The sequence below is a fragment of the Geopsychrobacter electrodiphilus DSM 16401 genome, assembly GCF_000384395.1.
In the GTDB taxonomy this organism is placed as follows: Bacteria; Desulfobacterota; Desulfuromonadia; order Desulfuromonadales; family Geopsychrobacteraceae; genus Geopsychrobacter; species Geopsychrobacter electrodiphilus.
On sequence record NZ_ARWE01000001.1, the window covers coordinates 863,413 to 921,083 of the forward strand.

Below are 57,671 nucleotides of genomic sequence, written 5' to 3' on the forward strand. Positions count from 1 at the left end.
GCCATCCTGTGGCAAGCGTTTCTCGGCGATGTTGAGTCCCGCGATGATTTTGATGCGAGAAATGATCGCGGCCCGGGCCTTTTGAGGCGGCCGTAGAACTTCATAGAGTACGCCATCAATCCGATAGCGGATGATCATTTCGGTTTCAAAAGGCTCCAGGTGGATATCGCTGGCGCGTTCACGACTGGCCCGCGCGATCAGGCCGTTGACGAAGCGGATGATCGGCGCCTCATCGCTGCTGTCGAGCAGGTCTGTTGGCCCAAGGGTCGCGGCCAGATCACTGTCGCCGCCCTCAAGGTCCGGCGTTAGATTGGCAGAATCTCCTGCCTGTTCCGCATAGGCGCGGTTGATCGCGTTAAGGATCTCTTCTTCCGGGGCCAGACAAATTTCAATGTGACAACCAGTGAGCGCCGCGAGGTCGTTGATCGGGGTGCTGTTGGTTGGATCGGCCATCGCCAGGCGTAAGTAAGTTTTTGAAATTTCAAGAGGGAAAATGCATTCTTCCCGGACATATTCAAGGGGTAAACGGCCCAGCAACTCAGTCGCTCCCGCCATTTTTAACTGGGGCAGATAACTCAGGCCAAACTGCCGGGCCAGCGCACTGGTGAGGGCATTCTTGCTCAGGCCGAAATGGTTCATCAGGATCTGGCCAAGGCGCTGCTGATCCTGTGCTTGACGCTGTAAAGCGTCTTCGATGTTTTGGGCAGAGAGAACCTCATCCTGCAGCAGGATCTCGCCCAATTTCAGCCAATTACTCATTTTTGGCGGGGGCTTCCTGTGGCGTTGAGTCCACATCTGTATCGGCCTTGATAAGTAAGGATTTTTGATCGATTGCCTTACGTAATGCCGGGGATTGAAGTACTTCACCTGTCAGTTGGGCCCGTCGGGTGACCTCGGACATTTCGGTAGCGTTATGAATCACGCGCGGGGTAATAAAAACCAGCAGGTTGGTTTTTTCTGAAGTGGTTCCCGTCGAGCGGAACAGCCACCCGATCAGAGGAATATCTCCGAAAAATGGGACTTTTGATTCTGTTTTTTGAACATTTGTACCGATCAGACCTCCCAATACGACGGTCTTGCCGTCCTCCGCCAGTACGGTATTGCGCAACTGTCGTTTGGTGAAGGTGGGACCCACATCATTGACATTCCCAACCTGAGTGCCTGCGATTGCGGTGATCTCCTGATAGACGTTAAGACGCACCAGATTGCCTTCGGTGACTTGTGGAGTAAAGCGCAAGGTGAGAGCCACATCTTTACGTTCGATTGCCACGCTTTGCGCAGAAGTATTGCTCGTATCAGTGAGTCGATTAGTGATGATCGGGACATTGGAACCAACAATAATCTCGGCTTCTTCGTTGTCCGAGGTCAACAGACGAGGAGCAGAGAGGATGTTGATGTCTTTACTGGTCTGCGACAGTTGAATCAGTGCTGAAATCGCCGGTACCGTGATAGTCGTTCCGTCGGCGCCAACTGTCGTGATCGGGCTGAAGAGTCCACCGAGCATCAACCCCTGTACTGTCTGCGCTAATAGCGGGATGGTGGACCCGTCAGTGGGTACGAAGCTACTTAATCCGACTGAGCCGGAATTCAGATTGCTGGTCCCCAGGGTCAGATTGTTCTTGCCGATGCCGGCGGCTCCCTGCAGGGAGGCCCCAATCGCGCGGGTGGCATCCATTGACAGTTCAAGAATCAGCGCCTCTACATAGACCTGGTTGCGTTGGATGTCGAGCTTTTCAATCACCTGTTTGATTTCGGCGAACTGGTCAGGGCCGGCACTGATCAAGAGTGAATTGGTCGGTTTGTCAGCCGTAATTACGACAGGGCCGGAAGGCGTCGTTACTCCTGGTTTTTTGCTTGCGGCGGCGGTTTTGGTCCCCGTCATGATCTCATTGAGGGTTTTGGCCAGCGTCTCGGCGTCGGCATTTTTCAGGTAATAAACATTGATATTCGAGCGAGTTTGTTCACCCGGGACATCAAGGGTTGCAATGAGGCTGCGCAGAAGGTTTAGTTCATCTTCGGAGGCTATCGCCAGCAAGGTGTTGGTACGCGGATAGGCGATCACCTGGCCGGTCTGGGTGGGGGCGTTGCCCACGACCCTTCTGCGGCGTGGATTGGTTTGTTTGCTGATCATCGAATTGGCGATTTGTGCGATCTCTTCGGCGCTGGCATCTTTCAGAGTGAAAACTTCCAGGCGATCCAGTGCTGAAGGGAGGTCCAGTTTATCGATGATTTCGACCAGACGATCAATGTTGGCGGCGTTGTCGGTTAAAATCAGCGTGTTTGTTGGTTCATAGACGGTCAGGTTGCTGGTTTTAGCGATCAACGGAAGCAACACGGTGCTTGCAAGGACCTGAGCGTCGGCATAGTTCAGGCGGATTAAGCGCGTTATGTAACCATCCCCTTGCATGGTGTCCGAGACCGGCAGGTTGTTCTGTTTAGCATCCTGTAATGGCACAATCTTGTTGACCTTACCGGTTTCTATCAAGGTGTAACCCTTGACATTAAGTACGGTCATGAAGAGTTGATAGGCCTCGTCTCTGCTCATGGGTTCGGGTGAAATGATCGTCACCTTACCGCGGACCCGTTCATCGTAGACAAAGTTGCGCCCGGTCATTTCCGAAATTGTTTTGATCAGATCGCTCAATTCAACGTCTTTGAAGTCAAGCGAGATCTCGGCTTTCGGGCTTTGTGCCCGAGCCTGAGAAACCTGAAAAAAGAGGGCGCCGGTGAATAGCGTCGCGAGTGCGGATACTAAAAGAAATTTACGTAAATAATTCATCATCGAATCTCATAAGCAAAGGTCATGGCTTTGCCTCCCCGTTCAAGGCCGATACTGATCTGTTTCGCTTGACGTAGCTGTCCAAATATCTGAAGTGCTTTTTCGGGCGAATCGAGTTCGACGCCATTAATCTCGCGCAGGATATCACCTTTTTTAAGTCCAAGTTGTTCAATAAACGACCCCCTCTGGATCATGTTCATTTGGAAGCCGGTGGTTTTCCCTCCTTCAAGGTAGGGGATGGCCTGGGCCTGTTTGAGAAGTTCTCCAATATTAGAGCGGGAGTCTTCGGCAACCTGGGCTGGAATAATCCAGTTGTTCTCACCAATACTCTCTATCCCTAGGTCTGTCCCTGACCTTTGTGCCGGGGTCGTCGCTGGGGACGCAGCGCGTACTGGCGACCCAGCATGTACTGGCGACCCTTGTTTATCCGTCTCAAGTTCAAGAATGACCGATTGCCCATCTGGATAACGGATTTCAACCCGATTCCGTGTGATGTCAGCTAATTTGCCACCATCCGGTAGCTCCTGATTGAGGTGGTATGTATCTGTTTCCCGTCCGCTGGTTAAAGTCGCCAAAGGGGATGGGCCTCCGCTGATGGTACCGACGAGAGACCACTTTGAGGCGGTCTTCGCGGGTGAGGTTGTGGTCTGGGCCGTTTTTGTAGTGGGAGTCAAGGTCTGGTTCTGGGCTGCAGAGTTGAAGATGTCCCGGGACAAGATCGTCTGGTAGTCAGCCAGGGATGGCAGGGCCTTGGCCTCGATTGGCGGCAACGTTTGAATAAGCGCAGAAGTTTGACCCGGCCCGGCCAGTATTCCGATGACCGTCGCTCCCAGATGTCCGACGGTCAAGCCCATTAGCCCGCTCAGGGTAGCAAATATCCATAAATAATGTCGTTGGAGCAGGGTGATCAGCATCTGACGCCAAATATTTGAAGAGTTAAAGAGGAAAGTACATTGGATAGAAAAACTTCGTCTACGTATGTAACGTTTCCCTACCAGAAAATCAAGAAAATTAAGGCGTTTATGCGATTTCAATTCGCCGATATTGAGTCAGGATGTCAGGTAAGAAATCGGGGATCAATTGCCATTATTCCCCGTTGCCTCTTACCAACGGCGTTTTAATTTTGAATGTTGTTAAATTAGCAACGCTGCATAATTTGAGTCAAATTTTTTTGTTTTTGAGGTTTAGGCTAAAGCGTCCTGACCGGCTCCCCACAAAAAAAGGAACCCCGCATCCAAAGATGCGGGGTTCCTGATGATTTAGGACGGAGAATTAGCCCCGGTCTTTCAGGGCAACTTCTCTTGTGTAAAGCAGCTTCAGTTTAACGGATTGCCACCGTGGCAGCTGGCACAGCTGGGGCCGCTGCCGCCTTCTAAATTGGCACCATGACAGAGAGTGCAGGCGTTCTGCATGTTGCCGGCAGTACCGTGGAAGGTGGGGCCGTCGTAGCCCTCCCAGTTTGACGGATGGGCCAGATACTCACCGTGACAAGCTTCGCAGCCAGTTCCGCCCTGGCTGACGATGCCTCTATTAAAACGTGGATTGCTACCCGGGCCGCCAGCTTGACCATGACATGCCTGGCACATTGTTAGATCGGCTTTGGCCACGGGACCGTGCGTTGAACCGATCAGAAAGCTGCCATCCAGGGGGTGTGGGGCTAAGCCGGGGCCTGCGGCATGGCAGCTTTGAGCGTTATAACTGGTGGAAAAACAGCTGGGGGCTACCGTGCTGCCCTGCAGGCTAGCGCCATGGCAGTTTTTGCACAGGTCGGTTTGTGCCCCATAACCGCGATGGTTAACATAAGGGTTGGTCCAGTCGGCGGGGTGAAAGGTAAATGGAGGACTGGTATTGAAAACGTGGCAAGAATAGCAACTCACCGCCGCGTCGTTGCCCTTGAGATCGGCAGCATGGCAGAGGGTGCAATCGGCGGCGAAATCTGCGCTCGCCTGTGCAGCTGCAGGGTGAGATGACAGCCAGTTCTGCGGGTGCGGCTGATTATCTGTCGGAGCATTGGGATTGCCGTCACCGCATCCGTTTATGATTAATGGCATTAGTAGCAAAATTAGAAAAATAAATCGGCGTTTCATCTTGTCTCTCCTTCTTAACCTCAGCCGTGACAGCTAACGCAGGTTTGAGATGCTTTAGGGTTGCCGTGACAACGGAAACAAGAGGTCGGGTCTATGCGACCATCAATGCGGTGACGGCTTAGATAGTCACCGCGATGTTGCATCTGTCGACCGGTTTCTGTCGGGTTTTTGAGCGAAGGTTTCAGCTCGACCCGGGTCGCATGGCAGTCATTGCAAAAGCTGGTCTGGTGACACATCGAACAGACAGCTTCATTTTGGTAAGCACGCTGACGGTGGCTTTGCAGCCAGGTTGGTGTGTGGACAAAATCGCCAAAGGCCAGTTTGTTGTCGCGGGCATCATGACAGTTGATGCAGTTTTTGGTTGATAGACCCAAAGTGGCTTCCGTCGCATGGCGAAGTGGCAGATCTCGACCGCTGTCGAGCGCCGCACAGGCCGCCAGGCCGAGCAGCAAAAAAGATAATCCCAGAATTATTCTAAAATTTTTACGCATTATTTAACTCCTGCTCGCAATGTAAATGTCATTACAGTGATTTGCCGAAACTGTAGCTGGCGGTCAACATGCCGCGCAGGTCTTGATCAAAATAGGGGTCGTTGTTGTAATCAGCACTCAGCTTCAACTCAAGGGCATCATGCATAAATTTTTTGCCTGTACCGAGAGAGATAAAGAGCGAGCTGTCTTCGCCATATATCGGCTTATCATAGCCGACATAAACCAGATCACTGCTGATAAAACTGACGGGAAGGGCGGCGGGAAGCTGAGCCCAGTAGGTGAAGAGGCGCAGCAGGTAATATTTGTTTTGGGCAATATCGCCGACCATGGTGCCAATTTCTCCGCCGATTTGATCTTGACTGTCATCCGACCAGGTCGCCTGTCCCGAATAGTACTGCGAGTTATCATTAAGCACTTTGTAATCATAGTTTTTGGCTTTGGCGACGAAAACCCAGGTTTCTCCCAATGGCAGGGTCAGATCTAAGCCGTTGATCGAAAGCTGTTCGCCGCTGGCCGCCAGAAAGCGGAAAGGGTTGGCGCTGTTGACGCCGGTGCCGAAATAATCCTCATATTGAAACTGCTGAAAGTAGGGACGAATGGAAACCGGCCCGACCTTGGCGCTTAGTTCGTAAGAATGTTCAGCCCAGGCATCGCTGAGCAGGTTGTATTTGGACAGTCCGTGGAAATTGACACCGAAGGGCAGATAGGCCGCCAGATCAAGGCCGGTCAACTCGGTGGCGTCGGCGCTGTCGTTGCGGATTTTTTTGTAGGAGACGCCCAGATCGTATAGACCAGCCATATGGTTGACCAGGCGACCGCCGTAGATGCTGTCGCCGCTGCGACCGTTTTCACTGGCGAGGGCCACCTGTTGCCCCGCATAGGTCGAGCCGGAAAAATATTTACCCAGATCGGAACTGAGGCGCAAGCCGTCGATCGATTCGTTGGCAACCCCTTCAAATATATACTGTCGGCCGAGACGGGCATTGAAATGAGCCTGCTCACCATTGTATTCGGCATAACCGTAGAGCAGTTCTCCGGCGGTGTTGTCCGTGTAGTAGCCGTTGTCTGCCAGATCAGCCCGACCCCAGCCGTAGAGATGAAATGAGAGCCCCTTAGCTTCAGGGTTTCCCATGTCGACCTGCAGGTATTCGTAGGTTGGCATGACGGCAGCGTTGTTTTTTGTCGTGGTATCACGACTGAACGCACGAAATAGCGTGTCGGAATGAATGCTGAGTTCAGCCGCGGAAACAGTCAGCGGGCTACAAAGCAGAATTAACGTACTGAGCCAGAGCAGGGGCCCCATTCCATAGTTTATTTTCATACATCCTCCTAGATGTGCAAAAACGGCACTGGACAGTTCGATAGCCCAAAGCGTTAAGCGTTTTCATTCCATAAAGTAAAAAAACCAAAGTCTCAGTCAGGCAGGTTCAGGGGGGAACGGTAGATTTACAAAACGTGATATTGTAGACGACCCTAGTGGATTTTTCAATCTCAAACGCAAAGCGTTCCGACTTCAGGGATCTTTGGACCTTGGGACAAAAAAACCCGGTATTTATCGTTTTCTCCTTGGTTGAAAATGCACGATAGGTCCATAAAAAAAGCGGCACGCCAAAGGACGTGCCGCTTTTTAGGTTTGTTTATTTGGACAAAATCCAGCGAGGTGGGCAAAGGCCCACCTCGCTGGTGATGATTACTGCAGTTTGGCCATGATGGAGTTCATTACATCAATGAACGACTTGACCGTTGTCGGTACTCTGTAGCCCATTGCTTCAGTGTGTGCATTGATTGCAGCTAGAGCACCGGTGTCACCTTCTTTAAGTGCATCTGCCCGGTGGCATGATCCGCAGGCTCTGGAAGCAGGGCCAACGGTTACATCAACGCTACCATTATCGATGACGCTGCCGAGCGACTTAGTTTGGTCCGGAACATTGTAGGTGCCAGCCACGTGGCAGGCTTCACAGTCGGTGGTGGTGAACGTCGGGAAGATAAATTCCGGCTCGGTCTGGAACGAGTGGATTGAGTGGAGGTAAGAGTCGATAGATCTGCCTTGTTGCGCATAATGACCGGATGCGCTGGCGGTGTTATGGCAGAACAAGCAGGCGTTAACGTTACCAACCGTTGTATGGCCATGTGAATCGCCAGTATGGATCACGATATTGTCATGGCAGGCATTACATTTGGCGTTGTCGACAACCTTGTCTCGATCAGACAGGGTGCCATCGGCCAGCAGGATATCCTTGGTTACAGATTTTACCGCGACCATGCTGCCATTCACCTGGGGCACACCGATTATGGCGACTGCGAGCTTGGTGGCCTTGTTATCGGCGAGTTTGGCGCTGTTGAGGGTGAAAGTGGTCGTTGCTACGCCAGCGGCATAGGTGGTATTGGCGATGACATCGTCCTTCTTGATGTAATCGTAGTCAGCCACGTTTTTGGTGCCCCAGCCGTAATAGGCAACCATGATTCTGATGCCTTCAGACTCATTGTTGCGGTCAGCAGGGAGACCGAGGAAAACGGGTCCAGCCGTGGGGTCAAGGTTCAGCACATCCTGGGCAGCACCCGCTGCATCTTTGGCATTCCAGGTGATTGTCAAGGTTGCTGCCGTTGCATCATAGACAACGTTGTCGATAGCATAGGTGTAACGCAGGGTCCCTGCAGTAGCGTCAGCCGCGCTGGCATATTTTACTTTGTCAACGCCAGTGTGAATGGATACAAAGGAAGGTGCATAACTGTTGTCATCCAAATGGCAAGCGCTGCAATTCGTGGCGCTGGTTACTGGAACCGGGTGAGCGGCTGGGACAATTGTCGACAGGGGCTTGGCCACAACCGTATTGGTCGCTGCATCCACATCGGCATGACAAGTTGTACATACGCTGTACTTGAAGTTCGTTTGAGTAAGGGTGCTGTCAAGCTTGGTGCCCATATGGCAGGTTACACAGTTGGTCATTTCCTGCGGATAAGGGAAGACATTCAGGTGGGAAGCGTGAACGTCGGTCATGACGTTCGCAGTATAGGCGTAAGTTCCGTCACCAAAGAACTCCGTGCCATCATTCCCAGGTCTGGAGTCATAATGGCAAGCCTTACAGGCGACAAAATCGTCGATGCCGGCGACTTGGGCTGCGCGGTAGCCATGCTTCATATAGGGCGTGCCGTGGCATTTTTCACAAGAAGCAACGGCAGCATTGGACGTATATGTCCAGGTGCCGAATTTGAGTGCAGCATTTGACACATTGTCATACAGCTGGACATGACCAGCAACTGCGCCGCCGATTTTATCCTTGGCGACATAGCCGTAGATAAATCCGGTAAAACCGGTGGCGGTCATATCATAATCCAGGGTGGTCGTCATGGTATAGCTGCCGCCACTGCCGGCCAGCGTGTAGGTGGCTGGGGCGCCGGCCAGAGTGGCCAGTTCGACATGATTGGTGCTCGCGTCGAAGGTCTGGATGGTCCACCTCTGAGTTCCGAGACCGTCAATGCTATTGCCTGTTACCCCCCCCAAATACGGAGCCCCATTTTCGTCAATGGTGAAAGGGATAACGTTTGTGTATGTTCCGTCAAGGTTATCGGTGACGGTGTCGGTGCCGAAGGCCAGTTGAATTTTGGAGGCATCCTTGGTTGCGTTAAAATAGGCCTGGTGCTGATCGCCAGCCCCCTTGTGGCACACGGCGCAGGACTCAGGTGTGGCGTCGTTGGCTGCAGTTAGTGCAGCAGCAAACTCTGCCTCTGTACCGGTGTAGCCATTGTTGGCAGCGATCTGGTAAGCACTGAGGCCTGGCGCGCCATCTGCGCCAGCAGCACCATTGCTGCCATCACTGGCGCAGCCGGACAATCCGGCGACCAGTGCAATCAGGCCGATCAACAACATTAATTTCAACTTCTTCATCTTTTGCCTCCATTTTATATTGAGGATTATGTTTTGCCATCCCCACTGGATGGCTCGCAATTATTTGACGAGGTTTTTGGGTGGATGCGCCGTTCAGGCTGGGGTATCCGCGGCGTTGGTGAGTTCCCCCTGTAGCCGCTTTACTATTAGTTCTCTCTTCGGTAACCGCAACAAATGCTCCGCAGGTATTTTATAGAATCAGCTTCACTGCCTGCTAACTAATAGCACTAAAAATTAGAGATGCAATATAAATGTACAAAATTTAATGTTTCTCTCGAGGAAATGAGAAAGCTTTGTTTTCTATGGCTTTAAGGTGACTAAAAAGGTAATGATTTGGCAGAAAAGATAATATTTCAATATCTTAATGAAAATATAACCCTGCTCGATTTTAATCTGCAGGTCAGGGGTGTTGAGCTAAATCAGGTCTGGCAGGTCGGCGAGTCTTCAGTGACGTCTGGAAAGTGTTTGCCTGCTGTGTATGGATTTCTCTGGCCCGTCTTCGATTAAATAAAGTGGTTGATTTTGCAATTGCGCTGTGTGCACGACTGTGGGACGGGAACTCCATGCCTGTGACATCAGTAAATTTTTTATGGTCGATGATTCCAGTTGCCTCTTCCGCGTTTATTGAGACTTTCGCTAGCTCTCTGAAAGCAAGGGGAAGGCGACCACTCTATATGCAGGTTTACAGAAATACGGCAAAACCAGATTAAGTAGGAATGGTTCGGCAATTTGGCAGTTCTGGTCGCTAAATGGTCGAACTGAATTTTGTCTCCATCACAATTTTTTAAACGGGGAAATCAGGGTAATAGGTGAAGTAAAAAGAGGTCAACAGGGGTCAGTCAGATCGAATTTTGGGACGCCCATGATTTTGTACCTTTCTTGCCAAAACGCCCATAAAAAAAGCGACTCGCCCTTTGGGTGTTCGGGCAAAACCTTGCGGTTTGCCTTAATAGGGGAGGTCCAGGTCTTTCGCTTCAAAGCTGTGGTTTCGCGTACGGAAAACCGACTCTTCCCCATTCTTCCATAGCTTTAGTTGCATCGTATCCTTCCCCAGGGCACGTCGCGCCAGGCCGATGGGCAGGACCAGAGTAAAAAAAAGCCCACTTAAAATGATTTTGGATGCAATTTCTCCCAGCGTTTTGCTTAAAGCAAACCAGAAGATAGCGAACGGCTGAAAAAGGGGAGGGTGCGTCATGGCCATGAGAAGCAGGATGATTGCCGCCAGGATAAAAAATGGCAGATTTAAGGACAGGTAACAGATAAGGCAGATAAGGACCAGGGCCAAACCAGCGTCTTTGCATTCTTCAGCGCTGTGCCTGTGGAGTTTTGATAACATTTAATTTATCACCGTAGAAAGGTTTTTATGGGAGTTGGAGGGCTCAGTCCAGTGCATACTTTTGCTTCCAGTAATCACGGTCTGCAAAATGCGGCTGTTCGTTTTTACAGAACAAAAAATCACCCATGACCAGATAATCCATTTCGGTTGCCATAAAGCAGCGGTACGCATCGTCGGGGGTGCAGACAATCGGTTCGCCCCGGACATTGAAGCTTGTATTTACGATTAAACCGTAACCTGTCTGTTGTCGAAAAGCATCGATCAGTTCCCAGTATTTGGGGTGGCCCTCTCGATTGACAGATTGTATCCGGGCAGAGTAGTCGATGTGGGTTATGGTCGGCACATCCGATCTGGTGTGGTAGAGCCGGTCATATAGGGGCAGAGTATGATAGTTATTCGGCAAGGGGGACCGCCTCTCTTTTCGAACCGGGGCGACCAGCAGCATGTAGGGAGAAGGGCGGTCAAGGTCGAAGAATTCACCGACACATTCATCTATGACTGAGGGCGCGAAGGGGCGAAATCCTTCGCGGTATTTAATCTTCAGGTTGAGTTTCTTCTGCATTTCGGGGTGGCGTGCATCTCCCAGGATGGAACGGTTCCCCAGCGCTCGCGGACCATATTCCATGCGTCCCTGAAACCAGCCAACAACCTGCCCCTCCGCCAGTAGCCCCGCGACATCATGACAGAGGGCCGAGAACTCAGCATAGTTCTGGCAGGGTGCCTGATAGCGGCGGGCAACCTTACCAATCTCTTTGGTGCCATATTCCGGACCGAGCAGGGCGCCCTGCATTGCGTCCCCGTTACCTTTTTGGCGGGGCTTGTCGAGGGAGATATGCCAGCCGGCCAATGCAGCTCCTAACGCCCCACCTGCATCGCCGCTGGCAGGTTGAATCCAAATATCCTTAAATAAGCCAGACCTGAGAAGTTTGCCGTTGGCTACGCAGTTTAACGCCACTCCGCCCGCCATAACCAGGTAGTCGCTCTGGGTAAGCTGACGGGCCGTATGGGCAAGACGCAGAACGATCTGCTCTGTAACCTCCTGTATGGCTAAGGCCAGATCCATGTAGTTCTGGTCCAAGGCCGTCTCTTCGGTGTGTCTGGGAATTCCGAACAGCTTTTGCCAGCGGTTATCGACGCACATGGTAAGGCCGGTAGCATAATCGAAGTAGTCCATGTTCAGCAGGAATGAGCCATCTTCGCGGAGATCGACCAATTCAGTAAGAATGTGTTTCTTCCATTCTTCAACCCGAGGTGAACCAGCCGTTCCGTAGGGGGCCAGACCCATAAGTTTGTACTCGCCGCTGTTGACCTTGAACCCGCAGTAATGGGTAAACGCTGAATAGAGTAGCCCCAGCGAATGAGGAAAATCGAGTTCCTTGAGAACCCTGATTCCATTTTTCGTGCCGACGCCAATAGAGCAGGTAGCCCATTCGCCGACCCCATCGAGAGTCAGAATCGCGGCCTCGGAAAATGGCGAGGGGTAGAAGGCGCTTGCGGCGTGGGAGAGGTGATGCTCGGGGAACAGCAGTTTTGGCATGCTCCCGCCGAGCTTTTTGAACTCATCCCGTAGCATCCGGCGCATGAACAGCTTCTCTTTGATCCAGACCGGAATAGCCGAAAGAAAACTTTTCAGGCCGCGTGGCGCGAAGCTGTGATAGGTCTCGAGCAGTCGCTCAAACTTTAAATAGGGTTTGTCGTAGAAGGCGACGGCGCTGATATCCGCGAGCTCCAGCCCCGCCTCCTCAAGGACGTAGGCCACGGCATGGCGGGGGAAGGAGGAATCGTGTTTCTTGCGGGTAAAGCGTTCCTCCTGGGCGGCGGCAACGATCTTGCCGTCCAGAATCAGGGCCGCCGCACTGTCATGATAGAAGGCCGAGATGCCCAGGATTGCGTCTGGCATGATTCAGGTGGTCTTTCTAGAAGATTGCATAAATGAAGGGCGCGATAGCCGAGCCACCGGTGAGCACGATCAGAACCCCGAACAGCAGCATGAACAGGATGATCGGCAGCAGCCAGAATTTTTTTCGTACGGTCAGAAATCCCCAGAGATCTTTCAGAAAATCCATATCTATTGTCCCTTTTGAGGCATGTCCACCGATTTGGCTGGTGGGCGTGTCGACACCAGCAACTATTGGTGAGGCTGATTAAAAGTCGGTTTGCCCTGGTCATCCCAGGTCAATTCGGCGCCTGTCGGCTGTCCATGGTCGAAATCGACGAAGCGTTTCAGGCGGCCGTTCTCATAGAATTCCGCTTCGATGCCGTCGGACACGAAATTCCCTTGGGCATCGACGCGACCCTGTACCACCCGCTGTGGGGCGGTAGAAGGATAGCGGTTCAGCTTGATCTGCGGCGGAGTTGGGTCGTAGCTGCGGCTTTCCGGAATATCGTTGATCTTTTCCAGCCTCAGCTTGGCGTTAGCGTTGTTCGGGTTCAGCCGTAATGCCTCTTTAAGGCTGGAATAGGCGATTCGCGGCCGCCCGCGTTCGAACATGACAATGCCGAAGAGTCCCTGGGCCCAGTCGTAGTAGGGCATCTGCTGGATCACCAGCAGCAGGTTGGCCGCCGCCTCTGTATAGTTGTGAACTCGAGCCCCTGATAGAATTTCACCCAGCTTCAAGCGCAGCTCAACTGAGCCGGGGTTGTTTTTCAGGACCGCGTAAAGCTGTTTGACAGCCATTTGGGGCTTCCCAAAGCGAACGTAGGATGTCGCCAGGGTGCTCGCTGCGTTGGTGACGACCTTCTGGGAGCTTCCCGCGGTTTCGATCGCCTGCTTCGCCAGGCGAGCCGCATCGTCATTTTTGCCGGCCCATAAAAGCACACGGGCCAGGTTGGCAAGGGCAAACCCTTTTTCGGTCGGATTGAGGCCGCCTTCGATAGTCGCGGTGGCCTTGGCCAGCGCCTGTTCTTCCCGCGTGGGATCCAGCCGTATCAGGCCCTGATCCGACATAGTTTGCAGCAAACCGCTCGCCAGAATCTTGTGCCCTTCGATGGTCGGGTGAACATGATCGAGGAAGTACTCTTTCCCCAAGATCGCGTATCCCTGCTTTTTGCGCATGCGTTGCTCGAGCAGGCCTGGGAAATCAACCAGCGGGACTTGCTGCTCATTTGCAACCGCTGTGACTGTTTGGACTATGGAACTTAAGGCGCGCAGCGGGCAAACGTCCTCATCCCGTGCGCTAATTAGTGCGGTTTTGGCTTCTTTATAGAGCCCCAAGCCGAGCAGCGTCTGGCCGCGTCGATATTGCAAATCGGCGGAGCGGGGGTCGAGTTTCGCCGCCTGATTTAAAAAGTTCAGCGCCATACCAAAATTTTTCTGCCAGTAAAAAGGTTGGCTCATAGCTTCAAAACGCTCGGATTGTTGAAGTGCGGTTGCGGACAATCCCGGAGTGTGCTGACTTTTAAAAGGGGAACAATCCTTCAGGTTTGACGCTGGTTTCACAAGAATAACCTTAGCGCCCACCGACCGGGCCAACGAAACCATGCGCTTCAGGCTGATGCGGTAATGTTTTACGATGTTTTCTTGCAGGGCGTCATCGCGGGTGTAGCGCTCTGGCCCGGCGGATTGATCGAGTATCGTGTTCACCTCGGCACTGAGTTTATACCGATTCGTCTTGTTGTGATCGGGAACAAGGTGCAGCGTCTTGAGGGCAGAGTTCATTGCCGTCCAGGTGCGGGTATGTGTCAGCAGCGAAACAGACGAGCGGATCAAGGGTGGGAGGCTCTTGATTTTATGGTAAGTCCGTTCTTCAAGAAATTCGTTGTGCCCAGTGTAGATGATGAACAGATCCGGCTGATAGCGGACCAATTCTTCCATCAATTGCGCCACCCGATAGCTGGCATAACTGATCCCTCCGGCATTAATGACTTCCCAATTTTTACTTTGGTCAACTTCTGGAAGCAGTTCTCTCAGCCAGCCGGAAAAAGAGGTTGCGTCATCGTAGGGGCGACCGTAGGTGGTTGAACCGCCGAGAGAGAAAATCCGGTAGGTGTTGGGAGCCTTCTGCTGAGGGAAGCTCTGGCGGTTGAAGTAGTCCTTTTTATTTGGTGCAGTAATCAGAATTGGTTGACCGTCAGCCCCTGTTGCCGAAACAAACAGGGGTGAGGTAGAGGAAAAACCGACAAATGGATCCTCGGTCTGGGACGCTGGTTTCACTCCAAAAACCGCAAGTCCTCCCTCGAGAAGGACAAAAAAGATTAATATCGCGACCACTGGCAAGGCAAACGCTAGCCAAAGAGGGGTGCGTCGCGATGTTTTCATTGGAGAGATTGATCCGGCAGCACCAGATTGTTGTTTTTTTGCCATTTGTTGAAACCTTTTTCGTATATATGAAATCTGTTTTCTCGTGTTTTGGCACCCTGATTTAAAGCTGGAAAACTAGATTATAGACTCAGTTCTTGGAGGTCAAGAAATTGATAAAATTCGATTTCAGGCGGTTGGTAGACCCACTGCAACGTAGAGTTCCATAAAGATTATAAGGGGAAATAAAGGTTGGAACTGAGTATGACAAAAAGCAATACTTTGTAGCTGTGAGAGTGATCTGGGTTGCCTTTAATTATCTGGATTATAAACTTTATCAATAAAATTGGGGCGGACCGTATGGTCCGCCCCTTATTGCATTATGAATTAAAGAAAGCTTTTAACTCATTTCAGATCGTTTTTACAAAGGACCACCATTTTGAATCATGTGATCTTTTGCGCCAGGCACGTCGCCGTGGCAACCGATGCAGGGCTTGGCCCATTGCGAAGGCTGAACGGTGTCACTCGTTGCCATGTAGTTTTTGCTGGTGCTGTTGTGGCAGACCGCGCAGTTGGTCAGAGCCGACGGATAGGTGATCTCCGTCCAATCACGATTATTGAGATCGCCATTTAGGGTAGCGCTGTGAACCGCATGTACGCGATTTGCAATGGTATCAGCATGGTTGCCCGATTGATCATGACAGGCTAGGCAGCCGTCGGTGCCGAAATAGGCACGGTGAGCTGTCGAGGTCCAGTCATTCAGATCGTGGCACTTATTGCAGCCATCGCCCGCAACTCTGGGCTGCACGGTTGCGGTACCAACCTGGAAGTTAATCAGCTGCCAACCGTCAAGGTTGTAACCGCCATAGCTGGTCGGGATGTTACGGCTCGACGGATCAGTGACGTAAACCATGGCCATGTAGGTACCCGCTTCAAGAGTGCTGGGGATGGCCTGCAGCGTGTACTTGAGGTCAGTGGCGTCAACCGTGACGTTGGCGTCGGTGGTATCCAGCAAGTTGACACCCTGGGTCGGGGCCGTGGCTGGATCATAGGCCGGGTCGGTGGACGAACCGGGGGTCAGGATCGGCAGAGCCTTAGACCGCGGACCGTAGACATACAGTTTGGCCGCAGTGAAGTCAGCCGTAGACATTGCAACGCCGCCTTTAGTGGCGGTCACAGTAACAACCGGAACATCGCCCGCGAGGAATTCACCAGAAGCACCAGTCGCACCAGCAAGGGTAATGGCCGAGGTGTAGACAGGTGTGATGGAGACGGTCGGAGCGTTTTTCAACGTGGTGACGGTATGAGCCGATATGATGGCCGCGGAGGGGTGACATCCGGCACAAACGTTGAAGCCGCCAGCCGTATCTGCGTAGTTGCCGGTCGGAGCCGAAGCGTAGTTCGCTGTATCGTGGGTCATAGTGCCGTCGGCATTGATGACGTTGCCGCTGTGGCAGGACGCGCAGGCCTCACCAGACGGGTTGGTGTTCCAAGCAGTGCTCATGTTGTCGTCGCCGTTGTGGCACTTGGCGCAGTTCTTGATATTTTCCGGGTAAGTAACATCTGGGGTCGCATTGAAGGCCCAGACGTTGTTTGAATGGATCTGGTGAACAAATTTGGACAGCCACATGCCGTCTCTGGTGATGTCCTGGCCATAGGAATTGGTGACACCGCCTTCGAGCAAACCTGTTCCATCGGCACTGGCGCTATGCGGCCAGTTGCTGATCGGTGAGTGGCAGGTGTTGCACACGCGGGTATCGGGATAGCTGCTGGCATGGGCGGCATTCTGCATGTTGTCGGAGTGACACTGCTTGCAGCCTGAAACCGGTGCAAGGACCCGATCCGGGAGTACGGTTGTAATAGCGTCAGCGGTTCCGATAGCTCCCGAGTCGGCAACGGTGAAGTCTTGAACAGCGACGGTGCCGGCATAGTGACTAGTGCTATCAGCCCCAACTTTAATGACGACACGCTGGGTATCGCCGTAGATGCTGAACTCTGGTGCGACGGTTGCGAGAGACTCTGCTGCGAGAGGATCGCCGCCGTGGCTCGTACCTGCCAGCGCCGCAGTGAAGGTGCCGTCGGTGTAGGGGGTGCCGAAGGTGTAGGTGTAAGTCCCGGCAGTGGCACCAGCGGTAAGAGTGCCTACGACTTTCCCAGTACCTTCATAGGCCCAGCGCTCAAGGTAAGCGGTTGGCCAGGTGCCGGAAACAGTTGTATTTGTTCCTGCAGGGACGATATCTGCCAGGTAGAAATTGGCGGCTTTCGTATCGAGACCGGTGACGCCTTGGGTCCCGTTCATGGCAGTAAAATCGACTTCAACAAACTTGTTGGTACCGGTGGTAACGGTGCGAACATCGTCAACGGTCACGGTCAGCGGGGCATCCGTGGTATGGATAGCACCGATGTCAGCGATGGCTCCTGCAGAGTGGCAGACAGCACAAGATTCATTGGTTTGGGTTACCGGGCCCGCAGGGCCGGTCGCACCAGGGGCACCAGGGGCACCAGCAGCACCATTGCTGCCATCACTGGCGCAGCCGGACAATCCGGCGACCAGTGCAATCAGACCGAGCAACAACATTAATTTCAACTTCTTCATTCGTCTACTCCTTTGGTTGTGTTTGAGCTGACCTGTCATCCCCTCCGGATGACACTCTAATAACGTACTTTTGTTCTTAAACAAGTTTTTCTTTTGTCATGTTTTGCCAGGGGACAGTCACTAATTTGCTCCCGTTCCTCCTTTCGCAGTTGGACCTATACCTATTATTGATAATGTGTTTTGGGCTTCTGCAAATACAAGTCAGCAAATCCTAATTTTGATCCGCTGGAAGGTGCCACTAGAATCGCAGGTAAAATTTTAAAAAACCAGAAATTACCGTTATTTGGACCACTCAAGGGATAAAGTAGCGTGCAAAAAACGATCCCTAGGTCCAAGCGTTGCGTTGTGATTACCTGTAAAGACAACCTAAATGGTTATTATTAGTGCGTTTATTAGAGACAATTTGCTTGCGATTCAAATTTATATCATAGGCGTTCTCATTTGCAAAATTATTTTTTTTTATGTTCAAATATTTCACAAAGCTCAAGAATCTTTATATTTTTCAGTAACAAAAGTTACAAACAAGCATAGGTTTTAACTGAAATAAGGGGAACAAAAAGGAGCGTTGTCGGCTGATAAAGGTGTGCTGCTATACCCCCCCCTTTACGGTGCTTATGGCTAATGTATTGTTTTTAATGTTTGTCGTTTTTTATTAAAATCAGGTCTTCGTGGAACGGGTAACCCCTGAAATATCCCGGTTTCGGTTTTACTACCCAATTAACCCTTCCTGTGGAATAATAACCGCCGAACCCGCAGCCAGAACCGCTGTCCCAATTACTCAATGAGGCTTCTATGCCAGTATCTTCCGCAAATCTCTACCTCGTCGACGGTTCCAGCTACATCTACCGCGCCTATTACGCCATACGTCATCTGTCGAACAGCAAAGGGGAGGCGACCAACGCGGTTTTTGGTTTTACCAAGATGCTGCAGACCCTGATCAATCAGGAGCATCCCAGCCATTTGGCAGTGGTCTTTGACGCCAAAGGACCGACTTTTCGGAAAGAGCTCTATTCAGAATACAAGGCTAACCGTTCGGCGATGCCGGAAGATCTGGTGCCGCAGATTCCGTTAATCAAGGATGTTGTGCGTGCCTTCAAGCTGCCGCTGCTTGAACTGCAGGGGTATGAGGCCGACGATATCATCGCGACCCTGGCCAGGCGCTATGCCGACCAGGGAATGAAGGTCACGGTGGTGACGGGGGACAAGGACCTGATGCAGATCGTGACTGATCGCGTTGGCCTGCTCGACACCATGAAAGGGAAGCGCTCAGGTGAGGCCGAGGTGATTGAACGTTTCGGCGTGCCGCCATGCCAGGTGCTTGAAGTACTGGGGTTGGCTGGCGACACCTCTGACAATATTCCCGGGGTGCCGGGGATTGGCGAGAAGACCGCCAGTGCATTGATTCAGGAGTTCGGTGATATCGAAAACCTGCTGGCCAATATCGATCAGGTCAAAGGGGCCAAGCGGCAGGAGAACCTGCGCGAATTCGCTGACCAGGCGCGCTTGTCGCGCCAGCTGGCCGATCTGGTCTACGACCTGCCCGTGGCGATCGACTATGCGGATCTTGCTCTCTGTCCGCCGGACCATGAACAACTGATCGATCTCTATACGCGACTGGAATTTTATCAACTGCTCGAGGGGTTGGTCGACATCGAGAAAACCGTCAAACGGAGCGCCCTGGCTGGAAATTATCGAACAGTAACGACCTTCGCCGATCTTGAAGCGATGATTGCTCAGTTGCGGGTCGCCGGCCGTTTTGCTTTGGATACCGAAACGACCAGTCTGCAGGCGGTTCAGGCACAACTGGTCGGCCTCTCCTTTGCGCTGGCGGCGGGGAGTGGCTGGTATGTGCCGGTCGGTCATCGCTATCTGGGCGCACCGGAACAGTTGAACCTGCAGCGGGTCCTTGATGCCCTGCGGCCGCTGCTCGAAAGTCAAGAGATCATCAAGGTCGGACAGAATATCAAGTACGATGCACTGGTGCTGCGCAATGCCGGGATTGAACTGGCCGGGATTGGCGACGATACCATGGTCCTCTCTTATCTGATCTACCCCGAATCCAAATCTCACGGACTCGATGCCCTGGCCAATGACCACCTGAATCATCGGATGATCCCCTATAAGGAACTAACCGGTACCGGGCAGAAGCAGATCGGTTTCGCCGAAGTTGAAGTCGAAAAGGCTGCGGTTTATGCCGCCGAGGATGCGGATATCACCTGGCAACTGGCCGAGAAACTCTTGCCTGAACTACCGGCGAGTGGGGCCGAAAATCTCTATCGTGAGATTGAGATGCCGCTGGTTGAGGTGCTGACCCGTATGGAATGGCAGGGGATCAGGGTTGATGCCCGTTTTCTGGCCGGGTTGTCGGCGGAAATGGGGAAGGGCCTGGTGCGGCTCGAAGAAGAGATTCACGCGCTGGCCGGTGGCCCGTTTAATATCAATTCACCCAAACAATTGGGAGAAATTCTCTTTGAGAAACTTGGCCTGCCCCGTGGCAAGAAGACCAAGACCGGCTGGTCGACCAACGTCGAGGTCTTGACTGAGCTGGGTGAAAATCATGAAATTGCTGCGCGGATTCTGGAATATCGCTCGATCTCGAAGCTCAAGAGCACCTACACCGATGCCTTGCCGCAGCTGATCAATCCTGCCAGCGGGCGGATTCATACCAGTTACAATCAGGCGGTCACCGCTACCGGCCGGCTGTCATCGAGTGATCCGAATCTGCAGAATATCCCGATCCGCAGCGTCGAGGGTCGGCGCATCCGCGAAGCCTTTTTACCCGCCGAAGGCAACCTGCTGTTAGCGGCTGACTATTCGCAGATTGAACTGCGGGTGATGGCGCATATTGCCGATGTCGCGGCCTTAAAAGAGAGCTTCGCCGCCGGAGAGGATATTCATCGGCGCACCGCCAGCGAAATCTTCAATGTTTTCCCGGGGATGGTCAGTGACGAGATGCGGCGCCAGGCCAAGACCATCAATTTTGGTGTGCTCTACGGCATGGGCGCCTTCAGCCTGGCCAAGGATCTGGGGATCGGGCGCAAGGAGGCGCAGCAGTTTATCGACAGCTATTTTGAACGCTATCCGGCGGTGTTGAGCTTTATGGAAGAGCGCAAGGTGGAGGCACGTGAGCATCAGTATGTGACGACTCTGCTGGGTCGGCGCTGCGCGATCCCCGAGATCAACAGCAAGAACGGCGCGGTTCGCAGCTATGCCGAACGCAACGCGATCAATTACCCGATCCAGGGGAGCGCCGCGGATATCATCAAGGTGGCGATGGTGAATATTGACAGACGTCTGCGGCAAGAAGGGCTGCAGACGCATATGGTATTGCAGGTCCATGATGAACTGGTGTTCGATGTGCCACCGGCCGAGCTTGAATTGATTAAACAGCTTGTTACGCTTGAGATGGAAAATGCGGTACCATTGTCGGTGCCGGTGGTGGTGGATATCGGCGTCGGAGCCAACTGGAGCGAAGCGCATTAGTATACCGTGAGCATTAGTATACCGTGAGGTGTGAGGCGGAAAGGTTAAGAAGGCCTTTGATTTTACCCCTCACCCTTCACACCTGACGCCTTACGATATTAAAGATCCCAAAGGAAAACGCGAATGTACCGTCGAACCAAAATTGTTGCCACCGTCGGGCCTGCCTGTGCCGATCGTGAAGGGTTGAAAAAGTTGCTTGAGGCCGGCGTCAATGTTTTTCGGCTCAACTTTTCCCATGGTGAGCAGTCGCAGAAGGCTGAGTGGATCAGGATTATCCGCGAACTCTCGCGTGAGGCCAACCGGGCCGTGTCGATTCTGGGCGATCTGCAGGGACCAAAGATCCGCTGTGGATTGATGAAGAACGGCGGCATGGAACTGGTCACCGGGCAACAGGTGGTGGTGACCACGCGCGACCTGCTGGGCGAGAATGGTCTGATCCCGACCGTCTATCAGAATTTGCCGCATGATGTTCGCCCCGGCAACCAGATTCTGCTCGATGATGGAAACCTGGAACTGAAAGTGCTGGCCAATGAGGGGAATGATGTACGCTGTCTGGTGGTGGTCGGCGGAGTGCTGAAAGACCGCAAGGGGATCAACCTCCCCGGCGTCAAGGTTTCGGCCCCGGCCTTGACCGAAAAAGATCTGCTTGACCTTGATTTTTGTATAACGCAGCAGCTTGACTGGGTGGCGCTCAGCTTCGTGCGTTATGCGGATGAAATCCACGACATCAAGCGGCGACTGTACGAACGGAAAAGTCGCATCGGTGTGATCGCCAAGATTGAGAAGCCGGAGGCGGTGGAAAATTTTAACGCGATCCTTGAGGCGAGTGACGGCATCATGGTCGCTCGTGGTGACCTGGGGGTCGAGATTCAGCCGGAGCGGGTCCCCTTGATCCAGAAGCGGATCATCCATAAATGCAATGTGCGAGGGAAGCCGGTGATTACCGCGACCCAGATGCTCGAGAGCATGATCAATAACCCGCGCCCGACGCGCGCCGAAACCTCGGATGTCGCCAACGCCATTCTGGACGGGACCGACGCGGTGATGCTTTCGGCTGAAACCGCATCGGGTGCTTACCCCTTTGAGGCGGTGGCGGTGATGGACAGGGTGGCGCGCGATGTCGAGGCTGACGCCCAGCTGCAGCGTAGTCCGGCTACCCCCGAAAAGGCGCTTGAGCATCGGCGCCAGCCCGAAGCGATCGGTCAGGCTGCCTGTCAGATTGCCGATACGGTCGGGGCCAGTGCCATTCTCGCCTTTACCCAGACGGGTGGGACGGCGGCTTTAGTGGCTAAATTTCGACCGAGTGTTCCGGTGCTGGCGGTGACTCCGACCCAGCATGTGCGGCGACGGATGGCGCTGTATGGCGGTGTGCATGCGCTGCAGGTCGAGATTGAGGGGAGTACCGAAGGGCAGATTCGTTCGGTCGAGACCGCAGTATTGAAACAGGGCTTTCTTAAACGGGGAGACACAGTGGTGATTACCATGGGGAGTCCGGTCTCAGCGCCGGGTACGACCAATCTGATCAAGGTTCATCGCCTGGGCACCGGTGGTTTTTACGAAGTCCATTGAAATTGTCCCCTCTCCCTGAGGGAGAGGGTTAGGGTGAGGGGAACGTTCGCAAAATACCCCTCATCCGGCCTTCGGCCACCTTCTCCCTCAGGAAGAAGGGTTGGTCGTAAACTTAAAAGGGTCACCTGCTATTGATGAAAAGAGGAGGGTTTAATGGCTAGAATCGTATTGATTACAGGGGCTTCGGCGGGTTTTGGTGCGGCGATAGCGCGGCATTTTGCCGCCAAGGGGGATCGCCTGATTCTGACTGCGCGGCGGTTGGAGCGGCTGGAAAAGCTGAGGGCTGAACTCGAATCGAGTGCGCAAATTCATCTGGTGCAACTCGATGTGCGCGATCGGTCCCAGGTTGAAGAGAAGTTAAGGCAACTCCCTGAAGCGTTTGCCGCAGTCGATATCCTGGTCAATAACGCCGGGCTTGCTCTGGGCCTGGGCCCCGCCCAGCAGGCCGAACTGGATGACTGGGATACGATGATCGACACCAACTGCAAGGGATTGACCTATTGCACGCGGGTGCTCTTGCCGGGGATGGTTGAGCGGAACCGCGGGCATGTGGTTAACATCGCCTCAGCCGCCGGTAGCTACGCTTATCCGGGAGCCAATGTTTATGGCGCAAGCAAGGCCTTTGTGCTGCAGTTTTCGGATAATCTGCGTGCCGATCTGCTCGGCACCAGGGTCCGGGTCTCCTGTATTGCGCCCGGAATGGCCGAAACCGAGTTTTCTCTGGTCCGCTTCAAGGGGGATGTCGAACGGGCGAGAGGGCTCTATGCAGGAAGCAACGCCATGACCGCCAGTGATATTGCCCATGCGGTCATGTACGTGACCGATCAACCAGAACATCTGAATATCAACCATATTGAAATGATGCCGATCACGCAGGCTCCGGCAGGACTGAAAGTTTTAAAAACCCCAGGCTGAAAAGAGCTCATTTCAGGATTGACATCCACTTTTACTTGCGGCATCTTCACCTGACTATGCAAAAGCTGACTACGATCACAACCAAAAAAACCACCACCGGCAAGCAGAAAACTCTGCTTGTTCGGAGGACGGTCTGTGGCGCAGACAGCACCAGGTAAAGTTCAATCACCAAGTGTTCAAAACGGCCGCAGACTTCGAGAGTCCTGCGGCCGTTTTTATTTTACCTCCCACAAAAAATGAAGGAGCAACGGAATGAAAGTCGGATTTGTTGGATGGCGCGGTATGGTCGGTTCGGTGCTGATGCAGCGCATGGAGCAGGAGAACGATTTCGTCGGGATTGAACCGGTCTTCTTTTCGACTTCGCAGGCAGGTCAGGATGCACCCTTCGGGGCGGATAAGCTGCTGGATGCCGCGAGCATCGAGGATCTGAAAAAACTTGATGCTATCGTCACCTGTCAGGGGGGGGATTATACCAAGGAGATTCACCCGCAACTACGCGCTGCCGGGTGGAAGGGCTACTGGATTGATGCCGCCAGCAGTCTGCGCATGGAAAAGGATGCGGTCATTATTCTCGACCCGGTCAACCGGGGCGTGATCGATGCTGCTCTGACCGCCGGGCAAAAGGATTTCATCGGCGGTAACTGCACCGTCAGTCTGATGTTGATGGCCTTGGGCGGGTTGTTCCATAACAATCTCGTCGAGTGGATTTCATCCATGACTTACCAGGCGGCTTCGGGGGCAGGAGCACCCAATATGCGCGAACTGCTGGCGCAGATGGGGCACCTTGGCGCTTCTGTCGCAGAGGAGCTCAAGAATCCGGCGTCGGCTATCCTTGACATCGATCGCAAGGTGACCGCTGAACTGCGTGGCAGTACGATCCCGACCGATAACTTCGGGTTCCCTCTGGCCGGTAGTGTCCTCCCCTGGATCGATCGCGAGGTCGAGGGAGGTCAGAGCCGCGAAGAGTGGAAGGGCTTTGCCGAAACTAATAAAATTCTTGGGACAACGACGCCGATCCCGGTGGATGGCCTGTGCGTGCGGGTCGGTGCCATGCGCTGTCACAGTCAGGCGATGACGATTAAACTTAAAAAAGATGTGCCCTTGGCCGATATCGAGGCGATGCTGGCCAACGACAACCAATGGGCCGAGCTCATCCCCAATACCAAAGCCGAAACTCTGGCGCGGCTGACCCCGGCGGCGATTTCGGGGACCCTCAAGACCCCGGTTGGTCGTGTGCGGAAGATGCGCATGGGGGGAGACTATCTGTCGGCTTTCACCGTCGGCGACCAGCTTCTGTGGGGCGCCGCCGAACCGCTGCGGCGGATGCTCAGGCTGCTGCTGGAGAGATAAACCGTTTTGCGGGGCGCAAGGGATTGCGCCCCGTTTTTCATCCCTCATCCCCGTCAGGGCTGATTTTTCTGCTATCATTGAGCCTCGTTTCTGGAGGTTGTAATGACCCTGTTCCTGATCATTTTCCTGTTTATTTATAGCGGTGTCCACCTGCTGGCTATCTGGGCCTGTTATCCCCTGTTGCTTGGTCACGGTGCCCTGACGCTGCTGGCCGCGATCTGGACCCTGCTGATGGTGACGGCGCCGGCAGCCGCCCACTTTTTGGATAAGACGGGACATGAGAGTAGTGCCCGTGCTCTGGCCTGGATCGGCTACAGCTGGATGGGTTTTGTCTTTTATGCCTTCTGTTTCAGTGTGTTGCTGGCCTTTTGGCAGTGCGGGGTCTGGTTGACAGCTTTTGTCTTTCCCCAGGCTCTGGCTTGCTCAATCTATGGTGCCCAGACCGCACTGGTTATTCTGTTGCTGACTCTGACAATCGGCATCTATGGTATTTTTGAGGCCCGGAGTCTGCGAATCGAAAAGCTTAATATCCTGACCGACCGTCTGCCTGCCGGAAGGGCAAGCCTGACCATCGCTCAGGTGTCCGACATGCACCTCGGGATGTTGCGGCGTGATGAGGAACTTGGCCAGGTCGTCTCGCAGCTCAAGGTGCTCAACCCGGATTTACTGATGGCGACCGGTGATATTGTCGATGCCCAGATCAGCCATCTGGATGGACTGGTCAACCTCTGGCAGCAGATTCAACCGCCGCTTGGTAAATTTGCCGTGACTGGTAATCATGAGGTCTACGCCGGCCTGCAACAGTCGATTGATTTTCTCAAGGCCAGCGGGTTCAGCATTCTGCGTAATGCGAGTATTGAAGTGATGCCCGGTATTCAGCTGATGGGGGTCGACGATCCTGCAGGCTCAGGCAGTCAGCCTGATGAACTGGAATTGCTGCGCAGCTTGAGGTCGGATGCTTTGCGGATTTATCTCAAGCATCGGCCCCAGGTTGATGATGCAAGTCTGGGGCTCTTTGACCTGCAGCTTTCGGGTCACAGCCATCGTGGTCAGTTATTCCCCTTCAATCTGCTGACCAGGCTGAAATTTCCGTTACAGGATGGATTCTACCCGCTGGCAAAGGGGAGTCACCTCTACACCAGTCGTGGCACCGGGACCTGGGGGCCACCGATGCGGGTCGGCTCACCACCCGAGATTACCCTGATCACATTTTTGGTGAAAAATGGAGCGAGTCGGTAAAACCTGGGTTGCCACCGGACATATCAAGGTTCTGTAAGTTATGCCAATGAGATGGCGGTTCGTACCGAAGCGCAGCTCATGCAGGGTTGAGGGGAGAGGCTGCTCTGTAGCTCTGGGACCAGAAATCAGTGCGTACCGGAGCAGGCAGGGACGTTTGCTTGTGTTGGCGTTGATCGGGCCCCGAGTAGGTCGCGGGCAGTGAACCGCGCAGTTGATCAACGCCGACAACTACCCAGCCGGCGGAGCGCTCAAACAACTGAACCTGGTCAAGGTAGAGCAGGATATCCAGAAACTTGGGGGAGACCAGGTCTTCTTCACCGGTTCGATAAATGATACGAATCATAATGGAACCTCCCGGGTGTTGTAAGTGATCAAGCTGACATGATAACAGAGTCGGGGGATATAGCACCAACCGGTTAGGGATGGTTTTTGATAGCATTTTTCGTTTAGACTGCAGGAACAATGAGTTCCATTTTTTCGCCTCGTCTTCGGCTGCGGTTCATGCTCAAGCGGCCTGGCGACGCGGCAAGCAGAAAACGCTACTGATTCAATGACGCCGAAAAGGAGACCATATGTCGTGCCGCTTTATCTTGACAGCTTTTGGCAAGGATCGACCGGGAATTGTTGCCGACGTGACACGCGTCCTCTACGAGAATGATTGTAATCTCGAAGAGAACAGTATGACCCTGCTTGCCGATGAATTTACCCTGATCCTGCTCTTCTCAGCTACAGATCAGAGGATTGAGGAGCGCCTGCTCTCTGAATGCCGCAGGCTTGAGAAGGATCGTGGGATTTCGGCGTTTATTCGTGTGCTGGGCGAACGAAGGGTAACGCCGGGTGCGGGAGCACAGGATTACATTGTCGAGGTCGAGGGGCTCGACCAGTCGGGGATCGTCTTTCGGGTCAGCCAGCATCTGGCGGATCTCGGACTGAATATCCTTGATCTCAAGTCCCAGGTCAAAAGTTCGCCCGAAAGCGGTACAGCGCTCTACCAGATGCAGGTTCATATTCAGGCCCCGCCCGGGATGACGGCCGAACAGATTGAGACCAGTCTCGCCCCGGTCGCGGATGAGCTGCATGTCGATATCAGCGTGACGGGCTGAGCGATCAGCTCTTATGGCGTCGCAAAAATTTGCCAACTGCGGTGTTGCTGCAATCGCCTCACTGCTTCGACGTACGTAAGTACGCCTCATTGTTCGACAATTTCGCGCCTTGCATTTGGCCTTTTTTGCTTAGCCATTCAAGCTGATATCTTTTGTGAAAGCATCATGCTTGAAATAGATAAAAAAAGGGATCAGACAATGAAGTCTGATCCCTTTTATTTATGGAGCCACCCACGCGAGTCGAACGCGCGACCTACTGATTACGAATCAGTTGCTCTACCAACTGAGCTAGGGCGGCAATGACTAAAACCCCAAGTCTTTAATATTTAAAATAAAAAAGACCTTTTATTGATCTTGGCTGATCTGGTCAGCCGCACAAACACGGGGTTGAGTGCCGGGATTATGGCTTTATTGGTTTTGACTGTCAAGGGTCTTATATGGATAGAAAGGTTAAACCCAAAACTAAAGGCCCGGTGCATATTGGACAGCCTAGTTTGGGACCAGGATGTCGGAGGTTCGAATCCTCTCGCTCCGACCATTTTTAAGATTAAACTAGATAGTTGAAAGAAAAGCCCGGTCATCGCGACCGGGCTTTTTTGTGATTTATTCCGGACTATTCCGGACATCTTCTGTTTGCCCTACTACGAAAGCGTAAAACCCTGAAAATCTACGGCAGTTGAAAGACCTGTAAATACTTCCAGCTTGTGCAGCCCGATCTCAAGAGTACCGAGTGCAGTTGAGCCAGTAGACAGGACGGTAGTCACCCCATCGACTACAGCATAAGTCAGACCTGTAGCTCCTTTATAAGCCGTCAATGTAAGTGGAGTTTTACTGGTAACAAAAACCCATGTGGTCATTATTTTAAGATCTAGCGCATCGCCCTTTGTATAACTGGCATACAACTTAAATCCATTCGTAAGCGATCCAGCCAGTGTTATGAGGTCATCTGCTGGAGCGTCCCTTATGACCTGAGTCGAGTAGTCAATTCTTACACTACTCTCAACCGTCTGACACCAAGGACATATCTCTGAGAAGATCGCCCCTGCTTCAAACTCATGCCCAACATCACCAAAATGGAGCTTGTCAGGTATCAGGGTTGAATGCAGGACGCTTGAGTATTGCAGATAATCTCTAGTGAAAGCGTTGAGGTTGACAATCTCCAAACCATATTTTTCTGCAATCTCACGCTTAATTTCATTTGCGACAGTTTCTATTGCTTCAGATGTTCTCAGTGGATATGTACCAACATAAGTGGTAGCTACTCCACACGCTAAAACAGCCTGAGTTGTGAGCAGAAACGGTTGGATATCATGGTCATAGCACCAGTTAATTGCAGTCGCTAAATCAGCTTTGAATCCTGACTTAAATAATGTTTCTGTTGTGTATAGCACTCTGTCGTTGATGCCAAATCCTAATCCAATCATTTTTACATCTGAGTAATCAGATGTACCGGCGAACTCAGACTCCATGTTTGCAGATAACGCCCCCCATGAAAGTGTTTTCCCAGAGAACCCTGCGTTATAAACTTTCAGCGTCGAATTGCCAGTAGCATCAATGATTAATGCCTCAAGTATTTTACTGTACGCATTCGGGGACGTATTATCAGTGCCTGCTGGTGTGGTTGCATCGCCCAATAATGCCCCTGCCACAACTCCGGTTGTACCTGTACCGAGTGTTGTTGAATCACCATAAAAAGCAATAGGGAATTTATCTCCATTGAGCCAAGCTTTCCATGCATCATCCAACGTATATATTTTTGGTGGTTTAAGGCCCGAACTGACTAACACTGAACTGGACAACTCAGCACCATAATTTGCATAAACCGTTGCCGCTGATCCCAATTCAAGCTGAACACTATTGATGCTTGCTGTCGATGATGCCAATCTGAGTGATGTTGTTTTAGCGGGGGTTGTTATCGATCCAGTGACATTATTGGACTGGGAGATAAAAGTCCCAAATTTATCATAATACGATATGCGATTAACTGCTGATACTGTTGGATAATATTCTGTAGATTCGTTTACCGGAATGTAATTACTAACAAAATAATTTGCATAATAATACGCACCGCCACCCGTACTTAATAAAAATGAGTTTAAATTTACATCATTTTTATTGAATAGATTTTTGCTTGGAGTGCCAATAATATACGACTCCTTGAGTTTATAATCTCCAATCGTATCCGGCAGAATAGCGTTGCCAGATACCGTTATTTCATGGAATTTCTGATAATCTGTTGCAACAGTTCCTGCCTCTATTTGCATATAGTTTAGCTGGGCATTAAGTGCGCTAATTCGTATGTACACAAATCCATTGCTATCAGATGGGGTTGTTATTCCGTAGTTAAGCAATGCACCGCTTACATACACCATGTTTGAATTATAAATAGCATGTCCGTAAGGGGTTCCACTGATCCTATAACTACTAGATGAATAGAGTTTTATATATTCAGTAGTAAAATAACTTGCATTCGATGATGTTGCCCCTGTAGCAACATCCAAGACGACTCCTGATGTTACAACTGATGTGTCAACCAGATTTTTACCTCTGGCTAAAATAGCTGTATTTTTTATATTAGTTGAAAGTTTGTTTTCTAATTGGGTTATTGCAGAAAATTCCCAGTAATCAGTTGCCGTCGAACCTAACTCTATTTGGCGTGTTGCGAGAGTTGCGTTTAATGCAGATATTTTTATATAATATACGTTTGATGCCGTTGTAAATGCTGTCACGGTATCGGCATATCCTATAAAATCCTGTGCTTTACCATAATAACCCACTCTATAAGCCGATGCTGGGCTGGTAATATAGTTAGTTGAAGGTATCACCCTAATAAATTCGCTTGTATAATATCCTGCATGAGCTGCAAGAGCACCGGTCGTACCGTTTATAAAATATTCGGAAGATACAGCTAACGAATTGAACAAATTTTTACCGCTAGTTATGGCAACGAGAGACGATATATCCGATAATGCTGGGATGATAGCATCGGCTTCTGTTTCTACAACAGCTACCCGGTCATAACTCGACTGTACCCAACCCCCCGCACCATCGGCAATATAGTTGCCGATCAACAGCGGATTAGTATCATTCCCGACATAACCAACTTCATTGGCGTTGCTAGTGATCGCGGCAAGGTTGGCGTAGGTATCAGCACCAATGATTCCGGCGGTCTGCCCGTGGGCCAGGGCGTAGAGTTTGGCGTTAAGGCGGGCGACCAGGTCGGTGTAATTGTCGGTGGTTTTCAGATCGTCGATCGCCATATTAATCCTCCGTATTTAAATAGATCCGCACGCTGGTGATCGCGGCGAGTGAGCTGTTGTTGTTGGCGGTAATGGTGAGCTGCAGGCGCAGGTAACGCTGACCGCTGACATCGGCGGTCCATTCGCCTTCTGTGCCGGTGTAGCTGATGCCATCGGTCGATACCTCGAGCAGTGGGTCGAAGGTCAGGGTGCCGGCCAGGGTGGTGTACTTTATTTCGATGCGCGCGCTGGTGCCGGCGGGGAGCGGCTGGCCCAGGTCGAACAGTTCGCTGTAGACCGAGCCATCGGCGCTGGGTTGCAGGTAGATGGGGTATCCGGCGTCGATCTGCTCTTGCGGGCTGGACCAGGCGTTGGCATCAAAGTGGCTGGCGATGGTCGCGGTCAGGTCGGCGGGCACCACGGCGGCCGGTGGTTCGATCACCGCGTTGGTGATGTTGCCCTCGATGGTGGCCCCCAGCACCTGCGGCGGGGTAATGCTCAGGCGCTTGGTGGCTTTGCTGGTCGCATCATAAACGATGAGGGTGCCAGCGCCTGCGAGGCCGGAGACATCCAGATTGATCATGCCGCTGCCAAGGTCGGTGATGGTGCCGAAAGTGCTGGACCAAGTGAAGGGCGCCGTGCCACCCGAAACCACAAACAGGTTACTGGCGCCCCACACCTTAACCGGGCCGCTCAGGTGGATATCCGAGGCAACCGCCCCCGGGCCGACCGCGCCGATCTGGCCGGTGTCGTACAGATCGAAGCTGATCGAATAGCTTGCCGGGTCGAAGCTGTTGCCCAACACCAAAAACTTGCGGCCCTGGGCGGTGTTGGGCCAGTTGGCGGCGACATCGGGCAGCAGCAGGTTATCGACCGTGACCAGCTGGCCACACTGCACGCCCATAAGTGACAAAGGAATTTTGCTGGCAGACAGGCGCAATCTGGGCACCGCAAACCAGTCGTTCATGCGGCTGCCAAGTGCAGTCAGGGCAACTTCTGAGGCGTTCCACTTGTCCAGCCAGACCTTCTGCGCTTCGAGGTTCCAGTCGGTTTCGGCAGTCGGGTTGATGTCGACCAGAACCTTGTCATAGTCCTTTTCGCTGCTCGGATCGGTCACCCCAGCGGTCGGGCTGTAGTAGATCAGCTGGCGGGTATACAGGTCTTTCTGCCCACCATTAATGGTGCCAAAGCTGACAATGTGGGCGTCCAGGTTGGCGACCTCGGTGGCGGTGGCATCGTAAACAACCGGCGTTAACTTGCCGTTGCGGTAGGGCACCAAAAACAGCCCGGCGGTGCAGCGCAGTTCATTAAGCAGACCGGTCGCCTCTTCGGGATTATTCAGGGCGCGGGTGACGTTCCAATCGGTGGTGGCATATGTGCCGTCGCGCAGGGCCTCAAAGGCGCTGCGGTCAAGCATGCGGTCGGGCACACCAACCAGATCGAACAGATCCAATATGATCTGGATAATGTTGATATTTGTCCAGGTGAGGGCAGTGATAGTACGGGTTCCGTCAGGATTAGGCACCGGCTCTTTGGGTACTTTTATTTTGTCGAACTGCTTAAACACGTCACGCAGCTTGACGGTGATGATCTGCTTGATCGGGTCAGCGGTGTAATCCTGCCAGGTGTAAACCCCTAGCGGCTCAAAATCACTAGAAGGAAGACCGGCGAAGCCCATAGAGAGATAGACCAACTTGCCGCGCAGGTAGCCAGTTGCCAGCAGATCTGAGGTTTCCCTTGACCAGACCATTTTGACCGAGGCGTCACCTGTTGTCGCAGGCGACATCAACTCTATTTTGCTGCTGATCGAGCCAAACGGCTGGTTGGTCAAATAGGGCATGACACCAGCAAATGGCTGATCGATATGGCTGCCAAAATATTTGAACTGGCTGGCGGCGTCGTTGATGCGGATCTCGTTGATCTCACCCCGCGCGCCGTTGCTGGTCGTTATTTCAGCCGTGACGCGATAATACTGATAGCCCAGGCTGCCGATAGCCTGACCGTCACTGACAGCGCCCAGGTCAACAGTTGGTGGGTCACTGTTGCCACCTAAAATATTGTAAGTGATACTGGCCCCATAAGGCTGGCGGTCATCGGCTTGGAAAATAGCGGGCGATCCCAGTACCACCCCAAGATCCAGGGTGGAGGTTGTCACGCTGGCAACAGCAGGCGTTTCATCCGCAATCGCGACCACGGTGGATAAGAAGCCGGCAGTGTAGGTCCGTGAGAGCGCTGATATATAATCAAAACCCTCGCCGACAAAGGTCAGTAGTTCAAACGACAGATACAAGGTTTCGCCAGCAGTAAACGGAGTATCTGACAGGTCGATCAGATCCAGCGCGATGTCGAGGCTAAAGATTGGATTACTAACAGGAACATATGTATCACCACTGCCCGATGATGGTACTGCCCAGTCTTTAAAGTAGAACAGCCCGGAGAAAACCGCCGAGGTATAAACACTGGCACCACCAACAGACTTAGACAGGTTATAGCGCCAGGTGGCAGCATGCGGATCACTGGAGATCCCGCCAGGGCCTTCGACTGTTGGCCACACAACTCCCAGCACACCGCTGATATTGATCGTGTTGGCAAAGCGGGATTCGCTCAGCGTATCGGCTAACGCCGGGTAAAATGGATGGCTCGCATCGGCATAAGTAAACACTACACTCCCCGCCGGTGTCAGCGCACAGCTCAAGCGTGCCACCGCTTCGCCGCTGATAACCGCAGTGTCGATGTTGGTCAAATCGACCGATCCCGCCCACTGCGAACCGGTGCCATAGGTCGCATAGATAGCATCAATAGACTCCACCGCCATTAAGGCGACGGGGTTTCTGTTGCCAGCCTTGGCGGCGGCTAAAAAGGCGGCGGATGGCATTAGACCCCCCGCGTGATCATGGTGACCGTCGGGACTTCGCGCAGACCCTTATCTGCCCGCAGCGGCGCGCTGAATTGCCCACTATCCGACCAGCCAAAATAAACCTCGGTGGTGCTGATATCCGGTACAAAAAAGTACGGCGCCCGGGTCTTCTGGCAGGCGTTGGCCCAGCGTTGAATCTGGTCATAGGTCTCTTGCACCACCTGACCAAAGATTAACTGCAGGTGGCGCATGCTGCGCTGCTGCACGGCGCCCAGACATAGCCCACCGGGGCTCATTGTGATGTCACCCGAGTCCGAAACATTATCCGGATCGAAATCATCGTCCAACCAATCGAGTGCCGCAGACAGTTCAAGGCTGATAAATGACACGCGAAAGGCTGAGGAAAAGAACGAGAAGGTCAGGCGCAGATAACGCCAGGACCGCGAGCTTAAAGGAGACCAGGCGGCGTTCACCGCGCTGACCAGCAGCTGCGCATCGAGCAGAGTCTCGCTGGTGGTCCAGTTGTCGTTACTGCCCTCAAGGGTTAACACCACGCCATCAAGCCCCTGTCCGACCAGCGCCAGGTGATCAATAATGCGCACCTCGGCCAGATCGATGCTCAACACTTTTGACCCGCTGATATTCGCCGGACGCCAAAAGTGCGCCTCGTTAAAGTTGAGCACATCAGCCGGATCGGTCCCGGCATAGCTATCAGTCGCGGTTACGGCTGCGGCAGGGTTATAGCTGGAAAATAAGAGCGCTGGTTTATCCATCTAGTTAACTCCGGTTCACAGTAAAGCCGAAATCGATTCCACGCGATTGCGCCAGATCACGGATGATCGGGGCCATGGTGGTTTCGGTCCAGCGCTCATAATCAACAATGTCACCATGAACATTAACCGTGACGACCATGGCCTGTGATGCTTGGCTGTTGCCATTTGGTTGCGTCACAACAGGGTTGGAAGGTGTTCCACCGCCATAATTTCCGCCTCCTCCACCGCTGGTAGCTGCCTGCGCGAGGCCGGTCAATCCAACCAGCCCCATACGCGTATAGCCTGCCGTTTCAATCGCGACAGATAACGCAGCTCCGGCGATAGGACCAAGGCCCAAAGGTGGCGGAGCTAATGCCGCAGCGGCTGCCTCTTGCGTATTAATGAAAATATTTGCCATGGCGACGCCCTTGGTTAAAATCAACGCCGCCAATGCTGCCGCCTTGCTGTTCCCGGCGATTATCGTCGCGATGTTCGCCAGACCTGCCGCCAGTTCGAGCCGGGAGTTTAATATTATCGTCGCGGTTTGCTGCTCAGACGCGAGTTTTTCTGCCGCCTCTTGTTCGCGTAAATCCTTGGCCCATTGATAATGCGCATAATCCTGTTCGGTGCGAGAGGTGTAATACTCCGTGCGCAAATCAAGCATCTGCTGGTTTGCGTCCATCTCGGCGCGTTCGGTATCGGTGAGGTATTGCAGGTGTTGGTTATAGGCCTCGAGCATGGCATCGGCCTGACCGTCTTGCTGGTTGGTATATGGGTTTGCGTTTCCTCCAAAATCTTGTTTTTTGGGCTGTTCTGGACGGGCAGGGATTTTGATGTGCTCACCAGCCATGTCGCGGTTTTGATACTTTTCAAGGAGGGAGACCATGCCCAGCATCCCCCATAATCCGGGCATGGAATTGGCCACACTCTTTAAGCTATTGGCGAGCATTTCACCAGCACCAGATTCTGTTAAGAAAGAATCCAGATCTTTAAATGCTGTCGTCATAGCGATCAGCACACGGGTTGTTTCGGAAAGAGATCCGGCTGCCAGGTCGCTATTTCCGACCATGGCAAAAAAGGTGCTGCTGGTATCGGACGCCGCTGCGCTTAACGCCTGCATTTTTTCGGATGAAGATTCTGTTTCAACTCCAACCCGGTGAATAATTTCCTGACCCTTAATTATCGCCTCCTGGAGAAAGGCTTCTTTTTGCTCATTGGAGGTCAGTTGATCAGCTGTCTTGCCCAGGGTTTTTGCATATCGTTCATTCGCATCGCCAACTTTTACAATAATCCCGAGGTTATCCAGGATTTTTGGCGAAACGCGGGCCACAGCCAGAGAGATATCCTCAAAGCTTTTTGCCACTGATTGCCCGGTGATCCGACTGGACACCCGGGCAATCTCCATCAGTTCACTCAATTTCTCGGCAGGAATACCAAGGGTCATCGCAGTGCCAGCTTTTTGCACCATGGTTGCCGTATCAACCGTGCCAGCAGAGACCCGCTTTAAGTCTGCCAAAATCTGATCGCCCAGGTGGCCACTACTTGCAGCCAAACTGGTAAACGCCTTTTCAGCCTGATCGGCCTTTGCCGCCTCGTTGAGACTGCCCCATGCCTGCGAGGCAAGCCGGTTGGCAATAACAATCGCGGCCGTTACCCCGAGCCAATGTTGCTTAAAGCTGTCAAGTGCTGAGGTGCGCTCACCAAACATCTGCCGGTCAATATCCGACATCGCTTTGGCCTTGGCCTGCTCAACCCTTACCAGCTCGTGACCGGTGACCGTGCCCGATGAGAGGATGCGCTTATACGATGATTCGATGTTCTGCCGCTGCTGGAGCATCGAATAGGATGAGCGGATCCCGAGGGTCTGAAAATCTCCCGATAGACGATCGGTGACCGTGGTCCCGGTGCGCTGTAACCGCTTGAGATCGGCTTCGGCCTTTGCGGTTTCAGCCGAGATAATCACCTTCGCTTGTTTGACCTCGGTCGACATGCTCAGATCTTTCCTTTCGGCTTGGCAACGTCTTTTCTCAGCGCGCTGAACCAGTTGCTGTTGCGTTCTGACCTGAGCATTTTTGCCGCCTGTCGAAACCAGGTCGGCTGCTCAAGTAGTGACCCCGGAAAGGGTAAAATTCTGACCCCGCCGGTGTCGTCGGTACAACTAATGACCAGGTCGACAATCTCCCAGGTTGCTCGGGTGATCAGGGATTCAGGGCACTCGTACATCTTGAGATCGTCAATCTTTTCAACCGGGCACAGGGTGGTCGGTACGGTCAACCATTCCCGCTGTCCCTGCAAAATAACTTCACGCAGCTTGTGCCGATTATGACAATTAAGGCGGTCGCGCTTTTTATCGTCGCAACCCTGACAGCTTGTCTCATTGCCGGGCTTCAGGCTTCTCTTGAGAGAGAGCCTTATCCCGGCAAGTAGTTTTTTCTTTCGGCCCTGGTCAGCTCGCCCGTGCTGAGGATCGCCTTGGAAACCCAGTCGCTGATCTCGGGTGGGCCCTGCTCGTACAGCTCATCAAAGGTTAGATCTCGACCGTCATCGTTAACCCCCTCGATAACCAGGCCCCGGCAATACCCGAAATGATCGTTGATGAACTTCTTCAACAGGCGGTCCATTTCGAGCTGAGCCTTGTCGATGGCATAGGTCGATACGGCCATCTGCCGCTCACGGTTGAGGGCATCTTGCTCGGGGCTGGTCGCGACCTTGAGCCCGATCACAACCTGGTCTGATTCAGGAGCCACCCGGTTATTCATGAACGGGGGCAGCGTTTCAAAGATATGTCCCTTGGCTGGTACACGCATCAGTAGGTTGCCTCCGCATCAACAGTGTAAAATCCGACAGCGTATTTGGTGGTGTCGGAGTAAAGGCTTGAGTATTCCAGCGTCGTGCGCGGGCTCTTGCCTTCGGTGGAAAATTCTTCAGCAGCCGGGCCCAGGTACAGCGCCGACAGATCGATCATGTACTGGTAGGTCTGGGTGGTTGACCCGCAAACCTCGCCATTATCCAGCACAACCAGCAGGCTGTTTTGACGCACACCGCTGATCAGTGCATCAACTTCATCACGGCTGCTGAACCCGGTTGACGGGTCTTCGAGGTCAAGAGGACAGGAGACCTTGACCGCCAGCTGTGATTCTTTGGTGGTTTTGGTCGGCGCATTGATACCGTTGGCGACGGTTTTGTCTGAACGGCCCAGATCAATATCGATGCTGCAGCTGTCAGGAACAAAAGCGACCATGGTATTTGGATCAAGGGCGGTGAAGTCAGGAGCAACCCCGGTTCGGCCGATGCCAGATCCGATATAAAAGAGCGACTCGGAAAAAACAAACGGCGAAGGCAACGCCGAGAAATCAGGCACCGCACCAGCGGCTGCTGGAGCAGAAAGGCAAGGGCCAGGACCTGCGAGGGAAATTGTCATTTTCCATTCTTGCGAGCCTTCGCCAGCTACTGACACCTTGGTGATCCGTCCACCATAATAGGTGCGCTGCTTGGTGCCGCCGGCGCCGTCATCATAATGAACCTTGATAGCCAGCGCCTTGTCTCCAAGAGTCAGGCCGGTACCGAATGGCTGATTCTCGGGGTAGAGCATGCCACCGAAGGCGCTGGTATCAACGGCACTGCGGGTTGTCGTTTTACCTAAGGCATGCTTCAGCAGCAAGCCGACCGCCTGGATCGGGCGCAGGTAAAACTCAAGGTCATGGGTCCATTGGCTGCTGGTGCGCCGCACCGAGAGGTTACCCTGTCCAGAATCACCGCCTCGGTATTCGGGACGGGGTTCATCGGTTGGATTAAACTTTGGCTTCAGTACGTTTGCCGGCAGAGGGTAAAAGACCTCATCACCGACCAGCGTTGTTCTGGCGACTTGTTCGCCGATCTCTACCCATTGATTCATGATGTGTCTCCTTTAAACGGTCGACTCGGTGAAAGTGACGTTGATGGTGATGCTCTGCCAGGCTTCTTTTTTTTCGGCCTGGTCGAATTCGTGGCCGCTGTAATCGTAGGTGCAAAATCTGGCTAACCCACCCAGACGGGGATCAGCACGAAAAGCGTTTTCAATTTCGCGGATGGCGTTATGCACGACCGTATCCGCGTTGGTTCCCTTGGCAACAACCATCGCCACCACCGGCAGCTCACGACGCAGAAGACCAAACTCTGATCCTGACGGGTTGGACTTGCTGCCGTGGTTAACAAACACCACGAGGGTTTCACTTCCCGCGAGCGGAGTGCGCCGGTACAGGCCGACCGCGCTTGACAGGTCACTGGTGTACCCGTTGGCCGGTTTGACCGTGCGGAGACGGGCGACAACAGCGTCGGCGATTTGGGAGACGGTTGACATTCGTTATCCCTTGACCATCTTGGCGTCTTTTTCTTTACTGCCCCGACTACTGCCAAACTCGAACTGATGAGCATCGCGAAGACCGTTGGCAAACTGCTGAGTTAGCATGCCAAGCGGCCCATTGATTGCCATGATGATCGGGTTGGCCTGTCCATTCGCACCGCCATGAACCCCCAGCCAGGTGATATAAAGCATCGCTCCAAGACAGGCGAGCAGGCCAACAACATCACCGACGATCATCAGATCAGCACGCTTGTTTTGATATCCGGAAGCGCGCATCTTTTCATCACGCTCCCGCGCATCCTGCCGATCTCCCAGATAGGCCTTGTCCAGTTCGGCGCTGATTTGAGCGAGTTCTGTCTGATGTTGCATTTGGGCTTTCTGGATCGCTACCCATTGTTCTGGGCTGGCACCCTTGACAGCATCGAGCATAGCCTGAGGATCGTTGGGATCGGTGCCGAAGATGCTGCTGATCAATGACGCAGCCAGGCCACCACTACCCGGAACAATCGCACCGGCTAAGATCGGCGCGCCCTTTTTAACGACTTCCTTGAGAGTTCCCCAAATATCCATAAATTCAACTCCAAGCCGGATGACGCCGCTGCACGCCTGCCTCGGTCAAATAAACCGAAAAGCGCGCCTCGATGCGGTGAACATAGTCGATCATCTGCCGGTAGTCGGGGCGCTGGCCGTTGACCACACAGGCGGAATCTTTCAGGCGACTGCTGGCCTGCTGCCACATCTGCCACCAGCCGGGGATATGCCCGCCGCGCTGCCAATCTTTAAACGCGACCGGCAGACCTTCGGCGGCGCGGGCGATCTCGAGCGCTTTATTGATATAGCCACGTCCGCCGTTGTAGCTGGCCAGGGCGAAGCGCAGGCGCTCTTTATATTCGGGAATCTCCGACAGGTGCCGGTATTGAATCGCCAGATACTGCACCCCGCCGCGAATGTTCTGCACCGGATCAAAGCAATCGCTCACGCCCATCTCAAGCGCGGTGCCTGGCATTAACTGCATAAGACCTTTGGCCCCGGAGGGGGAGATCGCCAACGGATCGAACCGGCTCTCTTGCCAGATCTGCGCGCGCAGCCACAACGGGCCGAACTCGGTCAGATCTCGCACCAACTCCGGAAAGTAGTGCTCAACCATATCGGCGATGATCAGGTCGAAGCGGGTATCCGGATTGATGACTTCAGCGGTGTTCATCTTTTTTACCGATCTCCATACCAAGCAGTTCTTCTATTGATTCAGTTGGAGCTCCGCTATGCAGTAACTGCTTTATATAGGCGCTATAAAGTTTACTGATGTCAGAGCGCACAAGCCGCAGCATCTTTACTAAATCTTCATCCTTAACAGCCCGACCAGCCTTACACTCAGCACAGCGGGTCAGACAGTCATCAACCGTGACGTACTTGATCTCCGACCTTTGCAGTGCCTTGCGAGTTTTCCACGACAACACATCGCGACCGATCTGGATAACCGCCCAAACTAAAATGGCATAGGTCATTTGTTCCAGGTTTGGTTGCATCTCAGGACTCCTCAAGCTCAACAACCACCCAGCCGGCCCCATCCGGGCGGGTTGGTTCCTGGCTGACAATGGTGTAGTTGGTGCCGGCAACATGCAGCGCGGTGCCTTGCTGTGATCCGGAGGCAGAGTAGTCAGTCATTTTAAGTTTGAGCGCCGGAAGATATCCCCCGATCGATCCATCTGTCCCGACATCCCTGCGGTTATAAGGAGACTTGAAAATCCCCTTACAGGGATATCCGCCAGGACTGCCATCAGTGATGACAACGTCTTCACCCATGGCGTCGAGAATAGTATCGAGATCTGTATCGTCAAACTTCATCAGCAGGCTCCAATATCTACGCGCCAAACATAGAAGGGTGGGCTTACTTACTCGCCGGAATCATCAGAGGTGCCATCGGCTGGTCCGGTGCTTTCATCAGATCCCTCGACTCCGGCATCATCTTCGTCAAGCTCTTCTTCACGCTTTTTAATCGCGGCCAGTACCGTCGAGCGCTTCTCTCCCTTCAAAATCAGGGAAGCGAGAACATCCAGCGTCTCAGCTGCCTTAATGCGTTCAATCAATTCCGGTGCCTTAAGATCTTCGATTGCAGGACCATCGGTTACCTCAAGCTGTTCAAGGAGTAACTTGCTGACATCCCCGTCAAAACCAAGCTCTTCGCCGCGCTTGAATTGCACCGGCTGTTTAATTTCGTACAGACCGTCGCCGAGATCTTCAAGTGCGTGCTGACGGGCAGATGCCTGTTGATCGTTAAGCTGAAGGATTCCAGAGTGAAAGTTGGCCGATGCGGCCTTGATGCGATAGCGTTCCATAGTGATCTCCTTTTGAGATTAGTTTCCTGCGGCAAAGGTTTGATAAAGGGCCGGAACCCGGTGGACTCCGGCCCTTGTGGTCAAACCTTCGGCGCAGATCAGACGAAGGTGGTCAGGTTGGCGTGCTGCCAATACCCATAGTCCAGCCCGCGCGAAGCGTAGATACCGTAGTGATGCTGGCGCTCGTTAAACTCGAGCTCAGAACCTTCGGCGATTGCGGACACTTCCAGGGGAACCTCTTCCTGGCGGATGATCGGCTTAACGTTGCCGTCGGCGCGGAAAGTGGCGAACTTGGTTGTCCAGGTGAGGCGCGGGTTAACCGCGAGCTGGAAGTTGAATCCGCCCAGATTGGCAATGGTGTTAGTGCGCGAACCATTGCTGTCGACAATGACGGGGTTCTTAAGCGCTGCCGCTGCAGCAGCCATGTGCCCGACTGGAACCATGATCACGAAGTCCATGGCGTTTTCGTTCATCGGCTCGGCCTGGTCATCTTTGAAGCTGATGATCTGCTCGACAGACTTGAGGATAGCGGCCTCATACTCGGCCGCAGTTGGCAGGGTGGTGGAGACAGAGTCGTAGGTGATGTCGTTGCTCTGCGCTCCACTATCTCCCTCGGTATGATCGGTATCGAAAAAGTACTGACCGTCATAGCAGAGGGTCGATTCACCAGCGATGATTGCAGCGGCCATCAGCTTGGCCCAGTGGGCGTTGGCGCGATCGGCTTGCTCAGCAACCCGCACCAGGATCTGCGCGGTCTTGTCGCGGCGCAAATCATCGACCGAAATTTTAAGGGTCGATTCGTACGCCTTGTTTTTGATGATGAACCCGTTTTCGCGCAAGCCCTTGGCGTGACGTCCGCCGATCATCTCACGCATGGCCGGAGACTGCCCGAGCCACTTGTACTCTTCCGACGCTTGGTCAGACGGAAAAGGAATTGTCCCAATGCGGTTAACATACCCCGCACCATCCTGCTGCTCGAGTCGGGCGAAGAAGTGACCGATAATCGCCCGGCTGGAAAGTCCTTGTGCTCCCATGATGTTGTTCCTCCGTTAGGAAAATAGTTTGGCGATTAAGCCTGCAGGGCTGCCTTAACAGCCAGGGCGTCGAATTCGACCACACACTTGGTGCCGCTGATCCAGCGCGAGACATAACCGATCAGCGAGTTGCTGGTGCTGGTCAGCGTGAAAGTGGCGTCGTCGCTGGCGTAAACAGCCGGGCGGTCGTTAGCCGTGACGGCTGAGGCGCCAACAACATCAACGACAATTCGTCCGCGGGTGCGAGTGTGCACATTGATGTCGCCAGCGGCGCCGGCGCTGTTGTCGGCCTGACGCTCGGCGAAGCCCTGGAAGGGGTCTGCCGCAACCAGGGGCCGGGAATATCCGGAACCGTTTTCGCCAACTGCGGCGCCTTCATAAATGATGTCATTTGCGATTACCGGGTAATCTTCGAGATCACCGAGTTGCATATCGCGAGGGGTGTCCTGAGTCAGAGTTGCCATGTCGTGTTTCCTCCGTTATTGATAAGGGTCTGTTGGTTATTTTTTAAGGACCTTCGAACGACCTGACTCTTCGCTTTTGCGATAGCCAAGATATGCGTCAAAGTTCCCGCCGAACTCAGCGCGGAGCTCAGCCGACTTATCAAACTCGGCCTTGGCACGATCCTCGATCGGGGCGTCCTTGTCGGCGCCAGATCCCAGCGGAGCATCTCCGGCCGGGTCGAGTGCGCCTGGCGCGTCAGCACGGAAATTCTCCAGGTGCTTTTTCTGGTCGCTCTTGACGCCCTGCAGCACCTTGACGGCAGCTTCGGGACCTGTAGTCTTGCCGTCATACTTGAGTTCGGCGATCAGCGCTTCCTGCCCGACGATGGCCTGATCCTCAACAGACTGAATTCGCTGACGCTCGTTTTCTGCGCCTTCAGTGCGAGCGGTTTCGATCTGCGTTTGCAGATCTTCGGTGGTGACCATTCCTGTTCGGGCTTCGGCGACAATGGCCGCGACCAGATCAGGATGGTCGGCTTTTAGCTGAGTAACATCCATAGCCTTTTCTCCTGTCGTTGCGGGCTCGGCTTTTGCCTGCGCCCTGGGTTGGTAAGTACTTTCGTTTGGGGATTTGATCGACAGATCACGCACCTCATCGATAAGTCCCAATGCAACCGCTTCGGATGCGATCCGCACACTTCCTTTAAGCTCATCAATGACCTCTGCGGTTATCCTGCCGTTTCGACCAGAGACAACACGGTCCCTAAAAACTGAGTAGATAGCATCAAGCTCTTCCTGGACGATCTTCTGCCCGGCGCTTGTTGAAATATCAGGGATCTTTTCCGATGCCTCATGATTGGTGATCACGACTTTCTTGACGCCCATTTTTTCGAGCATCCCGCTGATATCGTAAGTGCTCACCACAACACCAATTGATCCGGTGAAGGCGACCGGGGAAGAGGCAATAATTTGATCGCAAGCGGATCCGATCCACATACCGCCACTGGCAACCATTCCCATGTTGACCATGGTTGTCTTCAGCCCACAGGTTGCAATAGCCTGGTAAACATCATCGACCATCGAGACTGTCCCGCCAGGGGTGTTTGCATGAAAGAACAGGCCGCCATCCTCCTGGATAACATCCTCTTTAGCTTGATCGATGGCCTCCAGAATGTCGGTGTAAGCAACACCACCAAAGCCGTAAAAAATGTCGTATAGATCAGGACCGTTTGGTGACATCGGACCATTAATAGAGATATGGGCATCTTTGCCATCGAACCGATAAATCTCTTTCGTTGCTGCGATCTTTCCCTCGAAGTGTTGTCTTAAAAAATCATCAAGCTTTCCAGCATTGGCCGGGTTGGTGTAGTGCTCGACCTTCGAGACGTAATCACTGGCAAATGATTCAGAAAGAAGCAGAAATTTATCTGTCAGCATTATTAATCTCCTGTGTCCGCAACAACCTGTGCGGTGGATACACTCACGATAGGATCGATCAAACCAGCATCAACCCTCATTTTTTGCTCACGCGCCAACTGACGATGATTGGTTTCGAAATCTCCACCAGTGAGCTGCTCGGTCTCTTTCTCCCGGGTCGAGATGCCGAGGGCGACGCGCTTGGTAGCGGCATCGATCTCTTCGGTCTCTTTGATCATGCCGCGCGGATCTCCTACCCACTCACCACCGCTCCAGGCTTTGCGAACCATGGGGTCGGCAAAATAGCCAGGCGCGTAAAAGCGACCGGTAGCGACCATCTCATCAAAAAAGACTTCATAGATTGGCTGACAGAAACGAGAGGCGAACCACTTACGGCGAGTGCTGAACATGCGCCAGGCTTCGAGCATTGCTCCGCGGCTTGCGGAGTAGCTGCTGGAAAAATGCTTGACCAAAATTTCAAAGGGGATCTCGAGAGCCATACCGATCTGGCGGACAAGCGCGAGCCAGAACGGGTCAAACTTACCGTTTGGACGATTGGGGTCGTTAAATACGACATCTTCATCCGGCAGCAGGCCGACAACCGCGCTGGACTCCAGATCGATATCGGATACATCGCGGCGTGCGACGCCCGACTGGCTATCGATAAAATCATTCCAGTCCGGGGCTTCGCCGGTTGACGATTTAACGAAAACAGAAATCAACGCGCTGGAGACGGCAGCGTCAAGCTCGGCTTCGGTTAACTGACTGAGCTGCTTTAAGGGCTGGATGATCGGAGCGATATCCGGGACACCGCGAGACTGGCCAGGGCGCAGCTTGCGATAGACATGCAGTATGTTGCGCCGCTGGGTGCGATTACCAAAGGCGGGGATCTCGGCGTACCATTCTTTTTTATAGCCGCCGAAGGTACAGCCAGGGTGCCGCTTGAGAACATCATAAGATTTGGGAGCGCCGTTGGCGTCTTTATTGACACCACCGGAGAGCTGTTCCGAATCAAGGTTATTGTCTCGGTTACAGACTCGGTCAGCCTCGATCAGCTGAACTGCCAACCGGTAAGGGAAGTTGCCTTTACGATCAACCTCAGGCAGGAGGGCAAAAGAATCACCGTTTTCAAACGTCTGCCTGAAGGCCAGTGCCTGAAGTTCGGAAAAATTCAGCGTGCGCTCAATATCACAATAGGTCGATTGAGACCACAATAACCATTCACGCTTGATCTTCTTTTCAAGGAGATTAGCTTCTTCCTCGGTGATCCCTAGGTATTCATGATCGATAGCCGGCTTAAGCCGAAGGCCAGAACCGATGACATTGGTCACCATGGTCCCGGCGGCGCCGGTGGCTATAGGTTCGTTGCGGATAAGATCGCGAGAGCGTTCGCGTAAGGTTGGCAGGTCAAAGAGAGTATCTGAGTCAGCATCACCACCAGCTGTTGCCCAGTTTTTAGTTTGCTTCTTGTTACGCCTGCCCCCGGTGTAACCACCAAGCGCAGCCATAGTCATTTTGTCTTTAAACCTCCGGACTGCATAGCCCGGAGCGATAGCCATAGCAATGTGATCAATGATATTCGGCTTAACTGTAACTTCGCGGCCGCGCATGCGTAAGGTGACTGGTTTCATCGCGCACCCAGATAGCGAACAGAGCGCCGGCCACCAGACAATCGCTTAACCCTTGCATCCCATGCGTTGATCCCCGCCTGAATAGCCGGAAGGTCTGCCCGAGTAAGAGTTTCGCCGTCAATCTCAACTTTTTGCCCGGAGAGAACTTTTGTCTCTGCAGCCAGGTATGCGTCGAGTTTTGCCTGTGCTGTGGTGAGGTCGATGCCTGCCATGGTGCCCCTAGATTGAAGGAGGATTTTCTAGCGTCCATGGCATTTTGGCGTGAGACGAAACTTAAGAGGTAGGAGCAAATGCACTCAAATGCACAATATCTTGTGATATTGGTAAAAAAATATCTATATATTGTACCTTTTAAAAATTAGATCTTGATACCCCTCTTGCTTCTCCAGCTAACCTGATCCGTTTTTCATGGTAGGTGTTGATTGACAATGCCGTAATGCGGGTCCCCTTTTTACCCGGGGTGTCATTTGCATCTATCAGGTCTCCAGTATCGACTAACTGGTAAATCTTACGCACTTTGCAGCCGATGATCTGAGCGGCTTCCTGAACAGAATACGACAGGTTCTCGAGGATATGCTGTTGCTTCACCCGCTCTATATCTTCCCTGGTCACTCTAATTCGCTGCACCTTGTCAATCATGTCGTTTCCTCTTGTTGGATGTGCGTCGACGTTTCGGCTCAAAAACAACCTGACCTTCGGCCTGGGCTTTAAGCGCTGCCGAAAGCTTTTCATAATCTGGACGGGCCAGCTGTTTCATAGCCAGGTTCCCCACGCGGATATCGAGGGATTCGTTGCGAACGTATCCTTTGCGCAGTTTGTAGCGGATAACCTGTTTGCCGGTTTTGCGGTCGCGTTCGCGCTTTGGCTCTTCGGCAACCAGCATGCGGAAATATTCGAAGCCGTAACTGCTGGGGAAGTTGCAATACATGGGGCCGGGCTGGTCATTAGATAACCAGGTGTAGATCTTCTCTTTGCCTGTTTCAGTACCCAGCTCGTAAAACGGCACGCGGTAGCGCTTGGTTTTGGACGGGCGCAAGGGGAGCAGTGGCAGACCGGCGGTGTTTGATCCTTTGTGTGCCCGGTACTTGCGGCTACGTTTGACCAGAAGGGTGACATCATCGGTGGCGTAGCCGATATCGAACCCGGCAATGGATATTTCGAGTTCGGCACCGCTTTCGTGTTTGTAGCGCCTGGCCTGTAGCCATTCGTGGATCTGGTCGGATAGTTTTGATTCTGATCCGAGCTGATGCTCTTCTAATATTTTGCCGTGAAAAACAATGTATTCGAGCCCCCAGCTTTGATCGCCCGGGCCCCAGGCGACGACCTCACACTCGGCGCGGTTCCCCTGGAAGTCGAGATCGGCAGTGATGAAGCAGGCCTCCATGGGTACCGTCCACTTTGCACCATCGGGTGCATAGTTTTCGCGCCGCTCGTACAGATCCTTTTCTTGCGGGAGTTCGCCTTCGGTATCTTCGGGCACCGGCAGACCGCAGCAGTCGTTGTAATAAAAGACCAGGTTCTCGTGGGTCGGCTCGAGCAGGGTGGTGAGGTAGGCCTTGGCCACGCGGCGAAACTTATTAAACGGACTGACCAGCGGCGACAGGTGGACCCAGGCGCTTTCTGGTTTGTCGGTAATGCTGCCTTCACGTGCAGCAAGACGGTGGTGCCGTACTGCTTCGTCACGGTCGTGATCATCCCACTTACAGTTATTGGCGGTGCACAGATACCAGGCATCTTCATCGCGGATCAGGGCGCTGGGCTCTACAACTTCGGGGAGCCATTGGATATTGGCCGGATCCATTATTTGGTATTCGCCGCAGTGCGGGCACTTGACCTCGATATCGTAGCGGGCTTGTACCTGGTGCTGCACGCTCCAGATCCGGCCCTCTTCGGTGGAGACGGTGCACTCTTCTAAAATCTTATACATCCCCTCAAAGGCCCCGGTTCTGGCCCGCAGTTTTTTGATCATGTGCGGCGGGTAGAGATCGACTTCCGAAAGGAACAGGTAGCGGATCGGCTTACTGGCGGCGCGGCCTTCGGAGTTGCCCCAGGCGAGATAGGTGACCATGCCGTTTTTAAGCCGGACGCGGGTCAATGAAATATCGTCACTGTTCTTGGTGCGCAGCCGGCGCAGTGAAGGGGTGTCTTTGATCATGGGGATGAAGCGATCGTTCATGGTCTCGGAGCCGGTGGCGCGGTCCTGCATGGAGATGAGCGCCGGGCCAGGCTCATGGGTGGCGGTCCAACCCCAGCAGTTGTGGCTGATATCGGTTTTGGCGGTTTGGGATCCGCCAGCGATATAGAGCTCGCGCAGGTGTTCGCTGCTGTAGAGATCCATAATGCTGACAGCGTATGGGGTGGTGTCATTATCCCAACTGCCCGGGAACGGCGAGACATGCACCTGCCGTTCACCATGGGCCCACTGACTGACCGTTTCATCGGTAGCCGCACGCATCACCGCGACCTCGCCCGGCAGCAACGTGAAGACGCGCGGCGGAGGTTCGGGGAGCCAGCTATAGTCGTGGGCGAGGTTGGTCAAGTTGTGTCCTTAGTTGTTTGGATGTTATGCCGCCATGTTGGCGGGGTAACGGTTGTTATAAAGTCTTTTCGGCAAGGCATTAAAGGCATTGCGTTACCATAGCCAACCTTGGCAATCCTGTTCTGGCCCTTGGTACGCCTTGCCACTTATCCACCAGTCCCACAGATCGTCTACCGTGGAGAACTTCTCAATGCTGCGCGGATTGCCGTCTCTTCTCGGCACTCCCTTGTAGTTGTCCCAAAACTCCTGGAAACCTCGTTTCCACATGGCTTCGTACTTTGGCCAGCGCTTAAACTCTCTTTTCATCCCGGTTGGTCCACCCATCGGGCACCCGACACACCCAATCCTCTTGAAACCTTCGTCGTACAAACAGCAGTAGTCCATTTTGTTTTTGCGGATAAACTCCCAAATATCACGATCAGACCAGTAAATTATCGGGCAGAGTATCGGACTATTGTCTTTTCTGTGGCTCGTCAAAAAAGTCCATGTTGCTTTTCTCCGTGGGCTTTCCTCTCCGCGCACCCCAATAGCCTTAAACTTTCCGTTTCCTCCCTGCTCTTTGTATACCTCGCAACACCAACGAATAAGCCTAGTTGGTGGTCCAGCTGCCTTATCTGACATCGCATGTATTAAATGTTTTTCCGGGTTATTCCATCGAACCACCGGATATTTGTCCTTAATAAACCAAACTAGCTCAGGCGGGTCTATCGTCACATTGTTGTACCAAGCTTCATACTTAACCCCAGCCATTTCGAATAGGCGTTCCATAACAATCGAATCCTTGCCACCGCTGAACGCCACATAATAACCATCGGGCGAAATATCCAGCGCGGTCTTCTCATACTCCCGTATCCACTGGAGAGACTGCGCGATTTTGTAGTCCAAAGGTTGTGCAACCGCCTCTTGGTACAATTCTTCGTCTGAAATTTCAAACAGTCCCATAATCAAAACCTTATTGGCCTACGGCCAAGCCGAAAAAACTTTATAACCACTAGCTCAAGCGGACGGAAAATAGTTGTGCAATCCTCGAAAAGTGTCTGCTGGTTGGCAGGGTGTACCGCCGCCGCTTAGCAGACATCGTTGTGTGCGTTTTAATCAGGCCGCACCCCCTGCCGATCCCGGACGGCGCTCCGATTCGCCTTGGTGGGACCGTTACCCGGCTGACCACCAACCTACCTTTTTATTAATCCTCATCTTCATCCACACCCTGTATCGGGCGGGCGTAGTTATCAAAAGCCTTGCGGTTCATCCCCAGGAGAAACTCGATCAGGTGCGGGACCTTTTGCGGATCTCCACCGATGATCTTGCACATGCGGCCGGCAGACTTGCGGGTAATGGCGTCGAAATAGTTTTTAAGGTTTGTGGCGCGATCGGCGAGCTCGACTTCGACGTGTGACTTTTCGATCAGTTCACCCAGGGCCTGGCGGTATTTGAGTTCACGCATGCGTCCGTCGACATCGATGCGGGCGATGTCTTTGCGCAGTTTGTCTTCTTGTAAGTTGCCGTCGGAACTGGAGCCGTCTTTTTTCTTGAGGTGCAGCCGGGCATATTCGAGCGCTTCGGTTTGGCTGATGCTGCCATTGCCGCGCAGTTTGAGCTTGCCCTGATCACGATGCTCATAGGCGGTGCTGGTCCCGATGCGCCAGTCATGGCTGGACAAAAAGTCCACCAGTTGGGGGATACTGGTATAAACCTCTTCATCGGTGCTGAGTCGGGCGTTTAGAAACTCTTCCAGTTGTTTTTGTGCATGCTTCAATGCCTTGCGTCGTTCGCCGGTCGGCCTGCGGGTAGCCGCGGCCAGGGCTTCTTCGAGTGTTGCGCGGAGATCTGCTTCGCGCTGCTGGAGATCGATGTCGAGATCAGTGGTGCTCATACTTCACCTTTGAGGTAATAGCCGCGCTCATCATTCTTTTCGATGGTCATATCAAAGAGCAGATGCACATAGGCCACACCTTTTTCACGGATCTTGGCGCGCCAGTAAGTCTCGGCACTGTGCATAAGATCGACCATTTCGAGCTCTTCTTCGTGTTGGTCTTTGGCATTGGTAACCTCAACCGCTTCGCTCAGTACATGATCAAGCTGGGTATCGGAATCGTTCTGCGCGGAAAAGATGGTTGCTGGAAAATTGAAGTTGATCATAGTCGTGTCTCCACTGTGATGATTTTGGCTTCTCCTGGAATGTACAGACCCGACGGGTAATGCGTGCCAGGGTCAGATTTACGCCGGAACGCGCGCAGGCAAACCGGGCACTGGTATTGACCTGCGGGGAGACTTCCCCCGACCGGGGTGGTGCAAAAATCATCAAAGTCGGCAACGTGCCCGCAGGCGCCGCAGGTGATCTGGATGTTCATGTTATACGGCCCGATGGTTGATCAACCCGCGGATCTGGTTGACGGTGAACCATAGGCTGACGGCGAACATTCCCCAGAGGCCACCCTTAAGGGTTGAATAGATCCAGAAGGGCTGGCTGAGTAGTCCCAGGGTAAATGCCATCCGGTATCGGCGCCCGGCGAAGGCCCAAATGCTGGAGCCGGTGAAAAGCATGATGGCGACCTGGCAGATGGTTTCGGTTATTGGCATCGCAGTTGTCCCCTGTTTTTAATCCATAAGATTTCACCGCCTATTTCCATAATGGGAAGCATGCGTGAGATATCGGTATATACCCGGTAGGAATGACGCAGGCTGAGGGTGTAGATATCTGCAATTTTATGGGGTGAGAGTCTTTGGCCGGATTGAAGGCGCTGGACAACATCGAGGGCGCGTTCGAACGGACTTAGCACTGCTCCTGATAAGTTTTTTCTTCCCACTGTGGCCTCCAATCTAAAGTCTTTTTGGCATGACAATATCGAGCCGCTCATCAAAGGTGCCGTAGTCCTGGGGGAGGATCACCAGGGCATCGAAGCTGGTTTTATATTTGATGACGATATCTTCACCGAGACCAGTGACGGCATCGGTGAGATAGTTGGCTGAAACACCTACCTGAATATTGTCGCCTTCCATTTCTACGGGGACGATATCGCGGGCATGGCCGGTTTCGCTTTCGGCGGTGAGGGTGAGCTGGTTGCCTGAGGCGTTGAGCTGCAGGGTGCTGGTTTTGCTGCTGTAGACTTGCCGCACGCGATCGATGCTGGCGAGAAAGTCGGCGGCTGTGATGCTGATGATTCCGGGGTGATCGGTGGGGATGATTTTTCGGTAGTCAGGAAAGTCGCCATCAAGCAGGCGGATAATCAGGGTTAGAGTGGCCTGGACGAAGGCGATCTGGTTGTCGTAGATATAAATCTGAGTATGGCCATCGTTTAGTTTTTCAATTTCGGCGAGGGCTTTTCGGCTGAGCATATGATCGAAGCTGGAATTGCTGGCGACCGATTCAGGGTCGAGGTCTTTTCCGGCGAGTGACAGCCGGTGGCCATCGGTGGCGCAGGCGGTGAGCCGTTGGCCCTGGAGTTTAAAGTTGACGCAGTTGAGATTGTATTTCACCAGGTCGGTACAGACGGCGTGCTTTGTGGCCTTGATGAGTTGCTGGTAAACATCGGCGGTAATATCGAGGGCATGATCTCCAACGGTGCGCAGGGCGACGGTGGGGTAGTCGATGGCATCTTCGCATTTGAGTTTGACTTCGGCGTCTTCGGCGGTGATCTGGAGCTGCTGCCCGGCGATCTCTTGCAGGTGGATCAGCTGACTGGGCATGCGCTTGACGATTTCGAGCAGGGTGTTGAGCGGCACGGCGACGCGGCCGCGGTAAATGCTCTCTTCGATATCGGCGCTGCTGGTGATTCCTATTTCAAGATCGGTTGCGGAGGCGCGCAGCTTCCAGCCATCGACCTCGAGCAATACGCAGCGGAGCAGGGGCATATCTGTTCCGCGCCCTGCGGCACCCTGGACGCGCTGGAGTAGCCCTTGCAGGGCAACCTTTAAAATATAAACATCGAGCATCTCTTTCATCACGAATCTCCTTTAGTGTTAAAACCCGAACCCCGCCCCCCGCCGCGCGCGCCCCTTACTATCCCTGTGCTGTATCGGCTGGGCATGATGATGCTGTCTGGTGCCGCAGGGCGATCCGTTCGCGCATATCCTTGATGGCGCCGGACGACTTGCCGAGGGTGGCCGCGATCTCGGAGTGACTGCGATCGGCGTTGAGCAGCAGCATCAGCTTGACGTATTCTTCGGGGCTCCAGCTGGTCTCGTGGATCGGCGTGCCGTTGGTGGGCGTGAAGGTGGATCCGCACGACTTGCAGTAAACCCGACCCATCTCCCAAAAGGTGGCCAGGGCGCGAGGTCCGGTGATCTGCTCTTTGCAGCTGGGGCAGATCGGACAGGGCGGAAGGTAGGTTTGAACCATCCACTTCCAGGCGCCGGACCGCTCGATCGCGCCGATCAGGTCCTCGATCTCCAGTTGTCTGCTAACTTGCGCCATCACTGATTATCTCCAGTATTCCGGAACTCGAAAAACTCTGAACTCATATATTCCCCGGGGGCTTGCCATCCCGCAGTGGGTGGGGGCCTCAGGAGGACCCGCGATCAATGACCGAGCCGATCTAGGTGGTGAAAGAACCGAGCGCGCAGCGTTGAATTGGCACGATCAAGAACTTTCTCGGTGATACCTGCCTGCTCGAACATTGTCGCGACCTGAATAGTCTTTGGCCCGATTACCTTCTTACCCTTACGAGCCAGCACCCTGGTTGAATATTCCCCATACAAAGTCGCACCAGCTATTGATCCACCCTTGCCACTACCAGCAAACCCGCGCACATAAGCCAACCAGGCATTGCTGATTGTCGTGCGCTGGCCCCTGACGATCTCTACCGATAGCCCACGCGAGCCTGAACTCCGTTGCCGCCTGGTGACCAGACCACCAGACTTTGAATTGCGCGTTTTAACTAACAGACCAGCACGTGTCGATTTGACCTCCCTCGGCTTGAAGTACGCCAGGCTGATCGGCGCTCCCGAGATCGTCAACACACGCTCAGCACCATCACCCCGGCTGTTCACTTTCATCCGACTATCCAAATCACGCTTCATGATGTTCCACCGAGCACGCAGCAAGGTCGACGTCTCACTCTTCGCATCACGCGCCGCCTCAGTCACCGCAAACTTCGCAGCCTTCACCACAACAGCCGGATCAAACATCCGCAGCGCCTCATCAAAACCCTCAAGTCTCACCGTAAACATCGCTCAGCCTCCAATCTGTCCGGGGTGTCCGGGGTGTGTCCGGGGTAAAACCCCTTGCCCGGACAGGCTTTTCTTAATAATTTCACTTACTTTCTTCTCTTGTCCGGCTTGTCCGGGGTAAAAAGAAGTTATAAGAGAATAAAAACAATTTTTATTTAGACGATGACTAACGCGCGCGCGCGTGTACGTATAGATATTGGAATTACCCCGGACACCCCGGACAGACACCCGCAAACCCGCATGTGTTCTATCTTTCCTCTGTCCGGGCAAGCCCAAATACCCCGGACACACCCCGGACATCCCGGACACTGAAGTTGGCATGGTGGTTGCGATATTCCTCATGGGGTGGGCTCCGCGCGGAGGGGGGCGGGGGAGGGGCCAAAGGTTGCCCCCTCCGGAGTATCATCCAGCTTCTCTTCGATCAGCCTGAAACCCGTATAAGCATTAGTGCGACGCGTTGCGTCGAGATCATCAATCATCTTCCCATCCCCACAGGGGATAGAAAGATCGCTCAGCAAACGCTTGAACTCCTTGCGGAAGTGAGGCTCACCGTATGGCTGCAGTCCCCACACCCGGCAACGCTTGCCGTACTCCTCCCACACCCTTGATTTCGATGTCTTCGCCGCAGGATCAGCCACCAGGTGTTGCTCAATGAAGTACAGCACGTTGTTATTGATCCGCTTATAGTCGTGCAGGCTCGCCTTCATACTCGCCGAATCCGTGAACCCCTCATCGCGCAGCATCACCAGACCCGCCAACGCCCAGGCGAAGATCCCCGGCAGCTCCTTGATCAGATCCTCATACAAGAAGATGTCGGCCGCGCCCTTTTTAACGAACTGACCCTGCATTTCGATGATCATGATCTTGCGAAAGAAGCCGTCGCTGTTGTCCAGCATGCGCGGCAGGCGGTTGGTCGAATAGACCAGCTTGCAGAAGGGTACAAAATCGAAAGGCGTCTGGTTCTTGAAGCTGGCCGATATCGGATCGCCCGAGACAATCGCCTTGATCTCCTGGGACTGCATCGCCTTCGACTCGACCTCGGTGCTCATGTTCAGCAGCTTGTCCACCAGGCGCGACAGATAAAACTGGTCATCCAGGCGACCCATGGGGATATGGCTGCAGTTCTCCGCCCCGACCAGCTGACGCAAAATATTCATCAGCGTCGACTTGCCATCACCACCTGGGCCATAGAGCAGTAGCATCTTCTCGTAGCGCGTCTCACGCGTCAGACAGTAGCCGAAAAACTTCTGCAGCTCGCGGATCGCGGCCGTGTCCTGCACCGTCTCCACCAGAAACTTCTTCCAGCGCTGGCACTCCAGCACGTTGTCCGGATCAAACGAAACCCCCAGGCAGTGCGTCGAATAGAAATCATGCGCATGCGGAATCAGTTCCGCCGAGACCAGGTTGAACATCCCGTTCTGCAGGCAGATAAGATTCTCGCCATCGTTCATGTGGCGCCCGATCGGCAGCACTGACAAGTCGCGGACCATGCTTGCCACGTCCGAAGCCTTGGCACTGTTGCCCTCATCACCCAGCATGCGCAGCGACTTACCCCGTATATACTGCAGATCGTACTGCTCCCAGAACTTCCCCTCCCAGCGATAAACCAGGCCGGTCAGCGGATCAGACACCACGCTCAGGTCCTCCATGATCGCCTTCGCCAACAGCGCCGGCATGAACTTGCGCCCCTTGAAGAACCTCTCAACACTCGGATCTATTGCGGGCGGCTTTGCTGGCTCGATCGTCACCGCAGTAGCCAGCAGATCATTCAAATCCGAAACGCTCAGCCCATGCGTCACAAAGAAGTCGGTCAGATCCTGGCCGTGGTTGGCAGGGTAGTAGGTGGGACACTTAGGCACAGGCAGCCTCCGACTGTCCCACTTCAACCACATTCGCCCGCACCAGGGCCTCAGCAACCGGAGGACAAACCGAATTACCACAGCGCGCTACCTGAGCCGTCTTGGTGATCTTCTTCCCGGTCGCGTCCCGATCGATGATGTAATCCTCACCGAACCCCTGCGCCCTGAAGAGCTCACGCGGCTCAAGCATCCGCATGCAGATATCGATGATCTGGTAATCTTCCCCCTTGATCGTCACCAATCCGAACCGGTGCTTACTAGTGACCGTCTGCAACGGCTCAGCGCATCCATGGCCGATATTGGTCCCGTAATATTTCAACAAGAAGGCTCGCACCTCACCAACATGAAACCCACCGGCAGTGATCGTCGGCAGCGGCTCACGTACATCCTGACCATCCTTGCAGGTACCGCGCAGCTTCAGCAGGTTGCTGGTCACCAGACCGGTTTTACCCAAACCGCCAGGCGTAACCGTACCGATCGGCTCACGCGCATCACTCCCAACGCTCTGACCGAAATGCCGCACCAGGTTGGCCGTAACAATCTGATTCTGAGTGCCGCGCATGGTCGTGGTAGGCAGCGGGGTGTCAATCTCGACACCCGTCGCACCGCCGAAATGCTTGGCCAGAAAAGCCGTGACCAGGGCATGCCTGTTTTCAGTTGGCTGAGTAGCAAGGGGATCACTCAACTTCTGGCCCCTGACATCGCTTTGAGATTTTGATCCGTAATAGGTCGAGATGATCGGCGTGACCAAACAATGCTCAGCTTTACTGGTGACAGTCGTTAATGGCTGATCAAGGGAATACTGCAGACGATCACCACCAAAACCGGTCTGACCGATCCGCACGATGAAAGGATCTGGATTATCAATGACGAACCGCTGCAGACCCCGAGCAATGCGCCGCAGGGTGTTCTCAGCCAACGGCCGCTTACGCTCAAAAATACTCTGCACCGGAATAGACCAGTCGATAATGTCAGCCGCCGTCCGGTACGGGATAAGCCCAGGGCCATGGGTCGGATCAGGCCAGACAATCGGCGCACCATCACAACGCGCGACAATAAACAGCCGCTTGCGGATCGTCGGCGCACCGTAATCACAGGCCCTTAGCTCACGATGCTCAACCTGGTAGCCAAGGCGAACCAGCTGCCGCTTCCAGTGCGCGAAAGTCTCACCCTTACGCACAGGACATGGCATGTTGTCAGCGTCCAACGGGCCCCAGGTCTTAAACTCTTCAACGTTCTCCAGCATGATCACCCGCGGCTTGACCTTCTTCGCCCAGCGGATCACCACCCAGGCAAGACCGCGAATCTTCTTTTCGACTGGCTTGCCGCCTTTCGCTTTGCTGAAATGCTTGCAGTCAGGAGAAAACCAGGCCAACCCAACCGGACGGCCACCGCAAACTTTAACCGGATCGATATCCCAGACAGATTCGCAGAAATGGTGCGTAAGAGGGTGATTGATGGCGTGCATGGCGATCGCATCAGGATCGTGGTTGATAGCGATATCAACTGGACGGCCCAGCGCAGCCTCAATGCCAGTAGAGGCCCCACCACCACCGGCAAAATTGTCAACGACCAGGTCATCAAAATTAATTGAATACTGAGGGTCAATCCGATACTTCATCAAGGTCGGAGATCCCCCTTAGAAATAAAATTTTCCAGTATAGGCATCAGCTCACGGACCTGCTCTTGACTTAAGTGCATCCGGGTACATCTATGGCCAGCGAAATCAATATCAACGCCAAGCCAGATAGCACTCGTCTCGGCAAGTGAACTTTCTTGAATTGAACAACTGCTTCCATAAATGTCATTGAAGTGCGCGACAGCAAACCCACGTGATGTTAATTTAATATTCACTCAGACCCTCCCATCAACTCAGGCCAAATCAGCACCCGCACCTGTTTCGCATGGTTCGCAATGCACGCAGCCGCCTGCATCGCCCCCTTGTAGCCGGTATTATCAGCGTCATACACAATCAGCACGCCGCGGTCCTTCATTGCCTGGCTAAACTCTTCCGTCCAGGTACCGGCACCGGCCGTCTGCGTAACAGCGTTCAACCCCTGACTCAAGGCACACAGCAGATCCGACTCACCTTCAACCACCCACAGCAAACCCGGCTTCCATTGCGCCGGCGGCGGGTAAAGGCGCGTGCGGCCGTAATCGATCGGCTTCTCCCCGCAAGCAGCGCACACCTTCGCCTTGTCAACCTTGGTCCAGGCACCACCGCAGGCATGACACTGCTGGTCGTACCAGCTGATGATCTTCATCTTCGCGGCACCAGGCTGATACAGGCGGATATTGCACAAACGCCCCTCATCATCCCGAATCGGCATGGCGATCTTCTTGTACCGACCACCCGCCACAAACTCACGCAGTCCCATCCGGGTAATAACCTCCGGCGTCCAGCCGCGCGACTTCACCAGCTCGGCAATTCGCTCAGCCGGGAGGGGAGGGAGGGCCGCATAGATCGACTCATCAACAAACGCATCAGGCAGGGGTGCCGGCTTCGGCTTCGCTGTTGGTTTTTTGGTGGGAGATTTCGGCTTGGTAAACGATGAGCTGTCCCCGAATTCCGTCTTGAAGGCCTTCAGGTCCTGACGATCCAGACCGTTCACCTCGCACCACAGGTTGACCAGGTCGCCCCCCTCGTTGCAGCCCTTGCACTTGTACCAGTCATCCCCGAAGTGATAAACGAACGATGCCGAGCTATCAGCATGCAAAGGGCACTTTCCGTGCTGCTTCACATCGCCATAAATCCGATCGACCTGAAACAATCCCTCGGCGATTTGCTTACGCTCGCTCGCGGTCAAATTATCTGCAGCCCAGCCCATTAACAGCGAACCTCAAACAATCCAGCCTGAGATCCTTCGCCGCGCTCAGCAAAGGCCTGCAGCCATTGACGCAACAACGCCTGAGCCATCGAGCACTCGCGTTTAAATATCGGTAAATCCTTCGCCTTTTCGGCGTCCATAATCCGACGCCATGC

50 protein-coding genes and 2 tRNA genes (2 of these 52 only partly in view) are annotated in these 57,671 nt (G+C 53.6%); 7 read left to right on the forward strand and 45 right to left on the reverse strand.

What is annotated here, in order from left to right; all coding sequences use genetic code 11:
- The 12 genes from gspE to D888_RS0104080 all read right to left on the reverse strand — a co-directional run.
- A protein-coding gene (gspE, locus tag D888_RS0104020; protein ID WP_020675249.1) for a type II secretion system ATPase GspE crosses the window boundary here: on the reverse strand, nucleotides 1–759 show its 5' portion. It extends 936 nt beyond the left edge of the window; 759 of the gene's 1,695 nt are visible here — the first part of the coding sequence; the start codon lies at nucleotides 757–759; the stop codon falls past the left edge of the window.
- Complete coding sequence (gene gspD, locus D888_RS0104025; protein WP_026362203.1) at nucleotides 752–2,782, reverse strand: type II secretion system secretin GspD; 2,031 nt, start codon at nucleotides 2,780–2,782, stop codon at nucleotides 752–754. The genes gspE and gspD overlap by 8 nt, the downstream gene beginning before the upstream one ends.
- A complete protein-coding gene (gspC, locus tag D888_RS0104030; RefSeq protein WP_020675251.1) occupies nucleotides 2,779–3,693 on the reverse strand; it encodes a type II secretion system protein GspC in 915 nt (304 codons plus the stop codon). The genes gspD and gspC overlap by 4 nt, the downstream gene beginning before the upstream one ends.
- Nucleotides 3,694–4,095: 402 nt before the next feature.
- Entirely contained in the window at nucleotides 4,096–4,866 is a 771-nt protein-coding gene (locus tag D888_RS0104035; protein ID WP_020675252.1) for a hypothetical protein, read from the reverse strand.
- A 20-nt stretch (nucleotides 4,867–4,886) separates the two neighbouring features.
- Nucleotides 4,887–5,357: a hypothetical protein gene (locus D888_RS0104040; protein WP_020675253.1), complete on the reverse strand. Its 471-nt coding sequence runs from the start codon at nucleotides 5,355–5,357 to the stop codon at nucleotides 4,887–4,889.
- 31 nt (nucleotides 5,358–5,388) lie between these two features.
- Nucleotides 5,389–6,678 carry a hypothetical protein gene (locus D888_RS0104045; RefSeq protein ID WP_020675254.1) on the reverse strand — a complete coding sequence of 430 codons (1,290 nt, stop codon included), beginning with the start codon at nucleotides 6,676–6,678 and terminating at the stop codon, nucleotides 5,389–5,391.
- Between the two features lie 369 nt (nucleotides 6,679–7,047).
- The gene (locus D888_RS0104050; protein ID WP_020675255.1) at nucleotides 7,048–9,243 is read right to left on the reverse strand and encodes a multiheme c-type cytochrome; all 2,196 of its coding nucleotides are present in this window, start codon (nucleotides 9,241–9,243) and stop codon (nucleotides 7,048–7,050) included.
- Nucleotides 9,244–10,189: 946 nt separating this feature from the next.
- Nucleotides 10,190–10,579, reverse strand: coding sequence for a hypothetical protein (locus tag D888_RS0104060; RefSeq protein WP_020675257.1), 390 nt, complete (start codon nucleotides 10,577–10,579; stop codon nucleotides 10,190–10,192).
- Nucleotides 10,580–10,622: 43 nt separating this feature from the next.
- Nucleotides 10,623–12,479, reverse strand: coding sequence for a carbamoyltransferase family protein (locus D888_RS0104065; RefSeq protein ID WP_020675258.1), 1,857 nt, complete (start codon nucleotides 12,477–12,479; stop codon nucleotides 10,623–10,625).
- Between the two features lie 16 nt (nucleotides 12,480–12,495).
- Nucleotides 12,496–12,645, reverse strand: a complete 150-nt coding sequence (locus D888_RS24315; protein WP_020675259.1) for a DUF5989 family protein — start codon at nucleotides 12,643–12,645, stop codon at nucleotides 12,496–12,498.
- A gap of 62 nt (nucleotides 12,646–12,707) precedes the next feature.
- Nucleotides 12,708–14,882: a tetratricopeptide repeat protein gene (locus D888_RS22885; protein WP_026362204.1), complete on the reverse strand. Its 2,175-nt coding sequence runs from the start codon at nucleotides 14,880–14,882 to the stop codon at nucleotides 12,708–12,710.
- A 355-nt stretch (nucleotides 14,883–15,237) separates the two neighbouring features.
- A complete protein-coding gene (locus D888_RS0104080; protein ID WP_020675262.1) occupies nucleotides 15,238–17,412 on the reverse strand; it encodes a multiheme c-type cytochrome in 2,175 nt (724 codons plus the stop codon).
- Between the two features lie 792 nt (nucleotides 17,413–18,204).
- Here D888_RS0104080 and polA point away from each other — a divergent pair.
- The 5 genes from polA to D888_RS0104105 all read left to right on the forward strand — a co-directional run bounded on the left by polA (nucleotide 18,205) and on the right by D888_RS0104105 (nucleotide 25,968).
- Nucleotides 18,205–20,895 (forward strand): DNA polymerase I, encoded by a 2,691-nt coding sequence (gene polA / locus D888_RS0104085; protein WP_020675263.1) that lies wholly within the window; start codon nucleotides 18,205–18,207, stop codon nucleotides 20,893–20,895.
- A 123-nt stretch (nucleotides 20,896–21,018) separates the two neighbouring features.
- Nucleotides 21,019–22,464 carry a pyruvate kinase gene (gene pyk / locus D888_RS0104090; RefSeq protein WP_020675264.1) on the forward strand — a complete coding sequence of 482 codons (1,446 nt, stop codon included), beginning with the start codon at nucleotides 21,019–21,021 and terminating at the stop codon, nucleotides 22,462–22,464.
- Nucleotides 22,465–22,617: 153 nt separating this feature from the next.
- A complete protein-coding gene (locus D888_RS0104095) occupies nucleotides 22,618–23,379 on the forward strand; it encodes an SDR family NAD(P)-dependent oxidoreductase (protein WP_020675265.1) in 762 nt (253 codons plus the stop codon).
- Nucleotides 23,380–23,631: 252 nt separating this feature from the next.
- On the forward strand, nucleotides 23,632–24,729 hold the full coding sequence (asd, locus tag D888_RS0104100; protein WP_020675266.1) for an aspartate-semialdehyde dehydrogenase: 1,098 nt from the start codon (nucleotides 23,632–23,634) through the stop codon (nucleotides 24,727–24,729).
- 102 nt (nucleotides 24,730–24,831) lie between these two features.
- On the forward strand, nucleotides 24,832–25,968 hold the full coding sequence (locus tag D888_RS0104105) for a metallophosphoesterase (RefSeq protein ID WP_020675267.1): 1,137 nt from the start codon (nucleotides 24,832–24,834) through the stop codon (nucleotides 25,966–25,968).
- Nucleotides 25,969–26,044: 76 nt separating this feature from the next.
- Here the strand turns inward: D888_RS0104105 and D888_RS0104110 are convergent, their stop codons facing one another.
- The gene (locus tag D888_RS0104110; protein WP_020675268.1) at nucleotides 26,045–26,311 is read right to left on the reverse strand and encodes a GSU3473 family protein; all 267 of its coding nucleotides are present in this window, start codon (nucleotides 26,309–26,311) and stop codon (nucleotides 26,045–26,047) included.
- A 229-nt stretch (nucleotides 26,312–26,540) separates the two neighbouring features.
- On the opposite strand from D888_RS0104110, the gene D888_RS20630 reads away from it, so the two are divergent.
- A complete protein-coding gene (locus D888_RS20630; RefSeq protein WP_020675269.1) occupies nucleotides 26,541–27,071 on the forward strand; it encodes a glycine cleavage system transcriptional repressor in 531 nt (176 codons plus the stop codon).
- A 222-nt stretch (nucleotides 27,072–27,293) separates the two neighbouring features.
- Here the strand turns inward: D888_RS20630 and D888_RS0104120 are convergent.
- Nucleotides 27,294–27,369, reverse strand: a tRNA-Thr gene (locus tag D888_RS0104120).
- Between the two features lie 173 nt (nucleotides 27,370–27,542).
- Here D888_RS0104120 and D888_RS0104125 point away from each other — a divergent pair.
- Nucleotides 27,543–27,609: transfer RNA gene (locus D888_RS0104125), tRNA-Ser, on the forward strand.
- Nucleotides 27,610–27,712: 103 nt separating this feature from the next.
- On the opposite strand, the gene D888_RS0104130 is transcribed toward D888_RS0104125, so the two are convergent.
- The 31 genes from D888_RS0104130 to D888_RS0104280 form a co-directional block, all read right to left on the reverse strand.
- Complete coding sequence (locus tag D888_RS0104130; protein WP_020675270.1) at nucleotides 27,713–30,331, reverse strand: SGNH/GDSL hydrolase family protein; 2,619 nt, start codon at nucleotides 30,329–30,331, stop codon at nucleotides 27,713–27,715.
- A 1-nt stretch (nucleotide 30,332) separates the two neighbouring features.
- Complete coding sequence (locus tag D888_RS0104135) at nucleotides 30,333–33,185, reverse strand: hypothetical protein (RefSeq protein ID WP_020675271.1); 2,853 nt, start codon at nucleotides 33,183–33,185, stop codon at nucleotides 30,333–30,335.
- Nucleotides 33,185–33,940, reverse strand: coding sequence for a discoidin/SUN/FTP domain-containing protein (locus tag D888_RS0104140; protein WP_020675272.1), 756 nt, complete (start codon nucleotides 33,938–33,940; stop codon nucleotides 33,185–33,187). Before D888_RS0104140 ends, D888_RS0104135 begins: the two co-directional genes overlap by 1 nt.
- A 4-nt stretch (nucleotides 33,941–33,944) precedes the next feature.
- A complete protein-coding gene (locus tag D888_RS0104145; protein ID WP_020675273.1) occupies nucleotides 33,945–35,909 on the reverse strand; it encodes a hypothetical protein in 1,965 nt (654 codons plus the stop codon).
- A 2-nt stretch (nucleotides 35,910–35,911) separates the two neighbouring features.
- On the reverse strand, nucleotides 35,912–36,214 hold the full coding sequence (locus D888_RS0104150) for a hypothetical protein (RefSeq protein ID WP_156826942.1): 303 nt from the start codon (nucleotides 36,212–36,214) through the stop codon (nucleotides 35,912–35,914).
- Nucleotides 36,215–36,330: 116 nt separating this feature from the next.
- The gene (locus tag D888_RS0104155) at nucleotides 36,331–36,726 is read right to left on the reverse strand and encodes a hypothetical protein (RefSeq protein ID WP_020675275.1); all 396 of its coding nucleotides are present in this window, start codon (nucleotides 36,724–36,726) and stop codon (nucleotides 36,331–36,333) included.
- Nucleotides 36,726–37,814, reverse strand: coding sequence for a hypothetical protein (locus tag D888_RS0104160; protein WP_020675276.1), 1,089 nt, complete (start codon nucleotides 37,812–37,814; stop codon nucleotides 36,726–36,728). The genes D888_RS0104155 and D888_RS0104160 overlap by 1 nt, the downstream gene beginning before the upstream one ends.
- A gap of 12 nt (nucleotides 37,815–37,826) precedes the next feature.
- Nucleotides 37,827–38,258, reverse strand: a complete 432-nt coding sequence (locus D888_RS0104165) for a hypothetical protein (protein ID WP_020675277.1) — start codon at nucleotides 38,256–38,258, stop codon at nucleotides 37,827–37,829.
- Nucleotides 38,259–38,261: 3 nt separating this feature from the next.
- A complete protein-coding gene (locus D888_RS22890; protein WP_020675278.1) occupies nucleotides 38,262–38,831 on the reverse strand; it encodes a hypothetical protein in 570 nt (189 codons plus the stop codon).
- A 4-nt stretch (nucleotides 38,832–38,835) separates the two neighbouring features.
- The gene (locus tag D888_RS22895) at nucleotides 38,836–39,465 is read right to left on the reverse strand and encodes a transglycosylase SLT domain-containing protein (protein ID WP_020675279.1); all 630 of its coding nucleotides are present in this window, start codon (nucleotides 39,463–39,465) and stop codon (nucleotides 38,836–38,838) included.
- Nucleotides 39,452–39,787 (reverse strand): hypothetical protein, encoded by a 336-nt coding sequence (locus D888_RS0104180; RefSeq protein ID WP_020675280.1) that lies wholly within the window; start codon nucleotides 39,785–39,787, stop codon nucleotides 39,452–39,454. Before D888_RS0104180 ends, D888_RS22895 begins: the two co-directional genes overlap by 14 nt.
- Nucleotide 39,788: 1 nt before the next feature.
- Complete coding sequence (locus D888_RS0104185; RefSeq protein ID WP_020675281.1) at nucleotides 39,789–40,106, reverse strand: head-tail joining protein; 318 nt, start codon at nucleotides 40,104–40,106, stop codon at nucleotides 39,789–39,791.
- A 47-nt stretch (nucleotides 40,107–40,153) separates the two neighbouring features.
- The gene (locus D888_RS0104190; RefSeq protein WP_020675282.1) at nucleotides 40,154–40,597 is read right to left on the reverse strand and encodes a hypothetical protein; all 444 of its coding nucleotides are present in this window, start codon (nucleotides 40,595–40,597) and stop codon (nucleotides 40,154–40,156) included.
- Nucleotides 40,598–40,695: 98 nt separating this feature from the next.
- Nucleotides 40,696–41,631 carry a Mu-like prophage major head subunit gpT family protein gene (locus D888_RS0104195; protein ID WP_020675283.1) on the reverse strand — a complete coding sequence of 312 codons (936 nt, stop codon included), beginning with the start codon at nucleotides 41,629–41,631 and terminating at the stop codon, nucleotides 40,696–40,698.
- Between the two features lie 35 nt (nucleotides 41,632–41,666).
- Nucleotides 41,667–42,095 carry a hypothetical protein gene (locus D888_RS0104200; RefSeq protein ID WP_020675284.1) on the reverse strand — a complete coding sequence of 143 codons (429 nt, stop codon included), beginning with the start codon at nucleotides 42,093–42,095 and terminating at the stop codon, nucleotides 41,667–41,669.
- Nucleotides 42,096–42,131: 36 nt separating this feature from the next.
- Nucleotides 42,132–43,511, reverse strand: a complete 1,380-nt coding sequence (locus D888_RS0104205) for a S49 family peptidase (RefSeq protein WP_020675285.1) — start codon at nucleotides 43,509–43,511, stop codon at nucleotides 42,132–42,134.
- Between the two features lie 2 nt (nucleotides 43,512–43,513).
- The gene (locus tag D888_RS0104210; RefSeq protein WP_020675286.1) at nucleotides 43,514–45,121 is read right to left on the reverse strand and encodes a phage portal protein; all 1,608 of its coding nucleotides are present in this window, start codon (nucleotides 45,119–45,121) and stop codon (nucleotides 43,514–43,516) included.
- The gene (locus D888_RS0104215) at nucleotides 45,118–45,333 is read right to left on the reverse strand and encodes a hypothetical protein (protein ID WP_020675287.1); all 216 of its coding nucleotides are present in this window, start codon (nucleotides 45,331–45,333) and stop codon (nucleotides 45,118–45,120) included. Before D888_RS0104215 ends, D888_RS0104210 begins: the two co-directional genes overlap by 4 nt.
- 139 nt (nucleotides 45,334–45,472) lie before the next feature.
- Entirely contained in the window at nucleotides 45,473–45,760 is a 288-nt protein-coding gene (locus D888_RS0104220; RefSeq protein ID WP_020675288.1) for a MerR family transcriptional regulator, read from the reverse strand.
- Nucleotides 45,753–47,660 carry a terminase gpA endonuclease subunit gene (locus D888_RS0104225; protein ID WP_020675289.1) on the reverse strand — a complete coding sequence of 636 codons (1,908 nt, stop codon included), beginning with the start codon at nucleotides 47,658–47,660 and terminating at the stop codon, nucleotides 45,753–45,755. Before D888_RS0104225 ends, D888_RS0104220 begins: the two co-directional genes overlap by 8 nt.
- A 93-nt stretch (nucleotides 47,661–47,753) precedes the next feature.
- A complete protein-coding gene (locus D888_RS0104230) occupies nucleotides 47,754–48,602 on the reverse strand; it encodes a phosphoadenosine phosphosulfate reductase domain-containing protein (protein WP_020675290.1) in 849 nt (282 codons plus the stop codon).
- Between the two features lie 241 nt (nucleotides 48,603–48,843).
- Complete coding sequence (locus D888_RS0104235) at nucleotides 48,844–49,533, reverse strand: hypothetical protein (RefSeq protein WP_020675291.1); 690 nt, start codon at nucleotides 49,531–49,533, stop codon at nucleotides 48,844–48,846.
- Complete coding sequence (locus tag D888_RS0104240; protein ID WP_020675292.1) at nucleotides 49,530–49,799, reverse strand: hypothetical protein; 270 nt, start codon at nucleotides 49,797–49,799, stop codon at nucleotides 49,530–49,532. Before D888_RS0104240 ends, D888_RS0104235 begins: the two co-directional genes overlap by 4 nt.
- 213 nt (nucleotides 49,800–50,012) lie before the next feature.
- Nucleotides 50,013–50,240 (reverse strand): hypothetical protein, encoded by a 228-nt coding sequence (locus D888_RS20645; protein ID WP_020675293.1) that lies wholly within the window; start codon nucleotides 50,238–50,240, stop codon nucleotides 50,013–50,015.
- A gap of 240 nt (nucleotides 50,241–50,480) precedes the next feature.
- Nucleotides 50,481–51,602 (reverse strand): DNA polymerase III subunit beta, encoded by a 1,122-nt coding sequence (dnaN, locus tag D888_RS0104250; protein WP_020675294.1) that lies wholly within the window; start codon nucleotides 51,600–51,602, stop codon nucleotides 50,481–50,483.
- Nucleotides 51,603–51,660: 58 nt separating this feature from the next.
- The gene (locus tag D888_RS0104255; RefSeq protein WP_020675295.1) at nucleotides 51,661–52,074 is read right to left on the reverse strand and encodes a hypothetical protein; all 414 of its coding nucleotides are present in this window, start codon (nucleotides 52,072–52,074) and stop codon (nucleotides 51,661–51,663) included.
- Between the two features lie 104 nt (nucleotides 52,075–52,178).
- Complete coding sequence (locus D888_RS0104260) at nucleotides 52,179–52,829, reverse strand: hypothetical protein (RefSeq protein WP_020675296.1); 651 nt, start codon at nucleotides 52,827–52,829, stop codon at nucleotides 52,179–52,181.
- 338 nt (nucleotides 52,830–53,167) lie between these two features.
- On the reverse strand, nucleotides 53,168–54,688 hold the full coding sequence (locus D888_RS20650) for a DNA primase family protein (protein ID WP_020675297.1): 1,521 nt from the start codon (nucleotides 54,686–54,688) through the stop codon (nucleotides 53,168–53,170).
- Nucleotides 54,681–56,309: a DNA cytosine methyltransferase gene (locus tag D888_RS0104270; RefSeq protein ID WP_020675298.1), complete on the reverse strand. Its 1,629-nt coding sequence runs from the start codon at nucleotides 56,307–56,309 to the stop codon at nucleotides 54,681–54,683. Before D888_RS0104270 ends, D888_RS20650 begins: the two co-directional genes overlap by 8 nt.
- A 229-nt stretch (nucleotides 56,310–56,538) precedes the next feature.
- On the reverse strand, nucleotides 56,539–57,516 hold the full coding sequence (locus D888_RS0104275) for a CHC2 zinc finger domain-containing protein (protein WP_020675299.1): 978 nt from the start codon (nucleotides 57,514–57,516) through the stop codon (nucleotides 56,539–56,541).
- Nucleotides 57,516–57,671: the 3' portion of a hypothetical protein gene (locus D888_RS0104280; protein WP_020675300.1), read on the reverse strand. Its footprint extends 183 nt past the window's final position; 156 of the gene's 339 nt are visible here — the last part of the coding sequence; its start codon lies beyond the right edge, outside the window — the gene reads right to left on this strand; the stop codon is at nucleotides 57,516–57,518. Before D888_RS0104280 ends, D888_RS0104275 begins: the two co-directional genes overlap by 1 nt.

Bases quoted from the DNA above. Each gene is read 5' to 3' on its own strand.
- D888_RS0104240 (WP_020675292.1), bottom strand. From the start codon at position 49,799: ATGATCAACTTCAATTTTCCAGCAACCATCTTTTCCGCGCAGAACGAT.
- D888_RS0104060 (WP_020675257.1), bottom strand. From the start codon at position 10,579: ATGTTATCAAAACTCCACAGGCACAGCGCTGAAGAATGCAAAGACGCT.
- D888_RS0104105 (WP_020675267.1), top strand. From the start codon at position 24,832: ATGACCCTGTTCCTGATCATTTTCCTGTTTATTTATAGCGGTGTCCAC.
- D888_RS0104110 (WP_020675268.1), bottom strand. From the start codon at position 26,311: ATGATTCGTATCATTTATCGAACCGGTGAAGAAGACCTGGTCTCCCCC.
- D888_RS0104230 (WP_020675290.1), bottom strand. From the start codon at position 48,602: ATGGGACTGTTTGAAATTTCAGACGAAGAATTGTACCAAGAGGCGGTT.
- D888_RS0104135 (WP_020675271.1), bottom strand. From the start codon at position 33,185: ATGCCATCCGCCGCCTTTTTAGCCGCCGCCAAGGCTGGCAACAGAAAC.
- D888_RS20645 (WP_020675293.1), bottom strand. From the start codon at position 50,240: ATGCCAATAACCGAAACCATCTGCCAGGTCGCCATCATGCTTTTCACC.
- D888_RS0104065 (WP_020675258.1), bottom strand. From the start codon at position 12,479: ATGCCAGACGCAATCCTGGGCATCTCGGCCTTCTATCATGACAGTGCG.
- D888_RS0104185 (WP_020675281.1), bottom strand. From the start codon at position 40,106: ATGAAGTTTGACGATACAGATCTCGATACTATTCTCGACGCCATGGGT.
- D888_RS22895 (WP_020675279.1), bottom strand. From the start codon at position 39,465: ATGAACACCGCTGAAGTCATCAATCCGGATACCCGCTTCGACCTGATC.
- D888_RS0104180 (WP_020675280.1), bottom strand. From the start codon at position 39,787: ATGCAACCAAACCTGGAACAAATGACCTATGCCATTTTAGTTTGGGCG.
- D888_RS24315 (WP_020675259.1), bottom strand. From the start codon at position 12,645: ATGGATTTTCTGAAAGATCTCTGGGGATTTCTGACCGTACGAAAAAAA.
- D888_RS0104145 (WP_020675273.1), bottom strand. From the start codon at position 35,909: ATGTCGACCGAGGTCAAACAAGCGAAGGTGATTATCTCGGCTGAAACC.
- pyk (WP_020675264.1), top strand. From the start codon at position 21,019: ATGTACCGTCGAACCAAAATTGTTGCCACCGTCGGGCCTGCCTGTGCC.
- dnaN (WP_020675294.1), bottom strand. From the start codon at position 51,602: ATGAAAGAGATGCTCGATGTTTATATTTTAAAGGTTGCCCTGCAAGGG.
- D888_RS0104140 (WP_020675272.1), bottom strand. From the start codon at position 33,940: ATGGATAAACCAGCGCTCTTATTTTCCAGCTATAACCCTGCCGCAGCC.
- D888_RS0104190 (WP_020675282.1), bottom strand. From the start codon at position 40,597: ATGGAACGCTATCGCATCAAGGCCGCATCGGCCAACTTTCACTCTGGA.
- D888_RS0104220 (WP_020675288.1), bottom strand. From the start codon at position 45,760: ATGATTGACAAGGTGCAGCGAATTAGAGTGACCAGGGAAGATATAGAG.
- D888_RS0104045 (WP_020675254.1), bottom strand. From the start codon at position 6,678: ATGAAAATAAACTATGGAATGGGGCCCCTGCTCTGGCTCAGTACGTTA.
- D888_RS0104195 (WP_020675283.1), bottom strand. From the start codon at position 41,631: ATGGGAGCACAAGGACTTTCCAGCCGGGCGATTATCGGTCACTTCTTC.
- D888_RS0104200 (WP_020675284.1), bottom strand. From the start codon at position 42,095: ATGGCAACTCTGACTCAGGACACCCCTCGCGATATGCAACTCGGTGAT.
- D888_RS0104040 (WP_020675253.1), bottom strand. From the start codon at position 5,357: ATGCGTAAAAATTTTAGAATAATTCTGGGATTATCTTTTTTGCTGCTC.
- asd (WP_020675266.1), top strand. From the start codon at position 23,632: ATGAAAGTCGGATTTGTTGGATGGCGCGGTATGGTCGGTTCGGTGCTG.
- D888_RS20630 (WP_020675269.1), top strand. From the start codon at position 26,541: ATGTCGTGCCGCTTTATCTTGACAGCTTTTGGCAAGGATCGACCGGGA.
- D888_RS0104095 (WP_020675265.1), top strand. From the start codon at position 22,618: ATGGCTAGAATCGTATTGATTACAGGGGCTTCGGCGGGTTTTGGTGCG.
- D888_RS0104165 (WP_020675277.1), bottom strand. From the start codon at position 38,258: ATGTCAACCGTCTCCCAAATCGCCGACGCTGTTGTCGCCCGTCTCCGC.
- D888_RS0104235 (WP_020675291.1), bottom strand. From the start codon at position 49,533: ATGAGCACCACTGATCTCGACATCGATCTCCAGCAGCGCGAAGCAGAT.
- D888_RS0104260 (WP_020675296.1), bottom strand. From the start codon at position 52,829: ATGTTTACGGTGAGACTTGAGGGTTTTGATGAGGCGCTGCGGATGTTT.
- D888_RS0104255 (WP_020675295.1), bottom strand. From the start codon at position 52,074: ATGGCGCAAGTTAGCAGACAACTGGAGATCGAGGACCTGATCGGCGCG.
- D888_RS0104155 (WP_020675275.1), bottom strand. From the start codon at position 36,726: ATGCGTGTACCAGCCAAGGGACATATCTTTGAAACGCTGCCCCCGTTC.
- D888_RS0104270 (WP_020675298.1), bottom strand. From the start codon at position 56,309: ATGAAGTATCGGATTGACCCTCAGTATTCAATTAATTTTGATGACCTG.
- D888_RS0104205 (WP_020675285.1), bottom strand. From the start codon at position 43,511: ATGCTGACAGATAAATTTCTGCTTCTTTCTGAATCATTTGCCAGTGAT.
- D888_RS0104050 (WP_020675255.1), bottom strand. From the start codon at position 9,243: ATGAAGAAGTTGAAATTAATGTTGTTGATCGGCCTGATTGCACTGGTC.
- D888_RS0104210 (WP_020675286.1), bottom strand. From the start codon at position 45,121: ATGAAACCAGTCACCTTACGCATGCGCGGCCGCGAAGTTACAGTTAAG.
- D888_RS0104215 (WP_020675287.1), bottom strand. From the start codon at position 45,333: ATGGCAGGCATCGACCTCACCACAGCACAGGCAAAACTCGACGCATAC.
- D888_RS0104035 (WP_020675252.1), bottom strand. From the start codon at position 4,866: ATGAAACGCCGATTTATTTTTCTAATTTTGCTACTAATGCCATTAATC.
- D888_RS0104130 (WP_020675270.1), bottom strand. From the start codon at position 30,331: ATGGCGATCGACGATCTGAAAACCACCGACAATTACACCGACCTGGTC.
- D888_RS22885 (WP_026362204.1), bottom strand. From the start codon at position 14,882: ATGGCAAAAAAACAACAATCTGGTGCTGCCGGATCAATCTCTCCAATG.
- D888_RS0104080 (WP_020675262.1), bottom strand. From the start codon at position 17,412: ATGAAGAAGTTGAAATTAATGTTGTTGCTCGGTCTGATTGCACTGGTC.
- D888_RS22890 (WP_020675278.1), bottom strand. From the start codon at position 38,831: ATGGATATTTGGGGAACTCTCAAGGAAGTCGTTAAAAAGGGCGCGCCG.
- gspD (WP_026362203.1), bottom strand. From the start codon at position 2,782: ATGATGAATTATTTACGTAAATTTCTTTTAGTATCCGCACTCGCGACG.
- D888_RS0104275 (WP_020675299.1), bottom strand. From the start codon at position 57,516: ATGGGCTGGGCTGCAGATAATTTGACCGCGAGCGAGCGTAAGCAAATC.
- D888_RS0104160 (WP_020675276.1), bottom strand. From the start codon at position 37,814: ATGAATCAATGGGTAGAGATCGGCGAACAAGTCGCCAGAACAACGCTG.
- gspC (WP_020675251.1), bottom strand. From the start codon at position 3,693: ATGCTGATCACCCTGCTCCAACGACATTATTTATGGATATTTGCTACC.
- polA (WP_020675263.1), top strand. From the start codon at position 18,205: ATGCCAGTATCTTCCGCAAATCTCTACCTCGTCGACGGTTCCAGCTAC.